We start from the raw sequence: 57,424 nt of genomic DNA, 5'->3' as shown, positions 1-57,424 counted from the left end.
TTACGCCGAACCGCGTGAAACCGCCTCGTGACGAAGGGAGCCAAAGCGAAGCCGACGCCTCAACGGGGGATCGTGAGCGACGTGTACTCGTCGGAGGCCAGGTCCAGGAGGCCGACGGTGAAGGTCTGGGCGCGGTAGAGGGCGCCGGGGTTGAGGAAGCGGACGGGGCCTTCGCGCTGGTCGCGGCGGTGGTGGGTGTGGCCGGAGAGGAAGTAGTCGGGGGCGTCGGCGGCCAGGCGGTCGATCTCGCGTCGGGAGTCGCCGTGGGCGACGGCGATGCGGCGGCCGGCCAGCTCGATCAGGCCGCCTTGCTCGAGGCAGGTCGCCCCGATCCGGCGCATGGCGAGGCGGAGGGCGTCGAGGTCGTAATCGCAGTTGCCGAAGACGAAGTAGGCCGGGGCGCCCACGCACTCCGCGACGACGTCGGGGATCGTCAGGTCGCCGCAATGGATGAGGGCCTCGGCCCCGGCGGCCAGCAGCGCGGCGACCGCCCTGCCCGTGCGGGCCACCTGGTCGTGGGTGTCCGAAAGGATGCCGATACGCATGCGCCGATCGTCCTCGGGGCGGGGTGGACGCCGGGCCGCCCCTCCGATGCATGGTGGCGACGGATGATGACGGGGACAAGGGTCGTCCGGGGGAATTTTGCGGCCCGGGGCTGGCGGAATCGGGTCCCGACGGATAGATTTAGAGTGGAGCGACAGCCTCGCCGCGAAGCCCGGATCGTCCCCAACGCCACGTCGGGACGGCCGTGGACCGCCGAGGGCCGTCGGCTCCGCATCCGCCGCGTCGGCGGGTGCGCGACCGCCATGATGGAAAGGGCGGTCGCGGGGCGCGCGAACCCGATGCGGGACCCGTCGGTCCCTCCCAGGCGTCGAGTTCACGACCCCAGGATTTTCCCGCGCCGCGCGGGGAGGTGTCCCGTGTCGATCGGATTGAAGAAGCGCACCAAGAAGGCCGCCAAGGCCGGCGCCCCGAAGTCGTCGAGCCGCAAGCTCGCCGAGACCCTGGTCGAAACTTCGCGGACCCAGGCCCAGGAGCCGCCTCGGGACGTCGAGTCCGCCGTCGCCCACGTGGTGGGCAAGCCGGCCGAGGTCGAGCCCCGGGAGTACGCCGCCCAGCCCGCCGAGGAGCCCGAAGCCGCCATGCAGAGCGACGAGGCCCCCGACGCCGGCTACGGCCGCTGCACCGAGTCGTCCGACTGGGAGAATCGGGGTCGTAGCTGAGCTGGAATGGAGCGGTCGGGCCAGGACGTCCTGGTTTTCCCCAAGGCCCCACCGCACCGTCCCACCGGCGACCCGCCTTCCTCCACCTGAATCTCCAAGGAACGCGACCCCGCCGGTCGAACGACGTCCCCAAAGATCCCAGGAACCCCCAGACGGCCGAGGGCCCCGCGCCCTCGGCCGTCTCGCGTTGACGCCCCTCTCGCCCGGTTCGGCTCAGCCCGGGACGGCCACCAGCCCGGGCGCGAACTGGGCGACCAGCCAGACGACGGCCGCCCCCAGGACGATCATCGCCAAACTGTGCCGGAGCGCGGCGCGGAGGACTTCGCCCTCGTGGCCCCCCTCGCCCGTCGCCACGGCGGCGACCACGATCGACGCGGCGGCGATCATCTTGCCCATCGCCCCGCCGGCCGAGTTCGCCGCGCCCATCAGGATCGGCGAGAGGCCGAGATGCGTCGCCGTGATCCGCTGGAGGTTGCCGAACAGGACGTTGCTCGACGTGATCGACCCGGTCAGGGCCGTCCCCAGCCAGCCCAGCACCGTCCCGAAGGCCGGGTAGAGCACCGGGCCCGTCCGGGTGAAGGCCAGGCCCAGCACGGCGTCCATGCCGGAATAACGGGTGATGTAGCCCAGGGCCAGCATGCAGAGGATGGCCAGGCCGGGCATCGTCATCCGCCGCGCCGTGGCCCCGAAGATCCGGACCTGCTCGCGAGGCCCCACCCCGGAGAGCAGGCCGCCGACGACGGCCGACAGCAGCACGGCCGTCCCCAGGACCGAGAGCGGGGCGAAGTCGAGCACCGCCGCCTCCAGGTCGGCCGGGGTCGACGTCTCGCGGCCCGTCACCGCCGGCCCCCGCACGACCTGGCGATGCAGGCCGGCGACCTCCCACTTCCACGACGCCCGGGCGTCCATCCAGGGCTTGACCGTCGGCGCGACCCAGACCAGGACCATCGCCGTCAGCAGGGCGAAGGGCATCCAGGCGCGGGCCACGGCCCCCGCCGAGAGCTTCGGTCCGGCGCCGCCGAAGTCGACGTCGACGACCCCGGCGTCGTCCGCCTTCGCCTCGTCCTCGCCCTCGAACCGCCAGGGGTGGAGCGGTTTCCAGAACCGCAGGGCGACGACCCCGGCCGCCAGGCTGGCCATGGACGAAGCGATCGAGACCAGCTCGACCCCGACGTACCGGGCCCAGAGGAGCTGGACCATCGCGTAGGCCCCCCCGACCGCCAGCAAGGGGGGCCAGGCCTCGAACGAGCGGCGGGGGCCGGCGACGATCGCCGCCAGCCAGAACGGGATGATCAGCGCGGCCGGGAACAGGAGCACGGCCGCGGTGACGCTGAGGGCCTGCACGTCCATGCCCGAGACCGCGCCCAGGGTCGTCAGCGGGATCCCCACGCTCCCCCAGGTCACCGGCACCGTGTCGGCCACCAGGCCCAGGACCGCGGCCTGGAGGGGCCGGAACCCCAGGCCCACGAGGAAGGCCGAGGCGATCGCCACCGGGGCGCCGAACCCCGCGCAGCCTTCGAGGAAGCTGCCGAACGAGAAGGCCACGAGCACGGCCTGAACCCGGCGGTCGGGCGAGAGCCGGGCGATCGACGCCTTCATAACCTCGAACCGGCCGGTGGTCACCGCCAGGTCGTAGAGGAACATCGCCGAGATCACCAGGTAGACGATCCGGAGCAGGCCGAAGGCCGCCCCCAGGCCGGCCGCCGCCGTCGCCATCCGCCAGGGCATCCCGAACCCCAGCACGGCCGTCGCGCAGGCGGCGACCAGCGCGGCGGCCGCCGCCTTCCAGGCCGCGACCCGGTTCGAGATCAGCAGCCCCATCAGGATCAGGATCGGAAGCGCCGCGAGCACGGTCGACGCCGGCCAGCTCCCGAACGGGTCGTAATTCTGGGTCCACATCAGGCGAAGGCCCCCGGGCGTGAAGGGATCGACCCACCATCTATAGAGGGGCCGTCGCGGCGAGGGAAGGGCCGGCCGCCCGGCGGCCCGCGGCGATTTCGAGATTTCGGCGTTCGAGCTTAAGAAGGAATCCGGCGGCGACCGCGCCGGCGGGTGCGGTCGTCCGGGCGCGGCGGCCGGGGCGCAAGCCTTTGAACGGGAGGTGGCTTGACCTCGCCGCGAGCCGGAGGTTAAGGTGAATCGACTGTTCCGTCGCCCGGAACGCGAACCCTCTCCCGGCTTGCGTCCGGCGCCAGACAAGGAGTCGATGGGTGCAAATCAAGATCTCGTCGCGACATGGGGAGCTGGCCCCGGGCCAGCGGGAACGGCTGGAAGAGAAGGCGGGGAAGTTGACCAAGTTCGGCCGCCTCATGGCCATCGAGATCGCGACCTCGCACGAGAAGGGGGCCTGGAACGTGGAGTTCCAGGTGTCCGCCGAGCACAAGAACGACTTCGTGGCGACCGAGACCGGCCCGACCCTGGAGGCCGCGGCGGACCAGTGCCTCCACAAGATCGAGAACCAGCTCCGGAAGTATAAAGAGAAGACGCAGCACCACAAAGGCGACGTCCCACACGGCGGGATCCCCCTGGGATCGGTCGAACCGACGCCCAACGGCGAGGTCGAGTGATCCGGGCCGATTCGGGACGGCGTCGCAACCCAGCCCAGGCGCGTCCCCGCGGGGACGACGTCCGGCGCGCCCGCCCGCCGCGCGGCTTCGAAGGTCGGCCGTCCGCCGACCCCGAACGCGGCCGGCCCGCGGGCGTCCCGCCCCTCCCGCCAGTCAAGGCGCGGGGGCGGCGCCGGGATGAAGAAGAAGCGATCGGCCAGGCGGCCCGTCGATGGAGGGGCGGATGAAGTTATTGGATTTCGTGGTCCGGGACAGCATCATCGTGGACCTCAAGGCCACGGGCAAGGAAGAGGCGATCCGCGAGATGGTCGCCGGCCTCAACGCCGCCGGCCAGCTCGCCGACGGCGAGGTCGAGAGCGTCATCCGCGCCATCCTGAACCGCGAGGAGCTGGGCTCGACCGGGATCGGCATGGGCGTGGCCGTGCCCCACACCCGGCACCCGACCCTCCAGCGCCTGATCGGCACCGTCGCCCTCTCGCAGCACGGGGTCGACTTCGCGGCCCTGGACGGCGAGCCCGTCAACATCTTCTTCCTGCTGGTGTCGCCCCACAACCAGCCCGGCGACCACCTGCGGGCCCTGGAAAACATCTCCCGGCACCTGAAGGACGAGCGCTTCGTGAGCTTCCTGCGGAATTCCAAGTCGCCGCAAGAGGTGGTCGAGACATTGGAAGAGGCCGACGGGGCCGCCGTTTGACGACGCCCGCCGCCGCCGACGCCCGCCCGCGAGGGGGGGCCGTCGACGCGGGCGGGACGAACCGCGAACGACACGACTCAACCCGCCGCGATGGACGGCCCCCGGGCCGGCGGTCCGCCTCGCCGGCCGCCGCGGTCCGCCCGCCGCCGGCACGCACGCCGATCGAGCCGCTGATGATCCACGAAACGACCGTCGCACGCCGCTGGATCGAGATTTCCAACAGTCTGGGGCTCCATTTGCGGCCCGCCGACAAGTTCGTCAAGCTCGCGCTGCGGTACCAGTCGGACGTGCGGGTGCATTTCAACGGCGGCAGCTTCAACGGCAAGAGCATCCTCGACCTGACCTCGCTGGCCGCCGAGTGCGGCTCGCGGCTGGAGGTCGAGGCCCGCGGCCCGGACGCCGAAGACGCCGTCGCGGCCCTCGCCGCCCTGGCCGAGGCGAAGTTCTACGAGGACGACGACGGCGAGCCGATCGAGCCCCGGGCCGGCGGGGAGCCGCCCCGATGACCCTGGGGATCGACGACACATCCTGGAACGGCGACGGCCGGCCGGCCACCCCCGCCGCGGCCCCGACGTCGACGCCCCCGAGCCCGGACCCGGCCCTCGCCGCCCGGCCCGAGCCCGCCGAGACGGCCCCCGAGCAGGTCTTCCGGGGGATCGGCGTCAGCCCCGGCATCGCCATCGGCCCGGTGGTGGTTTTGGACCACCAGGGGCTGCGGCTGCCGCCCCGCAAGGTCGCGGCCGAGGCCGTCGCCGCCGAGGTCGCCCGGCTCGACGAGGCCCTCGCGGCGGCCGCCGCCGAGTGCGCCCAGGCCGAGGCCGAGGCGCGGCAGCGGCTGGGCCCGCAGTACGCCGAGATCCTCGCCGCCCACACGGCCATGATCGGCGACCCCCAGCTCCGGGCCGACGCCCGCGGCCGGATCGAGCAGCACCGGATCTCCGCCGAGCACGCCGTCATCGAGGTCCTCGAAGGCCACGCCGGCCGGCTGGAGAGCCTCGCCGACTCGCACCTCGCGGCGCGGGCGGCCGACGTCCGGGACATCGAGGCCCGGATCGTGGGCAAGCTCGCGGGCCGGCGGCCGAAGTCGTTCCAGGACGACCTGGCGGCCCCCTCGCTGGTCCTGGCCCACGACCTGACCCCGAGCGACGCGGCCCAGCTCGACCCCCGCCGGGTCCTGGGCTTCGCCACCGAGGCCGGCGGCCGGGCCAGCCACACGGCGATCGTCGCGGCCGCCCTGGAGATCCCCGCCGTCGCCGGCGTGGGGAGCCTGCTCGACCACGCCCGCTCGGCCCGCCGGGCGATCCTCGACGGCGAAGAGGGCCTGGTGATCCTCGACCCCGCCCCGCCGACCTTGGAGCGCTACCAGGCCGCCGCCGAGCAGCGGTCGGCGCGCTACCGGACCCTCTCGGAAGAGGCGGGGCTCCCCGCGGTGACCCTCGACGGGGCCGAGGTCGGCCTCTGGGGCAACATCGAGTTCGTCGACGAGGCCGCGGCCTGCCTGAAATGGGGCGCCGCCGGGGTCGGCCTGTATCGCACCGAGTTTCTGTATCTCCGCTCGATCGCGCCCCCCACCGAGGAGGAGCAGTTCGAGGCCTACGCCGAGGCCGTCCGCTCGCTCCAGGGCCGGCCGATCGTGATCCGCACCCTCGACCTGGGCGCCGACAAGCTGTCGCCCCACCTGGGCGGCGGCGTCGAGGCCAACCCCGCCCTGGGCCTGCGCAGCCTGCGGTTCTCGCTGCGGCGGCCGGAGCTGTTCCGGACCCAGCTGCGGGCCCTGCTCCGCGCCTCCGCCCTGGGGGACGTCCGCGTCCTGCTGCCGCTGGTCACCACGCTCGACGAGCTCCGCCGCGCCCGCGCCGTCCTGGGCGAGGTCGCCGCCGAGCTCCGCGCCGAAGGCCGCCCGCTCCGCGAGGCCCTGCCGGTGGGGATCATGGTGGAGGTGCCGGCGTCCGCCCTCATGGCCGACCGTTTCGCAAAGGAGGTGGACTTCTTCTCCATCGGGACCAACGACCTCATCCAGTACACGCTGGCCGTCGACCGCACCAACGAGACCGTCGCCGACCTCTACAGCGCCGCCGACCCCGCCGTGCTCCGCCTGATCGCCAGGGTGGTCGAGGCCGCCGCCGCGCGGGGGATCCCCTGCGGCGTCTGCGGGTCGATGGGCGGCGAGCTGCTGTACACGACCTTCCTGCTGGGCCTGGGCGTCCGCGAGCTGAGCATGCCGCCGCACCAGCTGCCGGAGGTCCGCCGCCTGATCCGCGGCGTCCGCCTCGATCGGGCGCGGGAGGTGGCCGCCGAGGCCCTCCGGCTCGACACCGCCGGCGAGGTCGTCGCGCTCCTGGAATCCGCGCTGCTGCCGATGATCTCGGACGCCGCGACGGGCGCCCCGGCCGGCTGACGCCGCGACCGCCGCGCCCCCGAATCGTCCCCCCGGGCTCCCGCCCGGCCCCCCCCGCCCGCGAGGGCGGAGGCGAAGGCGCCGCCGGGAGCACTGACGCCGTACACCGCAACCCGAACCGAATCGAGCCGAACCCAGCCGAGCCGAGACGCCTCACGACGCCCCCGCGACTTAGACGCGCCGCGTCCCTCTCCTTCGACCCCCCCGCGCCCGGCGGGCCGGCCCGCCACGGCCGACGACCCGGGCCTCGACCCGTCGAGCGTGAGGAACCGCGGCCCGCGGACCCGGACCGAGCCGGGACGCCAGGCCTCGTGAACGCGGAACGGCCGATCGATCGGCCGACCGAAGCCACGCATCCCATGACCCAAGCCGTCAAGGTCCGCCTCCGGTTCGCCAAGCGCGGCGACCTCCGCCTGACCAGCCATCACGACGTCATGCGCTGTTTCGAGCGGATGATCCGCCGCGCGTCGATCCCCGTGGCCTCCACCCAGGGGTTCTCGCCCCGGCCCAAGATCACCTTCGCCCTCGCCATGGGCCTGGGGATCGCGGGCCTGAACGAGGTCGTCGACGTCGAGCTGACCGAGCCGACGGACCCCGACGAGCTGAAGGGCCGCCTCGCCGCGGCCTCCCCCGCCGGGATCGACTGGCTGGAGGCCGAGGCCCTGGAGCCTTCCGCACGCCCCCCTCGGCCCGCCTGGGCCGATTACGAGATCCCCATCCCCGAAGCCCGCCGGCAAGGCCTGGCGACGGCCCTCGAAGGCCTCTTGCAGAGCGAAAGCCGCATCGTGACCCGGCGTCGACCGGACAAGAAGCGCGACGTCGAATTCGACATGCGCCCGCTCCTGCTCGACGCCCGCCTGACCGCAGACGGAACCTTTTGCGCCCGCTTGAAGGCGTCCCCCGACGGTTCGGTCCGCCCCGAGGAAGTGCTCGAATGCCTCGGCGTCCGCGACCTCCTCGACGACGGCGCCTACCTGACGCGCACCCACGTGGAGCTGGCCGGTTGAACCCGCTTCGCCGCGAGGAAACCTCGAACCGCGAAGCGCCGAGGCCGGCCCGACGGCCCCCTCGGCTCGACCGACCCGGCCCAGGCCCCTCGGACCGCCCAGGTCCGACCGAACGAAACAATCCCCGCTAACCGCGATCACCCGGAAGACAGCGCATGAAGAAAGAAATGCTGATCAACGTGCTCCAGCCGGAGGAGTGCCGGATCGCCATCATCGAGAACGGCGTCCTGGAAGAGCTCTACGTCGAACGCACGAGCCACGAGAGCTACACCGGCAACATCTACAAGGGCAAGATCGTCAACCTGGAGCCGGCCATCCAGGCCGCGTTCGTCGACTTCTCGGTCGGCCGCAACGGCTTCCTCCACGTCTCCGACGTCGAGGCCCAGTATTACGACCGCCCCGGCACCGAGGGCGACGATCCCGAGCCCCCGATCGGCCCCGGCCCCGCCGCCGGGCCCGGCCCCGGCCCGGCCCCCGGGCCCGCGCCCCGGGGCCGCGAACGCGACGCCGGCCGCGAACGCCCCGAGCGCGATCGCGAGCCCCGCCGCCGCGACCGCCCCGAGCGCGAGCGGCCCGACCTCTCGATCAAGGGCCGCCGCGACCGCTCCGAGTCGCCCCGCCGCTTCGGCGAGGGGCTGGTCGACGAGCGCGAGGCCGAGCGCGAGCGGGCCCTCGCGCCGCCGCCGGCCCCGCCGTCGGCCCCCGAGCCGCCCCGCGAGCCCGACTTCGACGACGAGCCTCGCGGCCCCGCCCGCGGCCGCGACGCCGGCCCGACCTCGTGGTCCAAGTCGGTCGAGCGCGAGCGCGACGTCGAGGAGGTCGAGCCGGCCGAGTCGCGCTGGGGTTCCCCCCGCCGCGAGGAGCCCGAGCCGTTCGACCCCGACCTGCCCCCCAGCCGCACCGCCCGCCGCCGCGAGACGCCGCCGCCCCCGGCCGGCCGCGAGCCCGAACCCGAGTCCGAATTCGGCTTCGGCCGCGACGATCGGGGCCGTCCCGGCTCCCTCTTCGGCGACTACGAGCCCCCGGCCGCCCGCGACCGCGGGCCCGATCCCGAGGCCGACGTCGAGCCCGAGTCCGGCCCTTCCGCGTCGGCCCGCCGCGACCGCGAGCCGCGTCGCGGCCGAGGCCGCGGAGGCCGGCCGCCCCGCCCCGCCGCGCCCGCCGAGGAGGCGTCGTTCGGGCCCCCCGAGCTGGACGAGCCCGAGGCCCCGGTCGAGGAATTCCCGAGCTTCGGCTCCGAGGAGCCCCCGCGCCGCCGCGGCGGCCGCGCCGCCATCCGCTCGCGGGGCGGCGACCGCCCCGAGCCCGACCGGCCGCGCGAGATCACGCCCGTGACCCCGCCGACGCCCGTCACGCCCCCCGAGCCCCGGCGCTCGCGGCCGGCCGCCGAGTTCGGCGCCATGCCCGAGGCCCCCCGGCGGTCGCGCCCGGGCTTCGACGCCGACGTCCCGCCCGAGGCCCCTCGGCGGCCGCGGCCGGCGCCGGCGCCGGCCGCCGAGGGGCCTCGGGCGGGGCGTCGGCGTCGGAGCCCGGGCGCGAGATCGGAAGGGCACACGTCTGAACTCCGTCGACCGCGAGCGGTCGCCGCGGCCCCGGGCCCACGACCGGGCCGGCGAGCCCGGCTACGTCCCCCGCCGCGAGCGGCTGCGGTCGTCCGACTACGACTTCGGCGACCGCCCGGCCCCCGGCGGCCGCGAGTTCGAGCCCGTCGAGGACGACGAGCTGCGCGGCTTCGGCGCGGGCGTCGACGAAGACCTGGAGGCCGAGACCGAGGGCGAGTCCGACGCCGAAGGCGAGGCCCCGTCCTCGACCCGTCCCGACGGCCGCCGCCGCCGTCGTCGCCGCGGCCGCCGCCGCGACCGCGAGCGTCCGGAGTCGCTCGGGGGCCCCGCGTCCTCCGACGCCGACGCCGACGCCGACGCCGACGTCGAGGCCGACGACCTGCTCGAGGGCGACCTCGACGAGGTCGCGCCGTTCCGCGAGCCCGCCCCGGCCTTCGGCCGCGGCGTCCCCGACCACCTCGCCGACGACGTCGACGAGGAGTTCGACGACCTGCTGGGCGAGGGCGACGACCTCCACGACGAGCCCGTCCGGCCCGCCGTCGACGAGGAGATCGACCCCGAGCTGGAGCAGGAGATCCGCAAGGAGATCGAGGAGATCGAGGAGCTGGAGCGCGAGATGGGCCTGCGCGGGCCCATCGAGGCCCGGCCCCGCCGCGGCGACGACAAGGGGGGCCGCGCCGCCCGCGGCCGAGGCCAGGTCAAGCCGCCGATCCAGGAGATCTTCCGCCGCGGCGACGAGGTCCTGGTCCAGGTCATCAAGGAGAGCATCGGCACCAAGGGGCCCACGCTCTCGACCTACATCAGCATCCCCGGCCGCTACCTCGTGCTCATGCCCGGGCTCAACCGCGTCGGCGTCTCCCGCAAGATCGTCGACGAGGGCCAGCGCCGGAAGCTCCGCGAGATCATGCACGAGCTGAACCCGCCCAAGGGGCTCGGCTTCATCGTCCGCACCGCCGGCCTGGAGCGCTCCAAGCGCGAGCTGGCCCGCGACCTCGCCTACCTGCTGCGGCTCTGGAAGGTCATCCTCCGCCGCATCAAGAAGACCCGGGGCCCGGCGCCGATCTACCAGGAATCGGACATGATCACCCGGACCATCCGGGACGTGTTCACGTCCGAGATCGACACCATCTGGATCGACGAGCCGGCCGCCTTCGAGCGCGCCCAGGAGTTCCTCCGCGTGGTCATGCCCCGGTTCGCCAACCGGGTCAAGCTCTACGACGAGAAGATCCCCCTGTTCCACAAGTACGGCATCGAGGACGAGATCGCCAAGATCCAGCGCCGGCACGTGCCGCTGCCGGAAGGGGGCTCGATCGTCATCGACCAGACCGAGGCCCTGGTGGCGATCGACGTCAACTCGGGCAACTTCCGGGTCGAGGACGACGCCGAGCGGACGGCCTACGAGATGAACCTCCGGGCCGCCAAGGAGATCGCCCGCCAGCTGAGGCTCCGCGACCTCGGCGGCGTGATCGTCAACGACTTCATCGACATGCGCGAGGAGCGGCACCGCCGGGGCGTCGAGCGCGCCCTCCGCGACGCCATCAAGCGCGACCGGGCCCGCACCAAGGTCCTCCGCATGAGCGCCTTCGGGCTCATCGAGATGACCCGCCAGCGGATCCGGCCCAGCCTCAAGCGGTCGGTCTACGAGGACTGCCCGAACTGCGGCGGCGCCGGCGTCGTCAAGTCGGCCGAGAGCATGGCGATCGACGTCATGCGGATCATCGCCCTGGCCTCGCACCGCGAGGACGTGCGGCGGATCCAGGTCACGGTCTGCCCGAGCGTGGCCACCTACCTCAACAACCGCAAGCGGAAGTCGATCGCCCGGATCGAGGAAGAGTCCGGCATGTCCGTGCTGATCAACTTCAAGGAAGGCGTCGCCGGCGAGCACCTCCAGATCGAGTGCCACGACGCCAACAACGGCGAGATCCGGCTCTTCCCGGCCCCCGCCCCCAGCCACCACCACCGCCGCGGCCACTGAGCCCGGCCCTCCGTTGTATTCCTGTTCCGGGACCATCAAAGCCTTCCCCCCTCGCGGGGGAAGGTGGCCCGGAGGGCCGGATGAGGGGGAGACGCGCTGATGAGCCGTCGCCCTTTCATCCGGCCCTTCGGACCTTCTCCCCCCGGGAGAAGGTGCCGCGCAGCGGCCGATGAGGGTCGTCGGAGCGCGAAGGAACCGACCGATCGCGAACGCGCCCTCGAAGCGCGACGACCCTCCCCCATAATTGGAATCGAATCCCCAGGGAGTCGATCGCCCCCCATGTTCGATCCCGCCGCCGGCTATCCGACCCACCGCCCGCGCCGCCTGCGCGGCAACCCGCGGCTCCGCGACCTGGTCCGCGAGAACGTCCTGACCCGGGACGATTTGATCTACCCGCTGTTCGTCTACCACGGCTCCAACCTGAGCCGCGAGATCGCCTCGATGCCCGGCCAGCGGCAGTGGTCGCTCGACCGCCTGGGCGAGGTGATCGACCAGGTCGTCGAGCTGAAGATCCCCGGCGTGATGCTGTTCGGCATCCCCGAGCGCAAGGACGCCCGCGGCTCGGCCGCGCTGCGGGACGACGGGCTCGTCCAGCAGGCGATCGGCCTCATCAAGAAGCGGGCCCCCGAGCTGCTGACGATCACCGACCTCTGCTTCTGCGAGTACACCGACCACGGCCACTGCGGCCCGCTCGTCGAGACGGCCGGCCGCATCGACGTCGACAACGACGCGACGCTCCCCCTGCTCGTCGAACAGGCCCTGAGCCACTGCCGGGCCGGGGCCGACGTCATCGCCCCCTCGGGCATGATGGACGGCATGGTCCGCGCCCTCCGCGCCGGGCTCGACGGCTCGGGCTTTGCTCATATCCCGATCATGTCGTACGCGTCGAAGTTCGCGAGCGCGTACTACGGGCCGTTCCGGGACGCCGCCGAGAGCGCGCCGAGCTTCGGCGACCGCCGCGGCTACCAGATGGACCCGGCCAACGGCGACGAGGCGGTGCGCGAGGCGGCCATCGACCTGGCCGAGGGGGCCGACGTCATCATGGTCAAGCCGGCCATGGCCTACCTCGACATCGCGCGACGGCTCAAGGACGCCTTCCGCGTCCCCCTGGCCGCCTACAACGTCTCGGGCGAATACGCCATGATCAAGGCCGCCGCCGAGCGCGGCTGGATCGACGAGCGGCGGATCGTCCTGGAGACGCTCACCGGCTTCAAGCGCGCGGGGATCGACATGATCCTCACGTACCACGCCCCCGACGTCGCCCGATGGCTCCAGCAAGGTTGAACGCCATGCCCGCGCCCACGCCCGCCCTGTCTCGGCCCGACTACCGGCTGCCGAAGAGTTCCGAGGCCTTCGCCCGCGCCGCGAAGGTGATCCCCGGCGGCGTCAACAGCCCCGCACGGGCCTTCGGGGCGGTCGGCGGCGAGCCCCCCTTCATGGCCCGCGCCGAGGGGGCGTATCTCCACGACATCGACGGCCACAAATACATCGACTACATCGGCTCGTGGGGCCCGATGATCGTCGGCCACGCCCATCCCCGGGTCCGCGCGGCCGTGTCCGACGCGCTGGTCCTGGGCTCCAGCTTCGGCGCGCCGACGGTGCGCGAGGCCGAGATCGCCGAGGTCGTCGCGGCGGCCGTCCCCTCGATCGCCATGGCCCGGTTCGTGTCGTCGGGGACCGAGGCGACGATGTCGGCCATCCGCGTGGCGCGGGGCGTCACCGGGCGCGACAAGATCGTCAAGATGGCCGGCTGCTACCACGGCCACGCCGACTGCCTGCTGATCCAGGCCGGCTCGGCCGCGACCACGCTGGGCACGCCCAACAGCCCCGGCGTCACCGCGGGCGCGGCGGCCGACACCCTGCTCTGCCCGTTCAACGACGCCGAGGCCGTCCGGCGGATCCTCGAGGCCAACCCCGGCCGGGTCGCCGCCGTCCTGCTGGAGCCGATCGCCGGCAACATGGGGCTCGTCCCGCCCCGGCCCGGCTACCTGGAGACGCTCCGCGAGCTGACCGCGAAGCACGAGACGCTGCTGATCTTCGACGAGGTCATGACCGGCTTCCGGGTCGCCTACGGCGGCGCCCAGGAGCGGTACGGCGTCACGCCCGACGTCACCGCGCTGGGCAAGATCATCGGCGGCGGCCTCCCCGCCGCGGCCTACGGGGCGTCGAGCGAGATCATGCACCGGGTCTCGCCGACGGGCCCGATCTACCAGGCCGGCACGCTCTCGGGCAACCCGCTGGCGATGGCCGCCGGCCTGGCCACGCTCGAACTGCTCCGCGAGCCCGGCCTCTACGACCGCCTGGAGGCCCTCTCCGCGCGGCTGGCCGAGGGCCTGGAGAAGGCGGCGCGCGACGCCGGCGTCCCGCACGTCGTCCAGCGCGTCGGCAGCATGCTGACGCTCTTCTTCCACGACGGCCCGGTGCACGACTACGAGGACGCCAAGCGGTCCGACACGGCCCTCTTCGCCCGCTTCTTCTGGGAGATGCTCGCCCGCGGCGTCTACCTCCCCTGCTCCCAGTTCGAGGCCGCCTTCGTCTCCGCCGCCCACACCGAGGCCGACGTCGACCACACCGTCGCCGCCGCCCGCGAGTCCCTCGCCGCCGTCGTCGGCTGACGCCCCGGGCGCCCGCGGTCACCCCGTGCGCGTCAGGGCCGCCAGGCCGAACACCAGGAGGAGGATCGGCAAGGCCATGGCGAGGCCCCCCAGGAGGATCGCGCCCAACGCCCTCCAGGCCGAGAACCCGTGGGCCTCGCCCAGGCACTTCAGCAGCAGGACGAACATCCAGACCCCCAGGACGAGGTCGAGGATCATGGTCGCGGCGTAGAGGAGCAGGAGGCCTCGGTCGGCGTCCAACCGCGGGGTCTCCTTGGTGAACATCTCGCCGCCGAAGACGGCGAGTTGCACGGCCCAGATCAGGAGCGCGAGGACGATCGGGGCCTGGGCCCAGGCGATCGCGGCGCGGACCGACCGCGAGTCGGCCGCCCCCCCGAGCCGACGGCCGGACCACGAGAACAGCCATCCCAGGAAGTACACCCCGATCACGCCCCCCAGCGGGCCGAGGAGGACGGCCATCGCCAGGATCGCCGAGGTCGAGATGCGATCCCCGAGGTTCTTCCCGGCCGCCCGATCGAGGGCGTTGTCGACCCCCGACAGCATGCTCAGGGGGGCTACCCGATAAGCCGGATCGGACGCCAGGATGCGCCGAAAGGTCCTCCTCGGGCTGGTCATGATCGTCGCGAACGGCCTGCCGACGCCCGACGGGGCCTCTTCAGGTTTCTTGGCCTGCGCGACCGGATCGAAATCCTCGTAAGCGTCGCCGAATCGAGGCGAATCCAGCGGATCGGTCGCGGACATATGCGGCTCTCTCGACGGGTCGGTGATCCATCCTGGAGAGGAGGGACCATCCTATCCCTGCCGCAAGCGCCAATCCAGGACCATCGCCGAAAACGCTAGTTTTCGCGAAGCCGCCGACCGCTCATCGCGCCGCGAACGTGGCCAGGATCAGTAAGAGGTCGATCCCCACGACGATCCAGAGGACGATCGCCGCCGCGCCGCTGGCGACGCCCGCCGTCGCCAGCGGCGAGGGCCGCGGATCGCCCGCGAGCCGACGCCCCTTGAGGCCCGCCGCGACGCCGAAGCCCGCCAGCCCCAGGATCGCCGCCAGGCTGACCACCGCACCGATGAAGGCCGGGATCACCGGGATGTTCGTGTATTCCGACCGCCAGAGGAGCAGGCAGTAGATCATGGCCATCGGGGCCGCCAGCACGAGCGCGGCCCCGATGATGACCGACGCGAGCCCCCACTGCGCCCGCTCACCGTCTGTGAGCCCCTTCGTCATGCTGAAATCGGTCGCGAAGTCGATGGACATCGTCCCTCCTCCTCGTTCGAAACAGGATCGCGCGAACCGCCCGCCCTCTGGCATTCGATAATCACATCCTATCGGCGTCGATCTTATCGAGAAGACGGGCGAAGCGTTCCGAAATCCGCCGCGACGGCGATGCATGCGTCCACGTCCGCATCCTCGAAACGGCCCTCGGCGCCCCGTCTCGGGCGCGGGCCATGGGCCGGGCTCGACCGTGGGTCGTAGAATGGGGAGGAAACCTCTCGCGATCGAGTCAGTGTGGGGAAAGGCGGGCGGCATGGCGACGACATCGGCGGGGGTCATCGGCGCGAACGCGAGAGCGATCGGGCCGGTCGACCGGGGGCGGATCGAGGAGCGGACGCGGGCGATCGGCCGCGAGCTGTTCGCGCGCGTCGCGGGCGCGTCGCGCCCCTGGCGGCGGGCCTGGTGGGAGGACCGCTTCATGGGGGCGACCCTCGACGACCCCGAGGTCCGCGTCCAGCTCTTCCGGTTCATCGACGTGCTGCCGGCGCTGAAGACGCCCTCGGCCGTGCGGCGGCACCTGGCCGAATACCTCGACGAGGCCGGCGACCGCGTCCCCTGGTGGCTGCGCACCTCGGTCGCGCTGGCGCCGGAGGGGTCGCATCGCGAGGGGCTCCTGGCGAAGTCGGCGCGGGCGGCGGCCGAGGTCATGGCCCGCAAGTTCATCGCCGGCGCGACGCCCGACGAGGCCTTCCAGACGGTGCTGCAGCTCCGCGCGCGGGGCGTCGCCTTCACGGCCGACCTGCTGGGCGAGGCGATCGTCAGCGAGCGCGAGGCCGACGCCTACCAGCAGACCTGCCTCGACCTGATCCGCGGCCTCGCCGGCCCGCTCGCGGCGCAGCCCGAGAACCCCCGGATCGACCGCGACGCCGACGGGCCCCTGCCCCGCGTCAACCTCTCGCTCAAGCTCTCCAGCCTGACGACCTGGTTCGACCCGATCGCCCCCTCGGCGACCATCGAACGCACCGCCGAGCGCCTCCGCCCCATCCTCCGCACCGCGCGGGAGCACGGCGCGTACGTCCACGTCGACATGGAGCAGTACGACTACCGGACGCTCAGCTACGACCTGTTCGAGGCCGTCCTGGGCGAGCCCGAGTTCCGCGACTGGCCCGACGTGGGCATCGTCGTCCAGGCGTATCAGCCCGACGCCGAGGCCGAGCTGCGGCGGCTCGACGCCTTCGTCGAGCGTCGCGGCGCGCCGATCACGATCCGCCTGGTCAAGGGGGCGTACTGGGACTACGAGGTCCTGACCTCCCGCCGCCACAACTGGCCCGAGCCGGTCTACCTGCAGAAGTGGCGGAGCGACGCCAACTACGAGCGCTGCACGCGGTTCTTGATGGAGCGCCGCGGCAACCTGCGGCCGGCGATCGCCAGCCACAACCTGCGGAGCCTGGCCCACGCGATCGCCACGGCCGAGGTCGTGGGCCTGCCGATCGACGCCTACGAGCTGCAGACGCTCCACGGCATGGGCGACGCGATCAACGACGCCCTCGTCGCCCGCGGCTGCCGGGTGCGGGTCTACACCCCCTACGGCGCGATGCTCCCCGGGATGGCGTACCTCGTCCGCCGCCTGCTGGAAAACACCTCGAACGAATCCTTCCTCAAGGCCAGCGGCGCGTCGGGCGTCGCGATCGACGACCTCTTGCGCGACCCCGAGGAGACCGGAGCCATGTGGACCAAGACGCGACGCCCCGCCCCCCAGGCCGCGCCCGCCGAGCCGCCGCCGTTCCGCAACGAGCCCCTCCTCGACTTCGCCCGCGCCGAGAACCGCGAGGCCATGGCCGCGGCCCTCCGCAAGGTCGAGTCCGAGCTGGGCCGGACGTACCCCCTGATCCTCGACGGCCGGGCGATCGAGACGCCCGACCGGCTGGCCGAGTCGGTCGACCCGAGCCGGTCGACGCGGGTCGTCGGCCGGGTCTCCACCGCCGACGCCGGCCACGCCGACCGGGCCGTCGCCGTCGCCCGCGCCGCCGTGGGCCCGTGGTCGTCGACCCCGGCCGCCGAGCGGGCCGCGGTCCTGGTGCGGGCCGCCGCGATCCTCCGCCGCCGCAAGTTCGAGCTGGCGGCGTGGGAGGTCTACGAGTGCGGCAAGCCCTGGCGCGAGGCCGACGGCGACGTCGCCGAGGCGATCGACTTCTGCGAGTTCTACGCCCGCGAGATGGTCCGCCTAGCCGAGCCGAGGCGTCGCGACGTACCCGGCGAGACCAACGTCTGCGACCGCCTGCCACGCGGGGTGGCCGTGGTGATCCCGCCCTGGAACTTCCCGCTGGCCATCCCCTGCGGCATGACGGTCGCCCCGCTCGTCGCCGGCTGCGCCGTGATCCTCAAGCCGGCCGAACAGTCGCCGGTCGTCGCCGCGAAGCTCGTCGAGATCCTCCACGAGGCGGGCGTCCCGAAGGGGGCCCTGCAGTACCTCCCCGGCGAGGGCGAGGAGGTCGGCCAGGCCCTGGTGAACGACCGCCGTGTCGACGTCGTCTCGTTCACCGGCTCGCGGCCGGTGGGGCTGCTCCTGAACAAGCAGGCGGCCGACACGCCGCCGGGGCAGGACCACGTCAAGCGGGTGATCGCCGAGATGGGGGGCAAGAACGCGATCATCGTCGACGACGACGCCGACCTCGACGAGGCGGTCGTCGGCGTGCTGCAGAGCGCCTTCGGCTACGCCGGCCAGAAGTGCTCGGCCTGCTCGCGGGTCGTCGTGCTGGAGGGGGTCTACGACGCCTTCGTCGCCCGCCTCGCCGAGGCCGGCAAGTCGCTCCGCGTCGGCCCCGCGGCCGACCCCGACACCTTCGTCGGCCCGGTCATCGACGCCGACGCCCAGAAGCGGATCCTCGAATACCGCGGGGTCGCGCTCCAGGAGGGCCGCGTCGTCCTCGACGTGGACGTCTCCGAGCAGGCCCGACTGGGCTCGTTCGTCGGCCCCTTGATCGTCGCCGACGTCGCGGCCGACGCCCGCGTCGCCCAGGAGGAGATCTTCGGCCCGATCCTGGCCGTGTTGAAGGCGAAGGACCTGACCGACGCCCTGGCCATCGCCGAGGGGACCTCGTACGCCCTGACCGGCGGCCTCTACTCGCGGAGCCCGGTGACGATCGAGCGCGTCCGCCGCGAGTTCCGCGTCGGCAACCTCTACATCAACCGCACCATCACCGGCGCGGCCGTCGACCGCCAGCCCTTCGGCGGCTTCAAGCTCTCGGGCGTCGGCGCCAAGGCGGGCGGCTCGGAATACCTGCTGGAATACCTCCTCACCCGCTCCATCACCGAGAACACCATGCGCCGCGGCTTCGCCCCGGAAGACCTGTCCACAAGCTCGGGGGGCGAGTAATCGCCGCCCGATCGACCGGAGGACCGTCGCCCCGGTGGTCTCTCAATCGGAGCCCTGGACGATCTCGCCGCCGGCGCGCGTCCCCATCGCCCTCCAGGCGCCTCGATCGATCGAGTCCTTGACGAAGCCGACGCGGCCGTCGGCCCTCAGCAGATTCACGCCGCCGGGGTGGAAGCTGCTCGCCGTGATAGCCGCCTCGGGGGTTGGTAGCCGACCCATGCTCTGGCAGGACGGGCGGTTGGGCGTGAGAAAGTGGCTGTACTGAATCGGCCCCCCGTGGAGGTCGGCCTGCCCCATGAAGATCCCGACCAGCGGGACCATATCCTTCAGATCGAGGCAACGGGAGAACAGCCGATCCGGGCCCCAGGGGGGTGCCATGGGCGACGTCGGCTGCTCCGCCGGTTGATAGTACAGGCGGCGACTTTCCGTGGGGGGCAGGGCCCCGACCAGGAATTCCGAGGCGGCCGCGGTGTTGCCGAGTCCGTCGCTGACCTCGACCAGCGAGGTCCAGTGCGTAACGAAGGGGATGTTGCTGAAGATCCCGTTCATGTCCCCATCGCCCCAGCAGGTTGGATAGCTGAAGAGGGCCTTCTTCGACTCGGGGTCGGATGGACAGTGGAACGTTTCCCAATCCATCAGGTCGACGGTCGTATTGGCCATCCAGTCCACGTCGACGGCGAAGTTGTAGGCGTTGTAGGCGGGGACGTCGCAGAACATCAGATAGTTGCGATACTGATGCTGGACCAACGGGAACCGCCCCGTCTGCTCGGCGTAGAGATGCATCGCCAGGCCCAGTTGCCGCAAGTTGTTGGTGCATTGCATGCGCCGCGCGGCCTCGCGCGCGGACTGGACGGCGGGGAGGAGCAACGCGAGCAGCAGGCCGACGATCGAGACGGCGACCAGCAGCTCGATCAGCGTGAAAGCGGCGCGCGATCCGCAACGGCCGCGTCGCGTCTCCATGCTCTCGCCGGAAGCCGATCGGAGGGCCAGGGCATCCATCGCCGGACTCCATTCTCGTGAAGATGGTTCGCCCCATCGACGCCGGGAGCGCATTGGCGGCCTCAATGAAGCTATTCGTCGAAGGTCGGTCGGCAGTATGGCGAACGTGACGGGGAGGGTCAAGCCGACGACCCACCCCCAGCTTTTCCAGGCGACCTTGGGGTCGAGGCCGATGGGCGTCCGCGGCGGGCGTCGGCGTTCCGATGATCGCCTTGCGACCGCCCACGCGGCATGGTCCTCAGGATCCTCGCCGGCGAGCCTCGCCGGGAATGCTGCGTCGGGGTAGGATTGTGGAAGGCGGCCGGGAAAACGACGGGGCCGGGCGATTCCGCGTCCGGAGGGCCGGGCGGCGTCGCTTCTATGGGGTAGGGGGCGAAGTGGACCGCGGGCCGCCCCCGCGAGGGCCCGCGAGGTTGGCTGCGACGGAGACGGCCCAAGATGACGACCTCGACGACCGCGATCGACGATCCCCAGGCCTCCTCGAACGGCTGGAGCCCGGCCGCGGCCATCCTGCCCGGGGATGGCCCGCCGCCGAAGGTCCGCAAGCGGTCGCGCTGGAAGGGCCTCACGGCGATCGGCCTGATCGCGGCGGCGGGGATCGCCGCGGCGGTCTACTCGGGCGTCGGCAGGCCGGCGCGGCTGGGTGCGGGCTCGCCCCGGCACCGGGCGGCCAAGACCCGGATCCCGGTCACGTTCTCGCTGCGGGGGAGCCTCGAAAGCGGCAAGAACCGCGAGGTGATCAACCGCGTCGAGGGCCAGACCACGATCCTCTTCATCGCGCCCGACGGCTCGTCGGTCAAGAAGGGGGACCTGGTCTGCGAGCTGGACTCGGCGCCGCTCCGCGACAAGCTGACCACCGAGAGGATCACCGTCCAGCAGGCCGAGGCCGACGTCCAGAGCGCCACCAAGACCCGCGAGGTCGCCGAGTTCGCCCTCCGCGAGTACGAGGGGGGGACCTATCCCCAGGCGAAGCAGGACGCCGACATCGCGCTCAAGATGGCCGAGACCAACCTGGCCCAGGCCATCCAGCGCTTCGACTGGTCGGGCCGGATGTTCGCCCTGGGGTTCGTCACCAAGTCGCAGACCATCTCCGACCGCGACTCGAAGGCCAACAACGAGATCACGCTCGGCCGGACCAAGGGCAAGATCGACCTGCTCGAGGGGTTCACGAAGCGCAAGAAGATCATCGAGCTGACCGCGGCCGTCCAGAAGGCCCGCAGCGACGAGCTGTCGAAGTCGGCGAAGTTCGCGCTCGAGGAGTCGAAGCGGAAGAAGTACGAGACCCAGATCGAGCGCTGCAAGCTGCTCGCGCCGGCCGACGGCCTGGTCGTCCACGCCAACGACGCGATGATGCGGGGCGGCAGCCAGCAGGAGCTGATCCAGGAGGGGACCTCGGTCCGCGAGGGCCAGACGCTCATCAAGATCCCCGACTTCGCCTCCATGCGGGTCAACGCCAAGGCCGACGAGTCGATCCTCAACCGGATCGGGCCGGGCCAGCGGGCCCGCATCAAGATCGACGCCCTCCCCGGCGTGGGGCTCGCGGGGGCCGTCACGGTGGTCCAGACGATGGCCGACCCGAGCATGCCGCCCCCGTTCGACTCGCGGCTGTACACGACCCTGGTCGCCATCGACCAGGCGCCGACGTCGGTGCGGCCGGGGATGACGGCGCAGGTCGAGATCCTCGTCAGCGAGACCGAGGACGTGCTGGCCGTCCCCCTCAAGTCGATCCTCCAGATCCGGGGCGACAGCTACGTCTACGTCAACACGCCCGACGGCATGGTCCGCCGCGGCGTCCGGCTCGGGGGCTGCAACGAGGAGATGATCGAGGTCGTCGAGGGCCTCCGCGAAGGCGAAGAGGTCTCGATGTCACCCATGGCCATGATGACCGAGTCGGAGAAGCAGGAAGCCTTCGCGGCCATCGCCGCCGGCCCGTCCGACTGGCGCTGAGCCGCGCTCGCCCGAACTTCCCGGCCCGAGGAGCTGGAATTCGCCTCGCCCCTTCACTACACTTGTCGTAGTGCGAGGCGCGACGTTCCTCTCTCTCGCCGGGGCGGGCCCATGCTCATCATCTCGCTGGTCGTCTCGGCGCTCTTGCTGCTGGCGGTCGACAGGGCCTCCCGGCGGGGCGCGGACGCGAGGGCGTGGATCATCATCATCGCCGGGGTCTTCGCCTTCGGGCCCTTCCTGCTGATGCTCGTCCTCCCGACCGTGATGATCCAGGCCTTGTTGCTCTGCGTCGTCGCCATCCTCTGGGGGGTGAGAGGGGGCGGACCGGCGGCCTTCCGGCGAATGGCCCTGGGCGCGACCGTGATCGCCTACGGGATCGGCGGGCTGATGGCGCACTCGTCCTTCCGCGAGGCGGCGCGGCTGCGCGGCCTGTATCCGCTCGAATCGATGGAGGCGCGGGTGCCGGCGCCCCGGGCCGACGCGGCCGAGTCTCCGCCGGGCCCGGATTCGCTGGCGCGGCTCGCCCGCCTGGAGGAGAGTGGCGGTTACGAGGGCGAATTCCGGGGCTGGCAACTCCGCATCCTGCACGAGAACACGGTCGGATCTTTCATCGACGCACCGGGGTTCGGGGTGGCGCGGATGCTCAGGCCCAGCGAGGCGCTTCTCGCCGTGGGCCTTCGTAAGGCCGGGGTCCCTCGCCAGCCGGGCCCCCGGATCCCCTTTAGCGGATCGCCCGGCGAACTGCGAGGCGTCGACCCCGAGGCGGAGGCCCCGCTGGGGCCCCTGCTGGAGGCGAGCATCCTGGACTTCGTGAATCCCGAGGGGTTCGGCTACGTCCGGGACCGCCGGCACGTCGCCGGCTTCGAGACGCACCAGTTCAGCCGGATCCCCGAGCCGGCGAGTCGCTGGAAGCTGCGGAACCTGGAGCTGGCGAGCCTCCTGTTGCACGAGGAGCCGGTCGTCTACACCTCGGCCGAGCTGCCGCGGATGGACCGGCTCCACGGCAAGCCGACCCGGCCGCTCGACCGCTTCGAGGGGCCCGCCCTGGGGGCGCTGCGGCGGGGGGAAGACCTGGTCGTCGCCCGGGACGGCGACTCGGTGCGGATGCTGGGGGCCGTCCGGAGCCTCGCCGCGTGCGTCGCCTGCCACGGCGGCGCGCGGGGGGACCTGCTGGGGGCCTTCTCGTACGACCTCGCACCCGACGCCCGGACGAGCCCGTCGGCTTCGGAATCGGAGGAAAGCGTCTCCCTCGGTCCGCCGCCGCCGGGACCGTGATCGAGGGGCCTCAGGAGACGCGCGGGGGAGCTTCGAGGTCGGCCAGGATGGCCTCGACGGCCGCGGGGTCGGCGGGCTTGACGAGGTGGTGGTCGAAGCCGGCCTCGCGGGTGCGGCGGCGGTCCTCGTCCTGGCCCCAGCCGGTGAGTGCGGCGAGGCGAACGCCCTTGAGGCCGACGCTGGCGCGGATGCGGCGGGCGACCTCGAAGCCGCTCATGCCGGGCAGGCCGAGGTCGAGCAGGATCAGGTGGGGGCGGAAGGTCTCGAGCGTGCGCAGGGCCTCGGGGCCGTCGTGGGCGGTGCGGACGTCGTGGCCCTGCAGGCCCAGCAGCTGCGCCAGGCTCTCGGCGGAGTCGCGGTTGTCGTCGACGACGAGGATGTTCCGCCGGGGCGCCGCGGGCTCGTCGGACGCGGCCTCCGGGCCGTCGACCGGCCCCTGGGGGTCGCGGGCGAGGGGGAGGCGGACGGTGAAGACCGCGCCGCGATCGGGCCCCGCGCTCTCGGCGGCGACGGTCCCGCCGTGCATCTCGACGAGCCGGCGGACCAGCGTCAGGCCGATGCCCAGCCCCCCCTGCGCCCGGTCGAGCGACGTCCCCACCTGGGTGAACATGTCGAAGATCCGGGGGAGCATGTCGGCCGGGACGCCGATCCCGGTGTCGGCCACCCGCACCACGGCCCAGTCGCCGTCGCGGCCGGCGGAGAGTTCGATGCGGCCGCCGTGCGGGGTGTACTTGGCGGCGTTGTTGAGCAGGTTGGCGACGACCTGCACCAGCCGTGTGCGGTCGGCGTCGAGCGTCAGGGGGGTGGCGGCGAGGCGGACCTCCAGGCCGTGGCCGCCGGCGTCGATCATCTGCCGGCTGGTCTCGACGGCCGACTCGACGACCGACCGGAGGTCGACCGGCTCCCTGCGAAGGACCACCTTGCCGCTGGTGACGCGGGAGACGTCCATGAGGTCGTCGACCAGGCGGACGAGGTGGGCGATCTGGCGGTCCATCATCGCCAGCGTGCGCTCGCGGGCCGCGCCGTCGGGCCCGCCGAGGCGGAGGATCTGGACGCCGTTGCGGACCGGGGACAGGGGGTTGCGCAGCTCGTGCGCCAGGGTGGCCAGGAACTCGTCCTTGCGGCGGTCGGCCTCTTGCAGGTCGCGGTAGAGCCGGGCGTTCTCGATGGCGACGGCCACCCGCTCGGCCAGGTCCTGGGCGACCCGCAGCTCCTCGCGGCCGAACCGGCGGCGGTCCGAGGCGCTGAGGAAGGTGATCCCGCCGACGACCCGGCCGCGGGAGACGACGGGGACGCACAGATACGACCGGACCCCCGCCGCCCGCAGGCGGAGGATCCGGTCCCAGCCCTGCGGCGCGGCGTCCGGCTTCAGGTCGGCGAGGTCGAAGACGACCTCGGGCTCGCCGGTCCGCAGGACGTGGGGGATGACGCCGGTGATCTCCTCGGCCTCCCGGCCGGCCGCGTCCGCGACCCGCGCCGAGGTGGTCGTCGTCGGCTCCGACCGGGTGACCGCCAGCCGCCGCCGGCCCCCGTCGTCGTCGAGGACGTCGACGGCGCACCAGTCGGCGAAGCCGCCGACGGCGATGTTGGCGATCCGCTGCAGCGTGCTCTCGTAGTCGACCAGCTCGGCGAGCGAGGCGCTGGCGTCGGCGAGGAACCGGACCGACTCCTCGGCCCGCTTGCGGGCGGTCATGTCGCGGAAGACCTTGCCGAACCCATGCAGCCCGCCGTCGCCCCGCAGGGGGACCATCACCCCCTCGCCGAAGAACTGGGAGCCGTCCTTCCGCATGTGCCAGCGCTTGTCCTCGGCCCGCCCCTCGCGCGCCGCCGTCTCCATCTCGTACGCCGGCCTGCCGGCCTCCCGGTCCTCGGGCGTGAACAGGACGTCGGCCGGCCCGCCCAGGACGTCGGCCGGGGCGAACCCGGTCACCGCCGAGGCCCCCCCCGCCCAGTCGACGACGATCCCGCCGGGGTCGGTGACGACCACCGCGTAGTCGGCGGCGTTCTCCAGCAGGAGCTGGAGCCGCTGGTCCTTCTCGCGGAGCTGGACCTCGGCCCGCTTGCGGTCGGTCAGGTCGATGCCGTGGATGAGGATCCCGGTGACGCCCCCGTCGGGGTCGAGCAAGGGCTGGAAGACGAAGTCCAGCCAGCGCTCCTCCATCGCGCCCCCCGGCCCGCGGCCGAGCGTCAGCCGGCGGTCGGTGGCGACGTACGCCTCGCCGGTCCGGTAGACCCGGTCGAGCGTCTCGAAATACCCCTGCTCGCCGACCTCGGGCACGGCCTCGCGGACCGACTTGCCGATCAGGTCGCGGCGGCCGACGAGCTGGAGGAAGCGCTCGTTGGTCCGCTCGTACACGTGGCCGGGGCCGCGGAGCAGGGCCACGAAGGCCGGCGACCGCTCGAACGCCTCGGCCAGCCGCTCGCGCTCCTCGGCGACGTGGCGGTGCAGCCGGTCGCGCTCCAGCTCGTCGAGCCGACGCGCCGTGACGTCGGTGAACAGGATCGCCACCGTGCGGGCCTCGGGCTCGTCGACCCGGAAGGCGAAGACGTCGAACCAGCGGCCCATCGCCTCCGACCCCTCGACGACCCGGACGGGCTCGCCGGTCGTCGCCACCCGGCCGTAGATCGCGAACCAGCGATCCTCCAGGTCGGGCACCAGTTCGGTCACCCTCCGGCCGACGACCGCGCGGAGGCCCGTCTGCGTCTCGAAGACCGGGTTGGCCTCCAGGAAGCGGTAGTCCACCGGCCGGTCGCCGTCGAACAGGACCTCGACCACGCAGAAGCCCTGGTCGATCGACGAGAAGAGGGTCCGGTAGCGATCCTCGGAGCGCCGCAGCGACTCCTCGCCCGCCTTGCGGTCGTCGACGTCGATGACCGAGCCGACGTAGCCGAGCAGCTCGCCGGCCTCCGCGAGCCGGGGCCGGCCGGCGTCGAGCACGCAGCGATACGACCCGTCGCCGCGCCGCAGCCGGTGCTCCAGCGAGAACGGCTCGCGGCGCGCGTTGGCCGCCCGCATCGCCCCCTCGACGCGCGCCCGGTCGTCCGGGTGGATGGCGTCGAGCCAGCCGCGGCCCAGGCCCTCGGACTCGACCTGGCCGGTGAACTCGGACCAGCCCCGCGACAGGAACGTGCACGAGCCGTCCGAGTCGGTCGCCCAGAGCATGGCCGGGGCGGCGTCGGCGAACTCCCGCAGCCGCGCCTCGCTCTCGCGCACGGCCTGCTCGGCGCGCTTCCGGTCGGTGACGTCGGTCCCGGTCGACGACAGGAAGAGGACCCGCCCGGCGTCGTCCACGACGGGGGCCAGGACCAGGTCCACCACCCGCTGGCTGCCGTCGGCCAGGAAATATTGCGACTCGCCGCGGATCGTCTCGCCGGCCGCCGCCCGCCGGCAGGCGTCGCGGATCATCTCGGCCAGCTCGGGCGACGGGCTCCACCAGCCGCATTCCCAGAACGGCCGGCCGATCACGTCCGGGCGCGCGAAGCCGCAGGAGTCCAGGCACGAGCGGTTGGCCTCGACGACCACGCCGTCCAGCGAGAGGACGCCGGCGAACTGGAGCCCCTGTTCGAACAGGGTGCGGAACTTCGCGTTCGCGGCCGCCGCCTCGCGGGCGCCCGCCTCGGCCGCCTTCTGGTCGGTCACGTCGACGCACGACCCGATGTAGCCGGTGAACCCGCCCTCGGGGTCGTACAGGGGCGCGCCGTTGTCGAGCAGCCAGCGGTATTCGCCGTCGCGCCTGCGGAGGCGGTACTCGACGGCGAACGGGACGCGGGCGTCGAAGCTGGCGGCGTAGGCGTCCAGGCGGCGGCCGAGGTCGTCCGGGTGGACCCCCGCGGTCCAGCCGTCGCCGCGCTCCTGCTCCATCGTCCGGCCGGTGAACTCGAGCCACGGGCGGTTGAACCAGACGCACGCCCTCGTCGCGTCGGCGATCCAGATCAGGACCGGCGCCTGGTCGGCCGCGGTGCGGAACCGCTCCTCGCCCTGCCGCGCCAGCCGCTCGGCGCGCTTCCGCGGGCCCACGTCGCGGACGACCTTCGAGGCCCCGACGACCCGGCCGGCGGCGTCGCGGATCGGCGAGACGCTCACCGAGACGTCGACCTGCCGGCCGTCGCGGGTCAGCCGGACCGTCTCGAAGGGCTCGACCCGCTCGCCCCGGGCGATCCGAGCCAGGACGGCCCGCGACTCGCCGCGGCGGTCCGGCGGCACGATCAGGTCGATCGGCCGGCCGACCGCCTCGGCCGCCGGGTAGCCGAAGAGGGCCTCCGCGCCGGCGTTCCAGGTCTGGACGATCCCCGCCGCCGTCTTGCCCACGATCGCGTCGTCCGACGACTCGACGATGGCCGCCAGCCGCGCCCGCGCCTCGTCCCCCCGCCGCCGCGCCGCGGCCCCCCGGGCCAGCAGCCAGGCGACCCCGCCGACCGCCGCCAGCCCGAACGCCGTCCCCGCGGCGCCGAAGAGCACCGCGCGCCGGTACGACCGCTCGGTCCGCACGCGGCGGTCCCGCAGCAGCGCGCCCTCCTCGGCCTCGATCGCGTCGATCGCGCGGCCGGCCTCGTCGACCAGCGACCGTGAGGCCCCGACCCGGTCGCGGGCCGCCTCCAGTCCCTCCTCCCGGCGCACCCGGATCGCCTCGCCGAACTGTGCGGACTCGCGCCGGACCAGCTCGCCCAGCGCGGCGACCCGGGGCGCCCGGCCGGGGTCGTCGGACGTCAGCTCGCCCAGCCGGGCGATCCCCTCGCGGAGCCGCGCGTCGGCTCGACGGAACGGGGTCAGCGCCTGGTCGTCGCCGCTCAGCAGGTAGTCGAGCTGGCTCGCCTGCAGGTCGCGGACGTCGGCCCGGACGCCGCCGAGGACGGCCAGCACCTCGTGGGCGTGCTCCACCCAGTCGGCGTCGCCGCGGATCGCCCGGGCGTTCCGGTAGGAGACCGCCGCGTTGACGACGACGAGCGAGGCGAGCAGCGCCACGCCGAGGGCCTTGTTGCGATCGAATTCCCCGCCCATCCCCGCCCCTCAGAAACACGCCCGCGACCGGCGGCCCCCGGGTCGGAACCGGACGCTCCCTGCGGCGGTCGGGATCGCCGACGCCCGTCGCATCGCATTGTATCGCGACGGGCCCCGCGATCCCATGCCCCGTCCGGGTCCGGACCGGGCCGGGCGCGTGCGTTCCCGGGGGTCCGCTCACCTCCGGCGCAGCAAGGCCGGCGCCGCGACGGCCAGCCCCAGGCCGAGGCCCAGCAGCACGACGCTCGCCGGCTCGGGGACCACCGAGCCCGCGACGGCGAACGTCGGGCTGAAATTGTTGAATGCAAGCCCGATGCCGTCCCCCTTCGTCCCCGTGAACGTCAGGCGGATCGCCTTGACGCCGTCGGGCAGGCCCTCGAATCCGAAGTTCCAAGGCAGGCTGTCGAGCGACCCCGGCGAGGCGTCCACCCCCAGCGGCGAGGGGAGCATGGCCAGCACATCCCCCCTCGCGTTCAGGACGTCCACGCGCCATTGCTCGGTCACCCCGGCCCGGGGCTGGCCGTCGATGTCCCAGATCTCCCCCGAGAATCCCCGGATCGCCTGCGCCGTGTCGTACACGATGAGGAACGGGCCCGGCAGCGTGCCGATGCCGTCGGGCTGCCGGAGGAAGTAGTCGCCGAGCTGCGAGCGGAAGCCCGGCCGGGCCCGGTCGTGGGTGCCGCCGCCGACCTGGCTGGAGAGGAAGCCGTCGTCGCCGTCCTCGCCGACCTGCTCGAACCGCGGCAGGACGTCCACCCCCTCCTCGAACGTGTTGTTGTCGTTCGTGTCGAAGAAGAACCGGACCGTGCCGCCGCCGTCGATGTCGTAGGGGTTGAGCAGCGGCGCATCGTCCGTCGGCGTGTTCCCGTTGGGCCGGGTCTCGAAGGTGATCAGGTCGCCGGCGCGGGCGGCGGACGCCAGGCCCAGGCAGAGGGCGGCGATCCCGGCGGTCCGGATCCGGGGCCGGGAGGCGAACGATCGGGGCATGGGGGGCTCCTGAGGATCGGCGTCGGTTCGAAATAGTCAACAACGTCGCCATGCGAACGCCGTCCCGTTAGGATGGGTCGCATCGAGACGTTCACCAATCATGACGAAATGGATTAACTCGAAGCGGGGCCGCCGACTCGGGGGCCGCCCGCCGGGGGGACGCGTCATGCCGCCGCACGAGGGCGAGACGACCGACGGGGACCTGCTCGAACGCCTGGGAGACTGGGCCGACCACGAGGCCTGGGCGGAGTGCGTCCGCCGCTACGACCGGGCGATCCGCCGCCACGTCCGGTCCTACCGGTTCGGCCCGGCGGCGACCGAGGACCTCTGCCAGCGCATCTGGATCGAGCTGGCGCGGCGGATGCGCGGCTACCGCTACGACCCCGGCCGGCGGTTCCGCTCGTGGCTCGGGCGGCTCTGCCGCTCCCGCGCCGTCGACCACTGGCGACGGCGCCGGGCCGAGGAGGCGCGGGCCGGGGCCTCGCCCCCCGAAGGGTTCGACCGCGTCGCGATCGAGGAGGAGCCCGAGGGGGACGCCTCCCCGGGCCTCCCCGCGCTCCTGCGCGAGGCCGCGCGGGTGCAGGAGGCCGTCCGGCGGCGGGTGGACGCCCGGACCTGGGACGTCTTCTGGAGCATCGCCGTCGAGGACGTCCCGGTCCGCGAGGCGGCCGAGGCGGCCGGGCTCTCGTACGCCGCCGCCTTCGCCGCCCAGAAGCGCGTCCGCCGCATGCTCCGCGAGGAGGCCGCGGGGCTCGAGAGCGCGACGCGGGCCGACGCCGGGGCCCGGCCGTGACGCCCCCCGGCCCGTGCCCCCCGCCGGAGGCGCTCCACCGCCTCGGCGCCGACTCGCTCGACGTCGGAGGCTTCCTCGCCCTGGAGGCCCACGTCGCCGAGTGCGCCTGCTGCCAGGACCGGCTCGACCGCCTCGCCCGGCACGAGCCGACGGAGACGAGCGACGGCCCGCGCCCGGCCCCCGCGAGGCCCGCGGAGGTCCCCGGCTGCGTGCTGGGGGCGGAGCTGGGCCGGGGCGGTTCCGGCGTCGTCTACGAGGCCGTGCAGCCGCGCCTCGGCCGTCGGGTCGCCGTCAAGATCCTGGCCGGCGGCCCGGCCCTCGACGCCCGGGCCCGCGAGCGATGGCTCCGCGAGGCCCGCGCCGTCGCCAGGGTGCGGCACCCCAACGTCGTCCGCCTCCACGAGGCCGGCGAGCACGACGGCCGCCTCTACCTGGTGCTCGACCTGATCCCCGGCGGCAGCCTGCGCGACCTGGCCCCGGGGCCGATCCCCCCGCGCGACGCCGCCCGCCTGGTCGAGGCGGTGGCCCGCGCCGTCGAGGAGATCCACCGCGTCGGGCTCCTCCACCTCGACGTCAAGCCGTCGAACATCCTGATGGACGGCCCCGCCGACGCCGGGTGGGAGGGGCGGACGCCGATGCTCTCGGACTTCGGGATCGCCCGCGACGAGGCCGAGGCGTTCGAGGCGAGCGTCTCGGGCACGCTCGGGGCGCGTGGGACGCCCGCGTTCATGGCGCCCGAGCAGGTCGACGGCCGGCCGGGGGCGATCGGCCCGGCCGCCGACGTCTTCGCCCTGGGGGCGACCCTGTACGCCCTGCTGACCGGCCGCCCGCCCTTCCAGGGGGCCTCGGCGATCGAGACCCTCGACCTGCTGCGCGCGACCGAGCCGCCGCCCCCGCGGTCGCTCGCGCCCGGCGTGCCCCGGGACCTGGAGACGGCCTGCCTGAAGGCGCTCCAGAAGGCCCCTTCGCGGCGATACGCCTCGGCCGCCGCGCTGGCCGACGACCTCCGCCGCTGGCTCGACGGCCGCCCGATCGAGGCGCGGCCGGTCTCGGCCGCCGGGCGGCTGGCGCGCTGGTGCCGCCGCCGCCCGGCCCCGGCGGCCCTGGCCGCGGCGCTCGCGGTCACGATCCTCGTGGCCCTCGCCGGCCTGGCCGCCCTCTGGCGACGCTCGGAGCACCAGCGCGGCCTCGCCGAGGCCGCTCGCGTCCGCGCCCTGCGGGGCGAGGCGACGGCCGACGACGCGGTCGCCGACCTCGTCGCCCTGCTCCGCCGGTCCGTCGAGGTCCCCGGCCAGTTCTCCAGCGAGCGCACCGACGACGCGACCGCCGCCGTGCTCGACCTGACGGCGAAGCTCCGCCGCACCCCGGCCCTCGTCGCGCGCCACGCGACCGCGATCGCGGCGATGGAGATGGGCCTCGCCAACATCCGCGACCGCAACGGCGCCCGCGACGACGCCCTCCGCCTGATGGACGACGCCGCCGACCTCGTCGCGGCCACGCTCGCCCGGGCCGGCGCGGGCGACGATCGCGTCCAGGCCGCGGTCCGGCTCGCCGACATCGTCATGCGGCGCGGCGGCAGCCAGCAAGACCGCGCCCGCTTCGCCGCGGCGGCCGAGGACCTCCGGCTCGCCGAGCGGACGCTCGCCCCCCACGTCGACGACCCACGGGCCTATGACGCGCTCGCCGCCCTGCGCCACCTCCGCATCTACCTCGCGCGTGCGGCCCCCGCCGCGGCCGGCCCCGAGCCGGGCCGGGCCCCGCGGACGACCGCCGACCCCATCCTGAACCTGGTCGACGCCCTGGCCGAGTGCGAGGCCCGGGGGCCGGGCTCGCCGACCGCGGCCGCGTGGGAGGCCCTGGATCGGGTCCCTGCGGCGACCCGCCTGCCCCGGACCGTGGAACTCCTGCTCGCCGACCTCGCGGCCCGCGAAATCTGCGAGTCGACCGACGCCGACGTCCGCGACGGCGACCGCTTCGACCCCGAGGCGACGGCCCGGCGCATCCTCGACGGGTTCGACGCCGGCCTCGCCCGCCTCCGCCCGTCGCCGACGCGGACCGAGGACGTCCTCGAACGGCTGAGCCAGTACGCGACCCTCCAGGCCATCGCCGCCCGCCGCGCCGGCCGGCTCGACGAGGCCCGCCGCAGCGCCCGCTGGACGGTCGCCCTCGGCCGCGCGATCGGCCGCCGCGACCCCCGTTCCGCCGGCCCCCACCTGCTGCTGGGGCGGGCCTTCGAACAGGAGTCCAAGATCGCCTGGCGCGTCCCCGACGAGGCCGCCGTCGAGCGTTCCCTCCGCGTCGCCCTGGCCGAGATGACGCTCGCCCTGGCCCTCGCCCCCGACCGCGAGGATACGCGTCGCTCGCTCGCCGGCCTCCGCGAGAAATACCTGCGGCTCGCCGCCGCCGAGCCCGAATCCTGATCCCCGCCGGCGACCCGCTCGGCGCCGCGCAGGGATCGAATCGATACGAAATCGACCTTTTTCCACTGGCCGTTTTCCGCCCCGTTCGGGACAATTTCGATTGACGACGGCGCGACCCGCCGCGCCGTCCGACCGGAACGGCGTCGTCGCGTTCCCGATCCCGGCGTCCCGCCGGCCGGCCGACGGGGGAGGAGGGTCGAGCCGTGCTCACTCTGAAGGACCGACGGGTCCGGGCCGCCTTCGACGAGGCCGGCTGGCCGACCGTGAAGGTCGTGTCGGTCGACGGCCAGGAACGCCCGATCCTGACGCCCTTCGCCTCGCCCCAGGACTGGCGCGACGTCTGGATCTACTTCCTGATGCTCGACCGGTTCGACCGCTCGGACGGCCGGCCGCCGGCCGGCGTTCTCGCGGGCGGCGCGTACGACGCCCCCTTCGGCGGGTACCAGGGCGGCACCTACAACGGGGTGCGCGCCCGCCTCAAATACATCAAGGACCTGGGCGCCGGCGCGGTCTGGCTCTCGCCCGTCCTGAAGAACCGCCAGTCGGATCCGGACGGCTTCCACGGCTACGGCATCCAGGACTTCCTCGAGCCCGAGCCCCGGTTCGCGTCCGCCCCCGACAAGGCCGACGCGGAGCTGCGGGCCCTGGTGGACGAGGCCCACGCCCTGGGGCTGTTCGTCGTCTTCGACGTGGTGCTCAACCACGCCGGCGACGTCTTCGCCTACCGCGACCGCGGGCCGTCCTCGCCGCCGAGCCCCTCCGTCCTGCCGATCGAGTGGCGCGACGAGACCGGCGCGGCGCGGCCCGACTTCGCCGTCGTCGAGGCCGTCCCCGACGCCGAGCGGACGCCCGACGGCCTGGTCTGGCCGCGCGAGCTGCAGCGCAACGACTTCTTCCGCCGCAAGGGGAAGGGGGGCGAGGAGGGGGGCGACTTCGAATCGCTCAAGGAGTTCGTGACCGACGCCCGCGACGGCCAGGTCTTCCCCGTCCGCAACGCCCTGATCCTGGCGTATCAGTACGCCGTCGCGCGCTACGACGTCGACGGGTTCCGGATCGACACCCTCAAGTTCGTCGAGCGCGACTTCGCCCAGACGTTCGGCAACGCGATGCGCGAGTACGCGCTGAGCATCGGCAAGAAGAACTTCTTCACCTTCGGCGAGGTCTTCGACGGCGAGGAGAAGATCTCCGAGTTTATCGGCCGCAACACCAGCGACGACGGCGACCTCGTGGGGGTCGACGCCGCGCTCGACTTCCCGCTGTTCTTCCGGCTCCCCTCGGTCGCCAAGGGGTTCGCGCCGCCGACCGACGTGATCGACGTCTACCGCCGCCGCCGGGCCGTCGAGCGCCAGGTCCTCAGCAGCCACGGCGAGGCCGGGCGCTACTTCGTGACGTTCCTGGACAACCACGACATGCACGAGCGGTTCCGGGCCGCGGCGACCGACGGGCCCGACCGGTTCGACCCCCAGGTCGTGCTGGGCGTCGCGCTCCTGTTCGCGCTCCAGGGGATCCCCTGCCTCTACTACGGCACCGAGCAGGGCCTGCACGGCCGCGGCGACGGCGACCGCTTCGTGCGCGAGGCCCTATGGGGCAAGCCCGGCGCGTTCGACCCGCGGCATCCGCTCTACCAGGCGATCCGGCGGCTCTCGGAGGTCCGCGAGGCCGAGCCCGCGCTGCGGTACGGGCGGCTCTACTTCCGGCCGATCTCCGGCGACGGCGTCCGCTTCGGCGCCTCGCCGTTCGCGCCCGGGGTCCTGGCCTTCTCGCGGATCCTGAACGACCGCGAGGTCGTCGTCGTCGTCAACGCCGACACCCAGGCGGGCTTCCGGGGCCATGTCCTCGTCGACCTGTTCCTCCACCAGGACGGCGACCAGCTCCGCGTCCTGAACGACCCGTCCGCCGCCGCGCCGGGCCCCGTCCGCAACCGCGGCGGCCTCCAGATCCGGGAGATCGAGGGCGGCCTGGGCGCGGGCCCCGCCAACATGGTCGAGGTCGACCTCGGCCCGATGGAGGTGCAGATCCTCGCGCGATGACGCGGTCGGCGCGGACTCAGACGCGGGCGCGAGCCTCGGGGACGGCATGGGCCTCCAAGCCCGAGGAGGCGGTGCTCCCTCGCGGCTCATGCGGCCGCGATGCGGTCGTCGCCCAACCCGCACGCACCCGTTCGAGGAGGTCCGACCGAGCCCATGAGACGGATCGTCTTCACCCATCACCCGCCACGATGCGATCGGCGGCACCTCGTCACGGAGGCCGAGGTCCGAGTCGTCCTCGGACGCCTCCCGGAACGGCTTTGGGAGAGGCTCGCGGCGGTCCATTTCAACGACCGGTCCCGGGGCGGCCGTCTCCTCGGCTACGTCGGCCGCATGCGGGATGAGATCAGCCTCTGCGCCCTGCCGCCCAGGGTGAGCCTCGCCGCGTTCCTGACGCGATCCCAGTCGCCGACTCGCTTCGGCGCGGTCCGCGGCTGTCAGTGGCCTGCGCTCGCCGTGCGCCGGTTCCTGCTGTACGACGTCCTCCTCCACGAGCTCGGCCACCTCCAGGTCGTCGATGGGCGGGCGAGGAAGACGCGCCGGAGATTCGCGAGCGAGACCCGGGCCCAGGAGTTCGCCGAGTCCTGGTGTCGAGAGGTCTGGTCCCGTCCGTTCGACCATCCCGATCCGGTCCACAACCCGGCCCCGGCCGAGGAGATTGCGGCCCTGCGCGGCGGCTGGAGGGATTCGCACGGCCATTATAAGCAGGGCCTCGTCCGCGAGAAGGCCCGGCGGTACGAGGAGGCCGCCGCCATGCTCGTTCGGGCCGTCGGGCGATACCCGGGGCACGCGAGGGCGCTGGAACGGCTCGGCGTGCTCACCTACGCAGGCAAGGGGACGGCCCAGTCCACCGTCGGGGCGATCGAGATCCTGGACGCGGCCGTCCGACGTGAACCGACGCTGCTGGATGCGACCCTCTTCCTCGGCATGGCCCTGTCGAGGGAGGGCCGCGAGGCCGAGGCGAGGAGCTGCTTCGAACGGGCGATGCTCCTCGACGCGTATGGGATCGCGATCGCGACGTACGCCGACGCCCTGGCCGATTGGGGCCGCTTCGCCGAGGCCGAGGCGCTGTTCCGGAAGGCCCTCCGGAGAAACCCGCGGAGCGTCCTCGCGATCCGGGACTACGGCCGATGTCTCATGGACGCACGCGATCCGGGGGCCGACGACGTCGGGCGGGCCATCGTCCTCTTCGAGCGAGCCCTGGCCCTCGACCCCACGGACGACGCGTCCCATTATCTTCTCGGTCGCAGCTTGCTCCTGGTCGACGGCGAGCAGGGGCGGGCGATCGAACATCTCGAGCGGGCGTTGCAGATCCGGCCCGCCCACGAAGGGGCCGCCGAACGACTCGCCGAGATCGCGGCCGGGAGGGATGACCCCCGCGAGGGATGACGCTTCGATCCGGGACTGAGGCGGACGATCGGGACTGCCCGCTCACTTCGCCTCGACGATCCGATCGACGCGGGACCAGAAGGCGTCCCACGCGTCGCGCTCGGGCGCGTCCAGAGACTTGAGGGCGTCGGGATCGCGGACGTCGGCGAGGTCGGCGTCCTGCTTCTGGTGGGCGAGGGTCGCGAGGGTGGTCGGCCGGGATTCGGCGGGGTCGGTCGCGAGCCGCTCGACCCAGGCCGAGCGCTCGGCCTCGAGCCAGGCGAGGGCCCGGGCCCGGAGCTTCGCCCGCGCGTCGGCGGCGAGGGCCGACGCCTCCTCACCGCCGACGTGCGGCCGGCCCCCCGGCCGCGCCCGGATGTCACTTCAGAACGTCCGCACACGAGCTGGATGATCGATCTTTCATGATTTCTCGCGGACTTTCCAGAGAACGACGGCCTGATCCACGACAAGACCCAACGACTTTCAGCGCGCGAGGATGCGGATCGTTCGTCGCCCTCGACGGGTCCGACGAGGTCGACGAACGAACGACGCCGCCCCGGGCCGGCGGTGGGCTCGGGGCGGCGTCGCGGCGTCGGGGCCCGTCGCGGGCGGGAAGGTCAGCCGGCGCGGCGGTGGGGGCTGGGCGAGGGGGCGGGGGCGGGCGAGATGGGGGCGGCGAACTCGGCGCGGAGGGGGGTCTCGACGGCCTCGTAGTCGGCGAACCGCATGCGCAGGCCTTCGTGGCGGGTGTGGGCGGCGAAGGCGATCTCGGGCTGGATGAGCGAGGGGTCGACGATCGTGGCGATGCCGTAGAGCCGGCCGAACGGCGGGATCGCGCCGGGCTCGCAGTTGGGGAAGCGGCGGGCGACCTCCTCGGCGGTCGCCAGGCGGACCTCGGAGGGGTCGCGGTGGAGGGCCGCGGCGAGCCGGGCGACGTCGATCCGCGAGGTGGCCGGCAGGACCGCCAGCCAGTCCTCGCCGCCGACCCGCATCAAGACGGCCTTGGCCACCGCACGACCCGAGACGTGGAGCCGGGCCGCCAGGCGTTCCGCCGAGGAGGCCGGGGCGTGCGGCAGGGACTTGAACCAGACGCGACGGCTGCGGAGATATTCGGTGAGATACATCGATGTCGCCTCCAGGGATGGGTCGTCGACCGAAGTATAGTTCGCGCCGTGCGGCCTGACGGGGGATGGCAAGGTTTTCGAGACCCTTGCAACCGGTGCAATCGGCGCATTTCCCCGAAAACGGCCTGGAGCGGCCGGCGGCCGCGGACCGAGGGGCCCGCCGCGGATTCCGGCGCGGGCGATTCGAACCTTCCGGCGGCGGATTCGTCTTGGGGATGGGGGGGAAACCTCCTATCATGGTGCAGAGGGCTCGCGGCGGAAGCGATGATCGCCGTGGCGCCCCAGGGCGGCTCGGGCGCGTCGGGGAGACCCGGCGGGCGCGGACCGGCCTGGGGGACGTGCCGCGGAGGAAAGTCCGGACTCCCCAGGGCGCGGTGGTGGGTAACGCCCACCGTCCGGTGCGTTCGCGTACGGGATAGGGAAAGTGCCACAGAAAGCAAACCGCCTCGCCGCCGGGATTCACGTCCCGACGTCGCGGTAAGGGTGAAACGGTGAGGTAAGAGCTCACCAGCAGGCCGGGCGACCGGCCTGGCTCGGCAAACCCCACCGGGAGCAAGACCAAATAGGGGAGCAGCGGGAGACAGCGTGGGCGTCGAAGGGCCGGGCGACCGGACCTCGCGAGCCTTCGTCCCGCACGGGTCGGCCCGACCCGTCATCGACTCCCGGGTAGGTCGCTCGAGGCGTCGGGAGACCGGCGTCCCAGAGAAATGATCATCCGAGGCCGGATGGAGCGGTCCCCGTTCCTCCGTCCCCGACAGAATCCGGCTTACGCCACCGCCGCGACGCCCTCTCACCTTCTTCCCCTCGCTCCTCGGCCGCCCCACGGCCGGGAGCGGGAGGCGACGACCGACCGACCGATCGCACGACCCCCTCGCCTTCGCGGCCGGCCGGGCGTTCGACGGCGTCCGCGCCCGTCCCTCGTTCGACCCGCATGCCCGTTGATCCGCGGCCCGATTTGCCGGAGCCTCTTGGTTGGGGAACCAGGCCTGGGACCGGGGGGAGGGCTGATCGTGCGACATCATCTCGTGGCGGCCGCCGCGTTGGCGGGGGCGTGGGGGCTGACGAGTCCGGCGTCGGGCCAGGGGCCGGCGGCGAAGGAGTTCATCAAGGACGCCGACGACCTTCGCGCGCGGGCGGCGACGGAGCTGCGCGCGACGAAGCCCGATTTCGTCGTCTTCGTCCCCAGGATCCGCGACGGGGCGGTCGCCGACACGGGCAACGAGCATTTCCTGGTCTTCGACGGGCCCGACGGCTCGTTGATGGCCGTGTGGACGCAAAGCTCGGTCGAGAACTACTCGGCCGCCCAGCCCGCCGACCAGCACATCGCCTTCGCCCGCAGCGACGACGAGGGGAAGACCTGGACCGAGCCCCGGGTGGTCGCCGGGCCGAAGAAGCCGGGCGACGGCCCCATGGCGAGCTGGGGCTACCCGCTGGTGGCGAAGACCGGTCGCATCTACGTGTTGTACAGCCAGCACATCGGCAGGTTCGACACGTTCTTCCACCACACCGGATGGCTCCGGGGCGTCATCAGCGACGACGCCGGCCGGACCTGGTCGCCGCCCCAGGACGTCCCCGTCGCGCGCAGCATCCACGACAACCCCGACCCGACGATGCCGCCCAACATGCTCTGCTGGCAGAAGCCGTTGCGGCTCGGCGCGGGGGGCAGATACCTCGCCGGCTTCACCCGCTGGACCAGCTACGCGGTGATCCCGAACCCGCTCAAGGACTGGCGCGCGGCCGACGCCCGCGTCGAGTTCATGCGGTTCGAGAACGTCGACGACGCCCCCGAGCCGCGCGACCTGAAGATTTCGTGGTTCGCCTCGAACGACAAGGCGCTCGCCGTGCCGTTCCCGGGCCGTCCCGAGCGGAGCGCCTGCCAGGAGCCGTCGATCGTGAGGCTCCCCGACGGCCGGCTGTTCGTGGTCATGCGGACGGCGGCCGGCAGCCCGTACTGGTCGCAGAGCGGCGACGGCGGCGAGACCTGGACCTCGCCCCAGGTGCTGCTGCGCAAGGACGGCGGAGCCCCCCTGCTCCATCCCCTCTCACCCTGCCCGATCTACGACGTGGGCGAGTCGGCCGGCGGCGGCCGATACGCGCTCTTCCTCCACAACCACGACGGCCACTACAAGGGCTACGGCCCGGCCGACACGGGCCGGCATCGCCGGCCGATCTTCCTGGCGGCCGGCCGCTTCCAGGCCGGGGCCGACCAGCCGGTCTGGTTCGACGAGCCCCGCCCGTTCATGGATCACGACGGCGTCGCGCTGGGCAAGCCGGGGACGCCCGGGCGTCTCGACCTGGCCCTCTACGCCAGCTCGACCGTCCGAAACGGCCGCGCGGTGCTCTGGTATCCCGACCGGAAGTTCTTCCTCCTCGGCCGGATCATCGGCCCGGAGTGGTTCGCGCCGGCGCCCTGACCGCCGGCGGCCCGGGCGCGATCGGGACGGCGTCGATCGGCCCGAAGCTGGGATGCGCCGGGACGATCATCCCGGGATCGAGGTCCGTACGGGCCTCGTGGATCATCGCCTCGTCGATCCCCGGGCGGGCCGGGACGACCATCGGGGGGTCGAACGCCATCGGCGGCGCGGGCGTGAATCGGCCGCGCCGGAGCGGAGGCCCGGGGACGCGGGGCGCGATCCTCGGCGGGGCCGTCCGGACCTGGGCCGGCCACGCGATCGAGACTCGCCGCGCCCGCGGGCGGGTCGTGGCGGCCGACGGCCCTTCGAGCGTGGTGTAGGCCGCCAGCATGGCGACGAGGACGGTCGTCGCCCCGCAAGCGACCCCGGGCCGCATGCCCAGGAAGGCGTGCGCCCGAGCCGCCGGCTCGTCCTTCTTGCATCGGTCGTCGAATTCGGGATCGGTCCATCGGGTCGTCATGGCATCCTCCTTTCCCGGGGTCCAGCTTCATCACGTTCGGGCGGGCCGATCCTTAGGGCCGCCGCCCGGTTCCGGCCGAGGCGCTCAGGGGAATGGGAACAGCGGCATGGCCGGCTCGGCCGGCGTGGCCGGAGGGATCGGGGTGGAGGACGAGACCATCGGCCGGGGCGATATCGCCCTGCTCGGGACGAACGGGACCGGAGTGGCGGGACGGATACGCGGGGCGCTCGGGATCGGTCGCTTGACCGGGATGGGGGCGACGACCGGCAGGGGGCCGGCGCGCAGGGCGCCGGCGACGCTCCGCGGCGACGGGGCCGTCCAAGAATCGATCCTGTACTTTTTCAGGGGCTCCCGCCGCTTCGCCGCGAGGATCGGCGACCGGGGCGGCGTCGGGCCGACGGGCCCTGGCGGTCGGATCCTGACGGTCGTCCACGACAGGAGGAAGAAGAGCACCATCGTCGCGACGCCCATGGCGAACGCGAGCCGCCAGCGCCGCGACGAGAAGGCGCCGACGTCGGCGAACTTCTTGGCCCCATCCTCGAAGTCCGGATCGGTCCATCGATCGGCCTTCTTGGACCCGTCTTCGAAGTCGGGATCGGTCCATTTCGGCGTCATGGCGTGTTCCCCGGGGCGAGGCGGCCCTCGACGGGCCCGGTCGAATCCAGGCCCGCCTCGCGGAGCGCGGCGAGGCCGCGATCGGTCGCGACGTAGATCCAGCGGAGGTCGGTCCGGTCGGGGCCGGCGACGAGCCCTTCCCTTTGAAGGGCGTACAGGATCTTGAACACCGACGTGTTCGGAGGCTCGTCGGCGAACCAGCCCGGCGGGAAGGCGCGCTCGAGCCGATCCTTTCCCCACCGGCCCTCGAAGTGGGCCACCGCATGCAGGACCGTCATCCGGGCGCCGGCGTCCGCCATGAACGACCTCCCGATCCGACCGATGAGATCCACCGCCTCCATCCGCGATGCTACCCGACCCGCCCCCGAATCCCGCAGCAAAATCCGGCCGAGCTTGACGCATCGCGGGAGAGGGGCGATCCTCGGGACGCGGAAATGCGACCCACCCCCACGCGACGAGGCCCTCGCCCCATGCCCCGACTCGGCTGCTCCGTCACGGCGCTCATGCTGGCCACCGTCGCGTTCGCCGCGTTCTTCGTCACGTTCCTGGGGGCGGGCCACCTGCTGGAAGGGACGTTCCTGCACCTCCCCAACGCCCGGGAATCCGACCGCAAGGCCGAAGCCTCGGCCCGCAGGGGAGAGCACGACCGGGCGGAGTCGCATCGACGGGAAGCGAACGCCGCGCGCGATCGCCTCAAGCGATCCTACGAGACGGCGTCGGGACTGATCCTCGTCCTCGTCGCCGTCCCCCTCCTCCTCGCCGCCTTGCGCTTCGGAGAACTGCGATCCTTCCGAGATCCCGACGCCCGCCGCGGCGCGCTCGCGAAGATCTCCTTCGGGCTCCTCATCGCCCTGGGCACGGGCCTGATCGCCGGCCTCCTCGCCTACGTCGCCCTGATGCTGTACGTGATTGCGACGTTGGATTGACGTCGGTGCGAGCGTCCCGGGGACGGAAACGGCCCACCGCCGCGAGATTCGATTCCCGATCGCGCGATCGGAGACCATCCTTTACCTTGAAAGACCCTCCCGGCCACGCCCCGCCACGACGCCGCCGCGGCCGAGCGGCAGCCGGAAACACAAAATTTATCGAGCCAACGAAGCCAACCCGATTCCGCCCCATCACCTTGAAATCTCAAAGCTTACGGCGAAACCACGACAGGCGTCGCCGGACGAACGGAGCCGATTCCAAGCCAATCGATCAGGCTCCGGGTTCGAGGGCCGCGACGGCGTCGAGGGGGATGCGGACCAGGCCGGGGAGGCGGGCGGGGTCGTCGGCGGGGCCGGGTTCGAGGGTCAGGCCCTGTTCGAGGTCGACGTCGACCAGGCGGCCGGCGAGGACACCCGTGGCGGTCGCGACGCGGACGGGGCGGCCCAGGTGCTCGCAGTGGTCGCGCCAGGCCAGGGACAGGGCCGACGGGCCCTCGCGGAGGCTGGCGTCGTACCAGCGGTCGAGGCGGCGGATCAGGTCGCGGGCCAGGTCCGAGCGGTCGAAATCGCGGCCGGACAGGATCCGCAGCGAGGTCGCCTTCTCGCGCAGCTCGGGGGGGAACGCATCGGCGGCGACGTTCACGTTCAGGCCGATCCCCACGACGACCGCCGTCTCCGGGCCGTCGGCGTCGGCCGGGCGGATCGCGCGTTCGACCAGCACGCCGCAGATCTTGCGGCCGTCGACGCGGACGTCGTTGGGCCACTTGATGCGGGCCTCGCGGCCGGAGCGTTCGGCGACCGTCTCGGCGACGGCGACCGCCCCCACGACGGTCAGCCAGGCGACGCCCGAGGCCGAGTCCTTCCCCATCGGGGCGAGGCTCGCGGGCGGGAAGAGCAGGACCGACATCAGCAGGCTCGACCGCTCGGGCGCGTGGAACGACCGGCCCCGGCGGCCGCGGCCCGAGGTCTGCTCCTCGGCCATCACGACCAGGCCGTCGTTGGCCGCCGTCGAAGCCCCCCGCGCGGCGGCGTCGTTGGTGCTGCCGACGCGGCTCCACACGGCCAGCCGGCGGCCGATCCGCGCCGTGCCCAACTCGTGCTCGATCTGGTCCGGGCAGAGCCGTCGCGCCGGCCCCCGATAGGCGACGGCCCCGTCCTCGCGGCGGTCGAGCCCGAAGCCGAAGGCCGCCAGCGCGTCGAGGTCGGCGGCCGTCGCCCGGGGGTCGCCGGGAAGTTCGGCGAGCGGCACGAAGCCCGCCGCGCCCCGGATCCGCTCCAGCAGCGGGATGTTCAGGGCCGGCGGGGCGGGGTCGGCCCAGGTGGTCGACGGCCCGGCGGTCATGGGGCGACGGCGAAGTCGAAGGCCACGTCGAGGGCGATCGCCGAGTGCGTCAGGGCCCCGACGCTGATCCGGTCGACGCCCGTCCGGGCCAGCGCCCCGATCGTCGCCAGCGTCACGCCCCCCGAGGATTCCAGCCGCACGCCCGGCGCCCGCGCGTCGCGGCGGCGGACGGCCTCCCCCAGCGCGTCCGGCCCCAGGTTGTCGACGAGCACGATGTCGGGCCGGCAGGCCAGGGCCGCGTCGAACTGGTCGAGCGTGTCGACCTCGACCTCGACGACCGTCCCCTCGGGAGCGGCGGCGCGGGCCGCGGCGACGGCGCGGGGGATCGGGTCGGCGCCGCCTTCGGCCTTGAGCCAGGCCAGGTGGTTGTCCTTGATCAGGACGGCGTCGTACAGGCCGATGCGGTGGTTGAAGCCGCCGCCGCAGCGGACGGCGTACTTCTCCAGGATCCGCCAGCCGGGGGTCGTCTTCCGGGTGTCGAGGACCCGGGCGGCGGTCCCCGCGACCTCGGCGACGTAGCGCGAGGTCAGGGTGGCGACCCCGGCCAGCCGCTGGACGAAATCCAGGGCGGTGCGCTCCAGGGTCAGGATCGCGCGGAAGTCGCCCTCGATCTCGGCGACGACGTCGCCGGCGCTCAGGCGGTCGCCGTCGGCCTTGCGGGGCCGCCAGCCTTCGACCCCGAACGCCTCGACGAGCATGGCGACGATCGGCAGGCCGGCGAGCACTCCCGGCGCCCGCGCCACCAGCCGGGCCGACCCGCGGGCTTGGGGGGGGATGACGGCCGTCGTGGTGAGGTCGCCGCGGTCGCCGAGGTCCTCGGCCAGGGCCATGCGGATCAGGGCCTCGGCGTTGCGCCTCTCGGGCTCGCCGAAGCCGGGGTCTGGGTTCGCCATCGCGCGTCGGTCCTCCCCTGCCTCGCCGCCGTCATTCGGCGGGCGTCGCCAATCTCCCCTTGCCGGGGCCGAGCGGCTCGACGGGCCCCCGGGGCAGGCCCGACTGGAGGGGAGAGGCGAGGATGGGCGTGTCGATCTCGACCCGGTCCGCGACCGTGTCGCCGCGGAGGACGTGCGCCGCGACGTTGACCCCCTTGCGGAACAGGCGGTCGGCGACGTAGACGCCGATCGCGGCGTACTCGCCCGCGTTGGTCAGCGCCTTGCAGGCGGACTCGTCGTCGCTGTAGCCGGCGACGACGTAGGGGCGATCGGGCTTGATGCTCGTCTGGGCGCCGGCGACGCCCGCGGCGTCGGTCGCCAGCACGAGGGTCGCCTTGGGGTGGGCGGCCAGGTATTCATGAAGGCCGGGCTCGACGTCCTTGGCCTCGCCCGAGAATCGGACCTCGCCGACCTCGCCGACCCCGGCCGCCTGGAGCGCCTCCTTGAGGGCGGCGACGCGGTCGCCGACCAGGGGGTCGGACGGCTCGTGGACGAGGATCACGGCCCCCGCCTTGGGGTCGGTCTTGCCGGTGACGGCGTTGCGCGCGGCCACCTGCACGATCCGCGCGGCCGACTCGCCGAACGGCTTGGGCGCGACGACGATCTCGCGGCCGGGGCCGCCGGCCGACTCGCCCAGCGGCCGGCCCAGGGCGACGACCAGGATCCCCTTCGCCCGGGCCTCGCCCGCGGCGCGGGCCAGCTCGGCGTCGGGCTGGCCCGGGACCTCGATGATGACGGCCGGCGGGTCGCGGCGGATCGCCTCGCGGACAAGTTCCGCCTGGCGACCGGCCGGGGCGTCGGCCGGCGTTTCCGCCGTCCGGACCAGGACCGTCTCGAGCCCCGCCTGGATCCGCGCCGCCGCCCTCGCGACCTCCAGCTCGTAGGGGGCCTTCGGGGCCGGCACCAGCTCAAGGCTCTTGAGCCCCTTCTTCGGCGCGGCGCCCGCCGGCCGGATCCGCGCCGCGACGTCCGGCGGCACCGGACTCTCGCAGCCCGCGACGGCCGTCACCAGGGCCGCCGCGATCAGCCCGACCCCACGACGAAGACCCGTCCCAGCAAATCCGAGGCGCGTCATGACTTCCCCATCCCTCCCGCGAGACACCGTAACAGGATACGTCGGTAGTGTATCCCAAGGCGTCGCGCGCGACCATGGGTGGGGCGTGGAAACGCGGGGTCCCGAATCTAGAAGACGCCCTGTCCAATTCATCGAGGCGGGTGGGGCGAAAACTCCTTCTCCCCTCGTGGGAGAAGGTGGCCGCAGGCCGGATGAGGGGCTCGTCATCCGACGCGGGCCTTTCGCAGTCCAGGCCCCAAGACGGCCTCGCAGCCCGAGACCCGGAGGGGATCCCCCTCATCCGGCCCTTCGGGCCACCTTCTCCCACGAGGGGAGAAGGACGACGGCCCGGCCGGCCGAGGGCTCAATTCCGCTTCTTGCCGGCGCGGGCCTTGGCCTTCGCCTTGGAGCGGGCGCTCTGGCCCTGGGGGCTGGCGGCGGGGCGGGCGGGGCCGCCGGACTGGGTCGAGCGGAGCTGGTGGATCTTGTCGCGGAGGGCGGCGGCGCGTTCGAACTCCAGCTTCTCGGCGGCGTCGAGCATCTCGGCCTCCAGCGCCGAGAGGTACTCCTCGCTGGCGTCGGTCGCCTCGTCGCGGTGGACGGCCTGGCGGGCGACGGTGCGGGCCTGGATCTCCTCCTCGATGCCCTTGCGGATCGCCTTGACGATCGACTCGGGCGTGATGCCGTGCTCGGCGTTGTAGGCGAGCTGGAGCGCCCGCCGCCGCTCGGTCTCGTCCATCGCCCGCTGCATCGAGGGGGTGATCTTGTCGGCGTAGAGGACGACCTCGGCGTTGACGTGGCGGGCCGAGCGGCCGATCGTCTGGATCAGCGACGTCTCGCTGCGGAGGAACCCCTCCTTGTCGGCGTCGAGGATGCAGACCATCGACACCTCGGGCAGGTCCAGCCCCTCGCGCAGCAGGTTCACGCCGACGAGGGCGTCGAAGGCCCCCTCGCGCAGCTCGCGGAGGATCGTCATCCGCTCGATGGCGTCCAGCTCCGAGTGCAGCCACTTGCAGCGCAGGCCCTGCTCCTTGAGGTACCGCGTGAGGTCCTCGGCCAGCCGCTTGGTCAGCGTGGTGATCAGCACCCGCTCGCCCTTCGCGGCCCGCTTCCTGGCCTCTTCCAGGAGCGCCGGGACCTGGCCGCGGGCCGGCTCGACGCGGACGATCGGGTCGATCAGGCCCGTGGGCCGGATGACCTGCTCGACGACCTCGCCGCCCGACGCCGCGACCTCGTAGTCGGCCGGCGTGGCCGAGACGAACATCCGCCGCGCGGGCTTGGCCTCCCACTCGTCGATCCGCAGAGGGCGGTTGTCCAGGGCGCTGGGGAGCCGGAAGCCGTGGTCGACGAGCGTCAGCTTGCGGCTGTGGTCGCCGGCGAACATGCCGCGGATCTGCGGCAGGGTGACGTGCGACTCGTCGAGGAAGAACAGGCTGTCGGGCGGGAAGAAGTCGAGCAGCGTGTTGGGCGTCTCGCCCGGCTTCCGGCCCGACAGGTGCCGCGAGTAGTTCTCGATCCCCGAGCAGTAGCCGACCTCCAGCAGCATCTCCATGTCGTACCGGGTGCGGGCCGAGAGCCGCTGGGCCTCCAGCAGCTTGCCCTGCTCCTTGAGCTGCTGGAGCCGCTCCTCCAGCTCCTTGCCGATCGAGTCGACGGCCCCCTGGATCCGCTCCTCGGGCAGGACGAAGTGCTTGGCGGGGTAGATATACAGGTCGTCATGCGTGCCGATGACGTTGCCGGTCAGGGGGTCGATCGTCGCCATCCGTTCGACCTCGTCGCCGAACAGCTCGATGCGGTGGCCGAACTCCTCGTAGGCCGGCCACAGCTCGACGACGTCGCCCCGCACGCGAAACTTGCCGCGCTCGAAGGAGACGTCGTTGCGGTCGTACTGGATGTCCACGAACTTCAGCAGCAGCTCGTCGCGGTCGACGACGTCGCCGAGCTTCAGGCGGACCATCATCTTGCGGTAGTCGTCGGGCGAACCCAGGCCGTAGATGCACGACACGCTGGCGACGACCACCACGTCGGGCCGGCTGACCAGCGCGCTCGTCGAGGCCAGCCGGAGCCGCTCGATCTCCTCGTTGATCGAGGCGTCCTTCTCGATGTAGATGTCGCGCTGGGGGATGTAGGCTTCGGGCTGGTAGTAGTCGTAATAGCTGACGAAATAGCGGACGGCGTTGTGGGGGAAGAACTCCTTGAACTCGGCGTAGAGCTGGGCGGCGAGCGTCTTGTTGTGCGACATCACCAGCGCCGGCCGGCCGTACTGGGCGATGACGTTGGCCATGGTGAAGGTCTTGCCCGACCCGGTGACCCCCAAAAGCGTCTGGGCCCCCTTGCCCTCGCGCAGGCCCTGCACGAGCTTCTCGATCGCCTGGGGCTGGTCGCCCGCCGGCTGGTAGGGGCTGACAAGCTGGTATGCGCTCATCGTGTCTGGGCCTCGTCGCGCCTGGGGGCTTCCCGGTGAACGTCGGTCTAGGCGTTCCAGTATACCGGCGAGGCGGAGGAATTTCCCAGGCCGAGCGGGTCAGCGGCCCGGGGTCGCCTCGCGGAGGCGGGCGGCGACCTCGTCGCCGGCGCGGAGGTGGCGGGCGAGCCGGGCGAGGGTGACGGGGCCGACGCCCCGGGCGCGACGGGCGAGGTCGGACAGGCTGAGGAACGGGGCCTCGGCCCGCCGCTCGACGATCTCGCGGGCCAGGGCCGGGCCGACGCTGGGGAGCGCCGAGAGGACCTCGACCGGCACCGCGTTGACGTCCACGACGAGCACCGGCGCGCGGGCCGGCCGGGCGTGGCGCGCGGGGGCGACGGCCAGCATCGCCAGGCCCGCGGCGAGCGCCGAGGCCGTCAGCAAGGCTCGGCCCGCCGCCGACCAGGGTCCCGGCCGCGGCTCCGCCGTCGTGGACGCGTGTTCCGTAAAGGTCGGCATGGTTGTCCGTTGCGCGCGACGAACGGGTCGTGGGCCGCTGCAATGAACGTACTATCCCGCCCGTCCGGCGGCAAGGACGCTCCGCGATCGCCTCGCGGAGCGTCGGCCGGGATCAGCGCGGCCGTCGCCGCGCGTGATGGAAGAACAGGCCCATGGTCAGCATGGCCACGGCGAACATCAGGAAGGCGGCGGGTTCGGGCACGACGGACTGCGGCGCCAGCGGGCCGGGCGGGGTCACTTCCTGCCCCGTGGGGGGGAGCGTGGGCGTGGTCGGGACCACGTCGACGACCGGCGGGACGACCGGCGGGATGATCGGAACGATCGGGGTCGTCTCCGGTCCGCGCATGTGGCCTTGCCACCCCTTGACGACGACCTGAGTCGCCGGCGGCGTGAAGCCCCGGCCCTCGATCATCCGGCCGATGTTCGGGTGGTAGAAGTCGAATCGGGTCGCGTTCAGGGCGTGCCGCGACTCCAGCATGCGCCAGGCCCGCGTGTCCGGCAGTTGGCCGTTGTGCGTGGACTGGTACGTTTGGGCCGCGAAGATCTGCTTCGCGTGCTGAATCTCGTACTTCGATGGCGGGACGATGAAACCCATCTTGGTGCAACTCCTCGACCGTCGGCGACGTCCGAAGTCGGACGCCCTCGAAAATCTTCCATGACGCCCACGGAACCGGCCGGTCCTGATGTCCGCTCGACGCTGATCCCGGACCGAACAAAAAAGGCGTGACATCCGATCTACCGAGGAGGCGCGCAGCGTCTCCGCCGCGGCGTCGTCGATGTCGCGTTCCGTGGGATATCCCGCGGGAGAGCCGGTCGCCCCGAAGGGCCTTCCGCTCCCCATCGATCCTCTTTCTACCAGGTTCTACGATCTTGCCAACCCCGTGTGTCAATCCGGTCGAGCAAAGCCTGATGCTTGAATCCAACCAGTTGCTTGCCCCGACGCGGAATGTCGTTTTTCCCCACCGTCCTTCCGTAATATGGGCGCAAATGGGCAATCGTCGTGGCCGTCGTGCCACATTCGGCCATCCGGGCCGGGGCGGTTTGCACTCTTCGCGGGGCGGGCCGGGTCGAAATGGGGGTCGTCCCCGATGACGCGACGCTCCGGTTCCGGCGGAGCCGGGTCGGCGGCCCCGGAGGGCGGAGAGGAGGGCACGGCCCGCCGTCCCCGCGGCTCGACCCGAACATCGCCGCTTCGGGACTCGATTCCCGGTCGGCGCAGGGTCGAAAAAAATTGCCAACGAAAGGATTCGGACGTCTTGGAGCGGGTCGACGGGCGCTGGTAGACTCGGCGGCACGATCACACCCGACCGCGCACCGCGGCCCGATCCGCGTCGCCTTGCCTCGCCTCTGCTCGCATACGGAGAGACACGCCCAGGAGTCCGCCCCGTTCTGTTGACGAGCCCCCACGGGCCGCCTCGACGCTCCCGGGGCGGGAGCCGCCGTCCGAATCGATCAGGAGTCGCGCCATGGACGACGTCCCGCACCCGACGGTCCGCCGTCGCGATCGCCCGCCGACGCCCGGCGCGCGTCGGCTCGGCCTCGCGGTCGCGTTGTTGACGGGGGGGATCGCCGCGGCGTCGCCGGGGACGTGGGCGGGGCCGGACGATTCGTCGCGACAACGTCAATCGGTGGGAGCCACCGGCATGTGGGGTCCTCATTCCGGGCCGTTATTGACCGAGTACTACGAGGCCTTCCTGCGCGATCGCGACCTCGCCCGGTTCCGAGAGCAGGTCGCGGCCCGCTATTCGGAGGAGACGCTCTGCCGGGTGCTGGGCGCGTCGCCCCAGGTCGCGGCCCGCCGCGGGGCCGTGCTCGCCCTCGGGGTGATGGGCACCTTCGACGGCTGCAACACCCTGCTCGGAAGGGCCTTGCGCGACGACGACCCCGTCGTCCGGACGATGGCCGAACGCGCCCTGTGGGTCGTCTGGTTCCGGGCCGACGCGCCCGAGAACAATCAGGCCCTCGAAGAGGTGCGCACCCTGGCCGCCGCCGAGCGGCTCGACGAGGCCGTCGACCGCGCCTCGCGGCTGGTCGCCCGCGCCCCCCGTTTCGCCGAGGCTTACAACCAGCGAGCCATCGCCTACTTCAAGCTCGGCCGGTTCGCCGAGAGCGCCGAGGACTGCATCCGGACCCTGACGCTCAACCCCTACCACATCGGCGCCCTGGGCGGCCTGGCCCAGTGTCAGCTCGAACTCGACCAGCCCCGCGAGGCCCTGAAGACCCTACGTCGCGGCCTCAAGCTCCAGCCCCACAGCGAGGCCCTCACCGAGAACGTCCGCCGGCTCGAAGCCCGCCTGGAGTCCGACGGCCCCCGCTGACGGGGCGCCTTCGCTTCATCAGGTCAGGCGTCGGGGCCGGCCTCGTCTTCCCGGGTCTCGTCGGGCAGGGCGATCGTCGTCGGCCGGCGGAGCGACGGGTGGTGCGGCCCGGCGAAGGCCGAGACGACCTCGGGGAGCGCCGCCAGGTGCAGGTGCACGAAGCTCCCCACGGCGTGGTGGCGGAAGTAGAAGTCGCCGTCGCCCGAGAGCCGGCCGTAGCAGGACGGGCACTCGAACGGGGTGGGACTGAACTTCAGGTTCCAGCGGCCGCTGCGGTATCCCCGGACCTTGCTGCCCCGGGGTCCGAGCCAGCTGTCGCGGGAGAGCGTCCGGACGACCGGCTCGGGGGGCCTGGGGACGGCCGCGCGTTCGGCCTCGACCGGCAGGATGCCCGCGCCGGGGATCCGCTCGCCGTCGACGATGATCGACCGGCCGAGGTAGGCGGAGCCGCCCCCCTCGGTGTAGATCCGCTGGCCCCGGCAGACGTGCTGCCGCAGCGACGCCAGCATGCTGACGTTCGACGCCAGCTGGCCCGCGTAGACGTCCGCCAGGCCGCAGCCGATCATCACGAGGTCCACGCCGTCGGGCAGGGCCCCGTCGTTGAGCGGCGAGAACTCGACGAGCTGCGCCCCCAGGGCCGCGAGGGCCTCGAAGGTGTCGGGGAAGTAGCAGCCGAAGGCCGCGTCGCGGGCGTAGGCCACGCGGAACCCCGACGAGCCGACGGGACGGCGGCGGCCCGGCCGTTCGACGTACTCCGGGTAGGACCGGCTGGTGGCCAGCGTCTCGATCGCCTTCAGGTCGGCGTGGCGCAGGAAGCTCGCGGCGAGGGCGTCGACCGCCTCGCGGGGGAAGGCGCCGGGGGGGGCGGCCTCGATCTCGCGACGGGCCCCGGGGAGCAGGTCGACCGCTCCCACGACCGGCAGGCCGCTGGTGAGCCGGATCAGCCGACGGAGGCGGTCCAGGTCGTCGGGGGATTCCAGGCCGTCGAGGATCACCGCGGCGGCGTCCCGCGGCAGGTCCGGCAGGTGGAACGTGCCGTCGCGGAAGCCGGCGGCCGGCACGACGGAGACGACCGGCAGGTCCAGGATGTGGACCAGGGGGCCGAGGTCGCCGGGCGCCGGCTCCAGGCCGGCCTCGCAGAGGACGCCGGGCGAGTCGAGGCGGCCCTCGACCACGCCGAGGTCGGCGGTGCGGACGCCCTCGGCGAGCAGCGTCCGGCAGACGTCGGGCGGCATCAGCCAGGTGTCGAGGTGGCGGCCCGGCATCCCGGTCGCGTGGGCGACGACCTCGGTGGCGGTCGGGCAGGCCCGGGTGCGGAAGTGCTGGACGCGCCACCGCCGGGCCGTGAGGCCGGCGATGAGGGCCAGGCCGGCGATCGACGGGTCGGGGCCCGAGGTGGACGTCGCCAGGGCGATGCGGGGGACGGGCGTCGTCATTGCATTTGCGATCCACCACGCCGAGCGAGCGTCGAGACGCTCGACACCGAAATGTTACGGACTCTCCGAGGGGCGGCGTACGCGTCGGCTGAACGGACGAGCCCTCGGACGCCGGCGGGCGCCGGCCGGCACGCGGGATCTCGACGGCCGATGGCGCCGTCGAAATGCGAGGCCCTTGGGGCCGTGCGCCGGCCCGTCCCAATGATAGGGGCCGCACCATCCAGGTCAAGCCGGAACAGCCGGCCGAGGCGGGGCTTTCCGGGCGCCGTCTCCCATGCCCCCGCCCTCCGGGGCCGACCCGGTCGGGTCGCCCGGCGGCCGATCTCGGCTTGCCGGTCGCCGGGCCGACGGGTAGTCTACGCCCCGCCCGCCAAGGACTCCGGCCGGGCCGATTCGCGTCTTCACCCAGGACTTCTTCGGGAAGGATCCCGCGCGATGTCGCAATCCGAAACAGACCGCCGGCCCGTGCGGATCGACGTCCGCGCGGCGACGGCCGCGGCGATCGTCTTCGGCGTGCTCGGGGGCGGCGCCCAGACCCAGCAAGCGGGCAAGCCCTCCGCCGACGGCCCGACCCGCGAGGCCCAGGCCGTCGACAGGCCCGACCGGGACGGCGACGCCCTCCCCAGGCTCCCCGCCCCCGATCGCCCGGCGGCCGAGGCCCCGCCCCCGCCGGCCGCCAAGGCCCGGCCCAAGGTGGAGGCCGCCCCGGCCCCGAAGGCCGGCGAGACGCCCAAAGCGGCCGCCCCGAAGGACGAGCCCCGGGCCCCCGCTCCGGACCCGCCGGCCGCCCCCAAGGCCGCCGCGGACGCGGGCCTGCTCCAGCCCGAGGAGATCGAGGCGATCCGGGCCGACGCGGTCCAGCGGCTCAAGGCGCTGGCGCCCGCCGACGGCGGCGACGCCAAGGCCGACGGCGACCCCGCCAAGATCGACGACAAGGCCCTCGCCGACCTCCTCGAAGACCGTCGCCGACGGCTCGACGACTACGACAAGCTCGCCAAAGAGCTGGCCGAGATGACCGCCCCCGAGAACGGCCCCGACCGTCAGCTCGACGACGCCAAGGCCCAGCTCGCCGACGTCCAGGGCCGCCTCGACCAGCCGGTCGGCGCCCTGCTGCCCCCCCTGTTCACCCAGAAGGATGCGGTCGACCAGGCCGGGCGGGCGCAGATGCAAGAGGCCATCGAGGGCCTCCAGAAGGACATCAAGGCCTACCAGGACAAGCTCGCGACGTCGCCCCCCGAGCCCGAGAAGAAGGCCAAGGACGCGGTCGCCGGGCTGCGGACCGACCGCGACCGGATCGCCCAGGGGATCGCCGCGCTCAAGGCGCGCGACGCCTCGCGGGCCGCCGCCGCCGCCCCCAGGACGGCCGCCGAGCGGAAGGCGTTCGAGGAGCGGGGCGTCAACCTGCGCGTCGAGGCGAGCGTCGAGGACCTGCGGCTCCGGGTCGTCGAGCGGAAGATCGTCCGCACCGAGAAGCTGGCCGAGGTCGCCGGGGTCCGCCGCAAGGCCTGGGCCGCCCACGTCCGGCTCGGCAAGAAGGTCCTGGAGCCGGCCCAGGCCCGCTTCCGCCAGCTCGCCGAGGCCGCCGAGGGGGACCTCCGACGCAAGGCGGAGGCCGAGCAGGCCAAGGCCGGAGCCGCCCGCGACCCCATCGAGCGCTACCGCGCCGAGCGCCTGGCCGAATTGCTCGACCTGGAGGCCTCGGCGATCCGGGCCGAGCAGGCCGTGACCGCCGGATCGAAGCCCTCGCTCGAGGACATGCGCAGCCAGGCCAACATCGCCCGCGCCAACTTCGAGCGGATCAAGACCCTGATCGAGGGCGACGAGGACCGCCTCGGGCGGCTCGACGTCCTCAGCATCAACGCCGACTACCGCCGCCTGGAGCCCGAGCGCCGGCGGATCGAACGCGACGAGCGCGACGCCGTCGACAAGCGCCTGCGCGACTATGCGAACATGCTCACGAGCGTCGAGCTGAGCCAGATCGAGGACCGCCTCCTCGACCAGATCGACCTCGACGACCTGCAGGACAAGCTGACGCCCGACCGCCATCCCGAGGCCGTCGCGATCTGGAGGGAGCTGGAGGAGAAGCACACCGCCATCCTCGCCCGCCGCCGCGAGGCCCTCGAGAAGCTGGTCCGCAACGAGGAGGAGATCCTCGCCGAGATCGACCGCCGCCTGGGGACCCTGGAGGACGAGTCGAACTTCATCCGCACCCACCTCTTCTGGGTCCGCGACCAGGACCCGATCAGCCCGACCACCGTGGGCCTGGCCGCCGGCGAGGTCCGTCGGCTGACCCGGGTCTCGATCGGCCTGGCGCAGGACGCGGTGACGCCGGCGTCGTGGAAGCGGGCCGCGCCCGAGTTCCTGGCCGCGTCGGCCGTCGTCGTCGTCCTGCCGCTGGGCATCTTCCGCGTCCGTCGCGTCCTCAAGCGGCGGCTGTCGCAGGCGCTCCCCGGCTCGGGGGGCCTGAAGGTGGACATGAACCCGGTCGTGCGTGGGGGTTGAGCGTTCCCGTCCCGCTTCCGCGAGGGATTCCGTCGTCATGCTGGCTCTGCGATCCTTGCTGATGGGCGTGCTCTGGGCGTCGGCCTGGCCCCTGTACCTGGCGGCCGCCGCCCAGGTCGCGCGGCTCGGCCCCTGGCCGAAGTCGACGAGCGTCCTGGCCGCGACGATCCTCAACGCGGCGGCCATCGGCCTGTTCGCGCGGGGGCTGGGGAGCTGGTTCTTCAAGCCCGGCGGCTGGTGCGAGCGCTACCTCGACACGCCCCCCAGCGTGACCCGGCAGTTCCGCGGCGCGGGCCGGCTCCTGGTCGTCGCGGCGACGGCCCTGCTGGTCCCGATCCACATCTTCGCCAACGGCGAGGTCGCGCACCAGGGGACCGTCGTGACGGCCCCGGCGCTCTCGCGGTTCCTGTTCCTGGCCTTCGAGCTGATCGTGGTGGCCTCGCTGGCCTACCACCTGCGGCCCGGCTCGGCGCTCATGAGCTGGATCAACCCCGACTGCCCGACCGATCTCGCCGAGGCCGGATCGGACGCGGCGGGGGCGGCCCCGACGCCTTCGAACGGGACGACGGTCGTGGCGACGCCGCGGGCGTTCGGGGCGATGGGCCAGGCGTGGGTGACGTGGAGCTGCCGCCGCGCCCGGGCGATCGCCCGGCTGATCGTGGCCTTCGGGGTCCTGGTCGTGGTGCTCGACTTCCGGGGCTACAGCTTCGCGGCCGGCCGGCTGGCGGTCGGCGGGGTCGAGACCCTGGTCGTCTTCGCGATCGCCTGGGCGACCCACCGCGTGCTGACCCGGCTGATCGCCTGGCGGCTCCGGGCCGACGTCCGGACCAACCGCCTCTGGGCCTCGGCCGCGTCCTACCTGACCGCCCGGGCGAAGGGCGCCCGCGCCGCCGGGGCCGCCCCGGGCGAGCGGCCGGCCGAGGCCCCGGACCTCATGCTCAACGCCTCGCGGGCCTCGACGGTCGCGGTCGTCCTGCTGGCCCTGGGGATGCTGGGCTGGATCTGGGGCATCGACCCCGCCCTGCTCGACTTCCTCGCCAAGCAGCACGTCTGGTCGGACGCCGAGGGCCGGTCGGTCGTCATCGGCGACCTCGCCACGTCGCTGGCCGCGGTCGTCACCGGCGGCGTCGCCTGGCGGTACATGGCCGCCCTCTTCGCCTTCACCCTCTTCCGCAAGATGCCCGACGACCCGGGCGTCCGCTTCGCCGTCGTCACGCTCTGCCGCTACGCCATCCTCGCCGCCACCCTGCTCGTCGCCCTGGAGTCGGTCCACCTGAAGCTCGCGCAGATCAGCTTCATCCTGGCGGCGCTCGGCGTCGGCCTCGGCTTCGGCCTGCAAGAGGTCGTCTCCAACTTCATCTGCGGCCTGATCCTGCTGCTGGAGCGGCCGATCCGCATCGGCGACGTCGTCTCGGTCGGCGGGACCACCGGAAAGGTCGACCGGATCAACACCCGGTCCACCACGATCATCAACGGCGACAACCAGTGCATGATCGTCCCCAACCGCGAGCTGATCACCGGCAAGCTCGTCAACTGGACGCATAAAGACAAGATCATGCGCGTCGGCGTCCGGGTCGTCGTCGCCCACGACTCCGACGTCGAGGACGTGACCGATCTGCTGCTGACGATCGCCAAGAACGACTTCGACGTGCTCTCCAAGCCGGCCCCCTCGGCGCTGCTGGAGGACCTGGCCGAGTCGGGCATGGTCTTCGGGCTGTCCGTCTACGTCGCCGACCCCGGCCTGATGGGGGGCGCCAAGCACCGGATCTGCAAGGCGATCCGCGAGCGCTTCGCCCAGAGCAAGATCGCCCTGGCGGGCCCCCCGCGCGAGGTCACGGTCGCCGGCGGCCCCGACGAGCTGGTCCGGCTCATCAGCGGCCGCCGCCACCGCGGCGACGGAGCCGGCCCCGCCGGCCAGCCGCACCGCGCCGAGGCCCGCGCCGGCGTCGACGACTGAACCCCGACCGGACGGGTCCGCCGTGGCCGGCGGGCCCCCCGAGCCGGTAGGATCGGCGTCGACCGGGACGTCCGCGCCGCCTTCCGGCGGCCGCGACGATCCCGCGGGAGTCGCCGATGCGAAAGTCCTCCGCGGTCGCCGCCCTCGTCCTGATCGGCTGCCTGTCGATCGCCCTGCTCGAAGCCGTCCGGGCGCAGGACGCGAATCCCGCCCCCGATCCGGCCGGGCTCGTCGGCACGTGGGTCGTCGACCTGCGACCGAAGCCGGCGGACCAGCCGTACCTCAAGGAGTTCGTCGTCGCCGCCGTGGCCGACGGCGGCCTGGCCGGCACGTTCTACGACAGCGAGGTCGAGGACGGCCGGACGAACGCCGACTGGGGCGCGGTCCATTTCGCGTTCACCACGACCGACCCCGGCGGCGGGACGTACAACACCTCCGGCAAGCTGGTCGGCGACGCGCTGGAGGGGACCACCCACTCGCTGGGGCGCAAGTTCCTCAGGGTGTGGAAGGCCGCGCGCAAGCCGAAGTCGAGTTGATCACGCGCGGGAAGCGGCCGCGCCCTTACGAAGGCCGCCGCTTCCCCGGGGCCGCGCCTCAGGCGCGTTCGCTCGGCTCGCTGACGTCCGGGACGTCGATGCCCAGCGCGGTGGCGAGGTCCATCTGATGCTCCTGCTCCTGGACCAGGATGGAGCGGATCTCCTCGGCCATGGCGTACTCGCCGAGGGCCTCGCACTGGCGGACGCGGCGGCGGTAGTTGCGGATCGTCTCGTTCTCGTTGTCGAGGTCGAACCGGAGCATGTCCTCGGCCTTCTCGGAGGTCTTGACCTCCTTGGGGACCACGGTCGGCATGCCGCCCAGGTAGTCGATCTGCTTGGCGATCCGCAGGGCGTGATCGAGCTCCTCCGCGGCGTGCAGCTCCAGCTCGCTGGCGATCGCCATGTACTGGGCGCCCTTGAGCACCTGCGAGTAGTTGACGTAGGCGATGATCGCCTGGTACTCGCGCGCCAGGTCCTCGTTGAGCAGGTCGATGAGCTGGGCGCGCGTCAGCTTGGCCTCGGCCGAGGGTGCGTCGGACATGGTGTCTCCCGTTTCGTTCGCCGCGGAATGCGTACAAGCCCGGCGCGCCGCCCCGGGCGATGGGGCGGCGGTCGGGTTCCCGGGAGTTTCGGGAGCGAATCGCGGGCCGAACGGGAGGCTTTCCGCGGGCTCATTTGCCGCCGACGGGGCGATCGGCCGGGGCCGGCCCGGGTGCGGGCCCGTCGCCGAGGTAGAACGCCTCGCAGAGCTTGCCCAGCACCTTGCCGACGTCGGAGGTGGTCGGGACCTTGCCGTCCTTCGAGTCGAGGATCACGTTGTTGAGGAAGAAGGCGATGACGAGCGGCCGGCCCGAGGCCGTCTCCATGTAGCCCGCGAGCGCCTTGCTGGTGAGCAGCCGCTTGCCGATCAGGGCGTCGTTGACGAACATCGTCCCGGTCTTGGCGCGGGCGTGCCCCCGCGCCGGGCTGTCCTCGGGGACGGCCTTGGCGAGCGTGCCGTCGCGGCCCAGGATCGGCAGCGCGGCGTCGTAGGCGGCGAAGTCCGGGCGGGCGGCCATGGCCCGCAAGAGGGTCGTGGCGGCGCGGGGCGTGACCATGTCGGCCCACATCCCCCCCGCCCCGCCGCCGAACGAGACGGCGAGCGGATCCAGCCCCAGGCCCTTGAGGATCTCGCCCTCGCGCTTCAGGCCGGCGGCCAGCGTGCGGTCTCCTTTGCGGACGGCCAGCAGCAGCGGCAGGGTGCTGGCGTGGAGGTTGTGGCTCACCTTCAGGATGACCCGGGCGAACTCCCGGAACGGCGGCGAGGTGTACTCGGCCACCTTGGGGAGGCTCGCCAGCGTCGCCGGGGGCGGCAGGTCGGCCTCGGGGTTCTCGGCCAGCGGCGACGCCGAGACCTCCACCCCGTGCCGCCGCAGCGCCTCGATCAAGAGCGTGCGGGCG

General features: G+C 73.1%; 43 protein-coding genes, 1 other RNA gene and 1 pseudogene (1 of these 45 cut by a window edge). 24 read left to right on the top strand and 21 right to left on the bottom strand.

All coding sequences use genetic code 11. From position 1 onward, the window contains the following. Positions 1-59: 59 nt before the first annotated feature. Complete coding sequence (locus tag PZE19_RS30135) at positions 60-545, bottom strand: metallophosphoesterase family protein (protein WP_277864313.1); 486 nt, start codon at positions 543-545, stop codon at positions 60-62. Between the two features lie 375 nt (positions 546-920). Between PZE19_RS30135 and PZE19_RS30130 the strand changes: the two genes are divergently transcribed. Continuing rightward, positions 921-1,223, top strand: coding sequence for a hypothetical protein (locus PZE19_RS30130; protein WP_277864312.1), 303 nt, complete (start codon positions 921-923; stop codon positions 1,221-1,223). A 213-nt stretch (positions 1,224-1,436) separates the two neighbouring features. Here the strand turns inward: PZE19_RS30130 and PZE19_RS30125 are convergent, their stop codons facing one another. After that, positions 1,437-3,122 carry an L-lactate permease gene (locus PZE19_RS30125; RefSeq protein WP_277864311.1) on the bottom strand — a complete coding sequence of 562 codons (1,686 nt, stop codon included), beginning with the start codon at positions 3,120-3,122 and terminating at the stop codon, positions 1,437-1,439. A 311-nt stretch (positions 3,123-3,433) separates the two neighbouring features. Here PZE19_RS30125 and PZE19_RS30120 point away from each other — a divergent pair, with 311 nt between their 5' ends. The 6 genes and pseudogenes from PZE19_RS30120 to PZE19_RS33295 all read left to right on the top strand — a co-directional run. Then, positions 3,434-3,790: an HPF/RaiA family ribosome-associated protein gene (locus tag PZE19_RS30120; RefSeq protein ID WP_277864310.1), complete on the top strand. Its 357-nt coding sequence runs from the start codon at positions 3,434-3,436 to the stop codon at positions 3,788-3,790. Positions 3,791-4,013: 223 nt separating this feature from the next. Then, positions 4,014-4,484 carry a PTS sugar transporter subunit IIA gene (locus PZE19_RS30115; protein WP_277864309.1) on the top strand — a complete coding sequence of 157 codons (471 nt, stop codon included), beginning with the start codon at positions 4,014-4,016 and terminating at the stop codon, positions 4,482-4,484. A gap of 173 nt (positions 4,485-4,657) precedes the next feature. Beyond that, a complete protein-coding gene (locus PZE19_RS30110) occupies positions 4,658-4,990 on the top strand; it encodes an HPr family phosphocarrier protein (protein WP_277864308.1) in 333 nt (110 codons plus the stop codon). After that, positions 4,987-6,882, top strand: a complete 1,896-nt coding sequence (gene ptsP, locus PZE19_RS30105; RefSeq protein WP_277864307.1) for a phosphoenolpyruvate--protein phosphotransferase — start codon at positions 4,987-4,989, stop codon at positions 6,880-6,882. Before PZE19_RS30110 ends, ptsP begins: the two co-directional genes overlap by 4 nt. A 359-nt stretch (positions 6,883-7,241) precedes the next feature. After that, entirely contained in the window at positions 7,242-7,889 is a 648-nt protein-coding gene (locus PZE19_RS30100; RefSeq protein ID WP_277864306.1) for a TIGR03936 family radical SAM-associated protein, read from the top strand. Between the two features lie 155 nt (positions 7,890-8,044). After that, positions 8,045-8,440, top strand: a pseudogene (locus PZE19_RS33295) (S1 RNA-binding domain-containing protein); the annotation flags it as partial. Positions 8,441-9,239: 799 nt separating this feature from the next. Here the strand turns inward: PZE19_RS33295 and PZE19_RS30090 are convergent. Then, a complete protein-coding gene (locus PZE19_RS30090) occupies positions 9,240-9,968 on the bottom strand; it encodes a hypothetical protein (protein ID WP_277864304.1) in 729 nt (242 codons plus the stop codon). A 99-nt stretch (positions 9,969-10,067) separates the two neighbouring features. On the opposite strand from PZE19_RS30090, the gene PZE19_RS30085 reads away from it, so the two are divergent. From PZE19_RS30085 to hemL, 3 genes are all read left to right on the top strand, one after another. Then, positions 10,068-11,426: an Rne/Rng family ribonuclease gene (locus PZE19_RS30085; RefSeq protein WP_277864303.1), complete on the top strand. Its 1,359-nt coding sequence runs from the start codon at positions 10,068-10,070 to the stop codon at positions 11,424-11,426. Positions 11,427-11,705: 279 nt separating this feature from the next. Further along, entirely contained in the window at positions 11,706-12,710 is a 1,005-nt protein-coding gene (hemB, locus tag PZE19_RS30080; protein ID WP_277864302.1) for a porphobilinogen synthase, read from the top strand. A gap of 5 nt (positions 12,711-12,715) precedes the next feature. After that, the gene (hemL, locus tag PZE19_RS30075; protein ID WP_277864301.1) at positions 12,716-14,041 is read left to right on the top strand and encodes a glutamate-1-semialdehyde 2,1-aminomutase; all 1,326 of its coding nucleotides are present in this window, start codon (positions 12,716-12,718) and stop codon (positions 14,039-14,041) included. Between the two features lie 18 nt (positions 14,042-14,059). Here the strand turns inward: hemL and PZE19_RS30070 are convergent, their stop codons facing one another. Both PZE19_RS30070 and PZE19_RS30065 read right to left on the bottom strand, forming a co-directional pair. After that, positions 14,060-14,782: a Yip1 family protein gene (locus PZE19_RS30070; RefSeq protein ID WP_277864300.1), complete on the bottom strand. Its 723-nt coding sequence runs from the start codon at positions 14,780-14,782 to the stop codon at positions 14,060-14,062. Positions 14,783-14,903: 121 nt separating this feature from the next. Next, positions 14,904-15,296 (bottom strand): hypothetical protein, encoded by a 393-nt coding sequence (locus PZE19_RS30065; RefSeq protein ID WP_277864299.1) that lies wholly within the window; start codon positions 15,294-15,296, stop codon positions 14,904-14,906. Between the two features lie 271 nt (positions 15,297-15,567). Here PZE19_RS30065 and pruA point away from each other — a divergent pair, with 271 nt between their 5' ends. Beyond that, on the top strand, positions 15,568-18,630 hold the full coding sequence (pruA, locus tag PZE19_RS30060; RefSeq protein ID WP_277864298.1) for an L-glutamate gamma-semialdehyde dehydrogenase: 3,063 nt from the start codon (positions 15,568-15,570) through the stop codon (positions 18,628-18,630). Positions 18,631-18,672: 42 nt separating this feature from the next. Here pruA and PZE19_RS30055 read toward each other — a convergent pair whose 3' ends face one another. Continuing rightward, positions 18,673-19,629, bottom strand: a complete 957-nt coding sequence (locus tag PZE19_RS30055; protein WP_277864297.1) for a DUF1559 family PulG-like putative transporter — start codon at positions 19,627-19,629, stop codon at positions 18,673-18,675. 438 nt (positions 19,630-20,067) lie between these two features. On the opposite strand from PZE19_RS30055, the gene PZE19_RS30050 reads away from it, so the two are divergent. Both PZE19_RS30050 and PZE19_RS30045 read left to right on the top strand, forming a co-directional pair. Next, a complete protein-coding gene (locus tag PZE19_RS30050) occupies positions 20,068-21,576 on the top strand; it encodes an efflux RND transporter periplasmic adaptor subunit (RefSeq protein WP_277864296.1) in 1,509 nt (502 codons plus the stop codon). 111 nt (positions 21,577-21,687) lie between these two features. Further along, positions 21,688-22,851, top strand: coding sequence for a hypothetical protein (locus tag PZE19_RS30045; protein ID WP_277864295.1), 1,164 nt, complete (start codon positions 21,688-21,690; stop codon positions 22,849-22,851). Positions 22,852-22,861: 10 nt separating this feature from the next. Here the strand turns inward: PZE19_RS30045 and PZE19_RS30040 are convergent, their stop codons facing one another. Then, positions 22,862-27,850: a PAS domain S-box protein gene (locus PZE19_RS30040; protein ID WP_277864294.1), complete on the bottom strand. Its 4,989-nt coding sequence runs from the start codon at positions 27,848-27,850 to the stop codon at positions 22,862-22,864. Between the two features lie 177 nt (positions 27,851-28,027). Next, complete coding sequence (locus tag PZE19_RS30035) at positions 28,028-28,837, bottom strand: PEP-CTERM sorting domain-containing protein (protein ID WP_277864293.1); 810 nt, start codon at positions 28,835-28,837, stop codon at positions 28,028-28,030. A gap of 166 nt (positions 28,838-29,003) precedes the next feature. Between PZE19_RS30035 and PZE19_RS30030 the strand changes: the two genes are divergently transcribed. The 4 genes from PZE19_RS30030 (at position 29,004) to PZE19_RS30015 (ending at position 35,466) form a co-directional block, all read left to right on the top strand. Continuing rightward, entirely contained in the window at positions 29,004-29,630 is a 627-nt protein-coding gene (locus PZE19_RS30030; RefSeq protein WP_277864292.1) for a sigma-70 family RNA polymerase sigma factor, read from the top strand. After that, complete coding sequence (locus PZE19_RS30025; RefSeq protein ID WP_277864291.1) at positions 29,627-32,050, top strand: protein kinase domain-containing protein; 2,424 nt, start codon at positions 29,627-29,629, stop codon at positions 32,048-32,050. The genes PZE19_RS30030 and PZE19_RS30025 overlap by 4 nt, the downstream gene beginning before the upstream one ends. Positions 32,051-32,253: 203 nt before the next feature. Then, entirely contained in the window at positions 32,254-34,080 is a 1,827-nt protein-coding gene (locus tag PZE19_RS30020; protein WP_277864290.1) for an alpha-amylase family glycosyl hydrolase, read from the top strand. 153 nt (positions 34,081-34,233) lie between these two features. Continuing rightward, the gene (locus PZE19_RS30015; RefSeq protein ID WP_277864289.1) at positions 34,234-35,466 is read left to right on the top strand and encodes a tetratricopeptide repeat protein; all 1,233 of its coding nucleotides are present in this window, start codon (positions 34,234-34,236) and stop codon (positions 35,464-35,466) included. Positions 35,467-36,062: 596 nt separating this feature from the next. Here PZE19_RS30015 and PZE19_RS30010 read toward each other — a convergent pair. Continuing rightward, complete coding sequence (locus tag PZE19_RS30010; protein WP_277864288.1) at positions 36,063-36,569, bottom strand: aminoacyl-tRNA deacylase; 507 nt, start codon at positions 36,567-36,569, stop codon at positions 36,063-36,065. A gap of 330 nt (positions 36,570-36,899) precedes the next feature. Here PZE19_RS30010 and rnpB point away from each other — a divergent pair. Together rnpB and PZE19_RS30000 are read left to right on the top strand one after the other, a co-directional pair. Further along, an RNA gene (rnpB, locus tag PZE19_RS30005) (RNase P RNA component class A) lies at positions 36,900-37,347 on the top strand. A gap of 232 nt (positions 37,348-37,579) precedes the next feature. Next, a complete protein-coding gene (locus PZE19_RS30000; protein WP_277864287.1) occupies positions 37,580-38,983 on the top strand; it encodes an exo-alpha-sialidase in 1,404 nt (467 codons plus the stop codon). Here PZE19_RS30000 and PZE19_RS29995 read toward each other — a convergent pair. From PZE19_RS29995 to PZE19_RS29985, 3 genes are all read right to left on the bottom strand, one after another. Next, on the bottom strand, positions 38,949-39,443 hold the full coding sequence (locus PZE19_RS29995; RefSeq protein ID WP_277864286.1) for a hypothetical protein: 495 nt from the start codon (positions 39,441-39,443) through the stop codon (positions 38,949-38,951). The two genes, PZE19_RS30000 and PZE19_RS29995, sit on opposite strands and share 35 nt — an antisense overlap. Positions 39,444-39,527: 84 nt before the next feature. Then, positions 39,528-40,058: a hypothetical protein gene (locus tag PZE19_RS29990; RefSeq protein WP_277864285.1), complete on the bottom strand. Its 531-nt coding sequence runs from the start codon at positions 40,056-40,058 to the stop codon at positions 39,528-39,530. Then, a complete protein-coding gene (locus tag PZE19_RS29985) occupies positions 40,055-40,357 on the bottom strand; it encodes a hypothetical protein (protein WP_277864284.1) in 303 nt (100 codons plus the stop codon). Before PZE19_RS29985 ends, PZE19_RS29990 begins: the two co-directional genes overlap by 4 nt. Positions 40,358-40,528: 171 nt before the next feature. On the opposite strand from PZE19_RS29985, the gene PZE19_RS29980 reads away from it, so the two are divergent. Beyond that, positions 40,529-40,984, top strand: a complete 456-nt coding sequence (locus PZE19_RS29980) for a hypothetical protein (protein WP_277864283.1) — start codon at positions 40,529-40,531, stop codon at positions 40,982-40,984. 271 nt (positions 40,985-41,255) lie between these two features. Here PZE19_RS29980 and PZE19_RS29975 read toward each other — a convergent pair whose 3' ends face one another. From PZE19_RS29975 to PZE19_RS29950, 6 genes are all read right to left on the bottom strand, one after another. Beyond that, positions 41,256-42,326: a biotin--[acetyl-CoA-carboxylase] ligase gene (locus PZE19_RS29975; protein ID WP_277864282.1), complete on the bottom strand. Its 1,071-nt coding sequence runs from the start codon at positions 42,324-42,326 to the stop codon at positions 41,256-41,258. Beyond that, positions 42,323-43,219: a carboxylating nicotinate-nucleotide diphosphorylase gene (nadC, locus tag PZE19_RS29970; RefSeq protein WP_277864281.1), complete on the bottom strand. Its 897-nt coding sequence runs from the start codon at positions 43,217-43,219 to the stop codon at positions 42,323-42,325. The genes PZE19_RS29975 and nadC overlap by 4 nt, the downstream gene beginning before the upstream one ends. A gap of 31 nt (positions 43,220-43,250) precedes the next feature. Next, positions 43,251-44,333 carry a sugar ABC transporter substrate-binding protein gene (locus PZE19_RS29965; protein ID WP_277864280.1) on the bottom strand — a complete coding sequence of 361 codons (1,083 nt, stop codon included), beginning with the start codon at positions 44,331-44,333 and terminating at the stop codon, positions 43,251-43,253. A 343-nt stretch (positions 44,334-44,676) separates the two neighbouring features. Further along, on the bottom strand, positions 44,677-46,737 hold the full coding sequence (gene uvrB / locus PZE19_RS29960; protein ID WP_277864279.1) for an excinuclease ABC subunit UvrB: 2,061 nt from the start codon (positions 46,735-46,737) through the stop codon (positions 44,677-44,679). Positions 46,738-46,836: 99 nt separating this feature from the next. Then, positions 46,837-47,235, bottom strand: coding sequence for a ComEA family DNA-binding protein (locus PZE19_RS29955; RefSeq protein WP_277864278.1), 399 nt, complete (start codon positions 47,233-47,235; stop codon positions 46,837-46,839). A gap of 112 nt (positions 47,236-47,347) precedes the next feature. Beyond that, entirely contained in the window at positions 47,348-47,830 is a 483-nt protein-coding gene (locus PZE19_RS29950) for a hypothetical protein (RefSeq protein WP_277864277.1), read from the bottom strand. An 871-nt stretch (positions 47,831-48,701) separates the two neighbouring features. Here PZE19_RS29950 and PZE19_RS29945 point away from each other — a divergent pair. Then, a complete protein-coding gene (locus PZE19_RS29945) occupies positions 48,702-49,553 on the top strand; it encodes a tetratricopeptide repeat protein (protein WP_277864276.1) in 852 nt (283 codons plus the stop codon). A gap of 23 nt (positions 49,554-49,576) precedes the next feature. Here PZE19_RS29945 and PZE19_RS29940 read toward each other — a convergent pair whose 3' ends face one another. Then, positions 49,577-50,989, bottom strand: coding sequence for a cobyrinic acid a,c-diamide synthase (locus PZE19_RS29940; protein WP_277864275.1), 1,413 nt, complete (start codon positions 50,987-50,989; stop codon positions 49,577-49,579). 435 nt (positions 50,990-51,424) lie between these two features. On the opposite strand from PZE19_RS29940, the gene PZE19_RS29935 reads away from it, so the two are divergent. The 3 genes from PZE19_RS29935 (at position 51,425) to PZE19_RS29925 (ending at position 55,984) form a co-directional block, all read left to right on the top strand. After that, positions 51,425-53,491, top strand: a complete 2,067-nt coding sequence (locus tag PZE19_RS29935; protein ID WP_277864274.1) for a coiled-coil domain-containing protein — start codon at positions 51,425-51,427, stop codon at positions 53,489-53,491. Positions 53,492-53,528: 37 nt separating this feature from the next. After that, positions 53,529-55,448 carry a mechanosensitive ion channel family protein gene (locus PZE19_RS29930; RefSeq protein ID WP_277864273.1) on the top strand — a complete coding sequence of 640 codons (1,920 nt, stop codon included), beginning with the start codon at positions 53,529-53,531 and terminating at the stop codon, positions 55,446-55,448. A 116-nt stretch (positions 55,449-55,564) separates the two neighbouring features. After that, positions 55,565-55,984, top strand: a complete 420-nt coding sequence (locus tag PZE19_RS29925; protein WP_277864272.1) for a hypothetical protein — start codon at positions 55,565-55,567, stop codon at positions 55,982-55,984. A gap of 58 nt (positions 55,985-56,042) precedes the next feature. On the opposite strand, the gene PZE19_RS29920 is transcribed toward PZE19_RS29925, so the two are convergent. Together PZE19_RS29920 and dacB are read right to left on the bottom strand one after the other, a co-directional pair. After that, positions 56,043-56,525, bottom strand: a complete 483-nt coding sequence (locus PZE19_RS29920) for a ferritin-like domain-containing protein (RefSeq protein WP_277864271.1) — start codon at positions 56,523-56,525, stop codon at positions 56,043-56,045. A 130-nt stretch (positions 56,526-56,655) separates the two neighbouring features. Further along, positions 56,656-57,424 carry the 3' end of a D-alanyl-D-alanine carboxypeptidase/D-alanyl-D-alanine endopeptidase gene (gene dacB, locus PZE19_RS29915; RefSeq protein WP_277864270.1) on the bottom strand. It continues 986 nt past the right edge of the window, so 769 of the gene's 1,755 nt are visible here — the last part of the coding sequence; its start codon lies off the right edge, out of view; it ends in the stop codon at positions 56,656-56,658.

It is taken from the genome of Paludisphaera mucosa (assembly GCF_029589435.1).
GTDB lineage: Bacteria > Planctomycetota > Planctomycetia > Isosphaerales > Isosphaeraceae > Paludisphaera > Paludisphaera mucosa.
Note: the sequence above shows the minus strand (reverse complement) of the source record. Positions and strands in the feature narration are given on the sequence as shown.

Excerpts from the sequence above, each read along its gene's own strand:
- PZE19_RS30135 (WP_277864313.1), bottom strand. The coding sequence starts at position 545 with ATGCGTATCGGCATCCTTTCGGACACCCACGACCAGGTGGCCCGCACG.
- PZE19_RS30125 (WP_277864311.1), bottom strand. The coding sequence starts at position 3,122 with ATGTGGACCCAGAATTACGACCCGTTCGGGAGCTGGCCGGCGTCGACC.
- PZE19_RS30115 (WP_277864309.1), top strand. The coding sequence starts at position 4,014 with ATGAAGTTATTGGATTTCGTGGTCCGGGACAGCATCATCGTGGACCTC.
- PZE19_RS30110 (WP_277864308.1), top strand. The coding sequence starts at position 4,658 with ATGATCCACGAAACGACCGTCGCACGCCGCTGGATCGAGATTTCCAAC.
- ptsP (WP_277864307.1), top strand. The coding sequence starts at position 4,987 with ATGACCCTGGGGATCGACGACACATCCTGGAACGGCGACGGCCGGCCG.
- PZE19_RS30100 (WP_277864306.1), top strand. The coding sequence starts at position 7,242 with ATGACCCAAGCCGTCAAGGTCCGCCTCCGGTTCGCCAAGCGCGGCGAC.
- PZE19_RS30085 (WP_277864303.1), top strand. The coding sequence starts at position 10,068 with ATGGGCCTGCGCGGGCCCATCGAGGCCCGGCCCCGCCGCGGCGACGAC.
- hemB (WP_277864302.1), top strand. The coding sequence starts at position 11,706 with ATGTTCGATCCCGCCGCCGGCTATCCGACCCACCGCCCGCGCCGCCTG.
- hemL (WP_277864301.1), top strand. The coding sequence starts at position 12,716 with ATGCCCGCGCCCACGCCCGCCCTGTCTCGGCCCGACTACCGGCTGCCG.
- PZE19_RS30070 (WP_277864300.1), bottom strand. The coding sequence starts at position 14,782 with ATGTCCGCGACCGATCCGCTGGATTCGCCTCGATTCGGCGACGCTTAC.
- PZE19_RS30065 (WP_277864299.1), bottom strand. The coding sequence starts at position 15,296 with ATGTCCATCGACTTCGCGACCGATTTCAGCATGACGAAGGGGCTCACA.
- pruA (WP_277864298.1), top strand. The coding sequence starts at position 15,568 with ATGGCGACGACATCGGCGGGGGTCATCGGCGCGAACGCGAGAGCGATC.
- PZE19_RS30055 (WP_277864297.1), bottom strand. The coding sequence starts at position 19,629 with ATGGATGCCCTGGCCCTCCGATCGGCTTCCGGCGAGAGCATGGAGACG.
- PZE19_RS30050 (WP_277864296.1), top strand. The coding sequence starts at position 20,068 with ATGACGACCTCGACGACCGCGATCGACGATCCCCAGGCCTCCTCGAAC.
- PZE19_RS30045 (WP_277864295.1), top strand. The coding sequence starts at position 21,688 with ATGCTCATCATCTCGCTGGTCGTCTCGGCGCTCTTGCTGCTGGCGGTC.
- PZE19_RS30040 (WP_277864294.1), bottom strand. The coding sequence starts at position 27,850 with ATGGGCGGGGAATTCGATCGCAACAAGGCCCTCGGCGTGGCGCTGCTC.
- PZE19_RS30035 (WP_277864293.1), bottom strand. The coding sequence starts at position 28,837 with ATGCCCCGATCGTTCGCCTCCCGGCCCCGGATCCGGACCGCCGGGATC.
- PZE19_RS30030 (WP_277864292.1), top strand. The coding sequence starts at position 29,004 with ATGCCGCCGCACGAGGGCGAGACGACCGACGGGGACCTGCTCGAACGC.
- PZE19_RS30015 (WP_277864289.1), top strand. The coding sequence starts at position 34,234 with ATGAGACGGATCGTCTTCACCCATCACCCGCCACGATGCGATCGGCGG.
- PZE19_RS30010 (WP_277864288.1), bottom strand. The coding sequence starts at position 36,569 with ATGTATCTCACCGAATATCTCCGCAGCCGTCGCGTCTGGTTCAAGTCC.
- PZE19_RS29995 (WP_277864286.1), bottom strand. The coding sequence starts at position 39,443 with ATGACGACCCGATGGACCGATCCCGAATTCGACGACCGATGCAAGAAG.
- PZE19_RS29990 (WP_277864285.1), bottom strand. The coding sequence starts at position 40,058 with ATGACGCCGAAATGGACCGATCCCGACTTCGAAGACGGGTCCAAGAAG.
- PZE19_RS29985 (WP_277864284.1), bottom strand. The coding sequence starts at position 40,357 with ATGGCGGACGCCGGCGCCCGGATGACGGTCCTGCATGCGGTGGCCCAC.
- PZE19_RS29980 (WP_277864283.1), top strand. The coding sequence starts at position 40,529 with ATGCCCCGACTCGGCTGCTCCGTCACGGCGCTCATGCTGGCCACCGTC.
- PZE19_RS29975 (WP_277864282.1), bottom strand. The coding sequence starts at position 42,326 with ATGACCGCCGGGCCGTCGACCACCTGGGCCGACCCCGCCCCGCCGGCC.
- nadC (WP_277864281.1), bottom strand. The coding sequence starts at position 43,219 with ATGGCGAACCCAGACCCCGGCTTCGGCGAGCCCGAGAGGCGCAACGCC.
- PZE19_RS29965 (WP_277864280.1), bottom strand. The coding sequence starts at position 44,333 with ATGACGCGCCTCGGATTTGCTGGGACGGGTCTTCGTCGTGGGGTCGGG.
- uvrB (WP_277864279.1), bottom strand. The coding sequence starts at position 46,737 with ATGAGCGCATACCAGCTTGTCAGCCCCTACCAGCCGGCGGGCGACCAG.
- PZE19_RS29955 (WP_277864278.1), bottom strand. The coding sequence starts at position 47,235 with ATGCCGACCTTTACGGAACACGCGTCCACGACGGCGGAGCCGCGGCCG.
- PZE19_RS29950 (WP_277864277.1), bottom strand. The coding sequence starts at position 47,830 with ATGGGTTTCATCGTCCCGCCATCGAAGTACGAGATTCAGCACGCGAAG.
- PZE19_RS29945 (WP_277864276.1), top strand. The coding sequence starts at position 48,702 with ATGGACGACGTCCCGCACCCGACGGTCCGCCGTCGCGATCGCCCGCCG.
- PZE19_RS29940 (WP_277864275.1), bottom strand. The coding sequence starts at position 50,989 with ATGACGACGCCCGTCCCCCGCATCGCCCTGGCGACGTCCACCTCGGGC.
- PZE19_RS29935 (WP_277864274.1), top strand. The coding sequence starts at position 51,425 with ATGTCGCAATCCGAAACAGACCGCCGGCCCGTGCGGATCGACGTCCGC.
- PZE19_RS29930 (WP_277864273.1), top strand. The coding sequence starts at position 53,529 with ATGCTGGCTCTGCGATCCTTGCTGATGGGCGTGCTCTGGGCGTCGGCC.
- PZE19_RS29925 (WP_277864272.1), top strand. The coding sequence starts at position 55,565 with ATGCGAAAGTCCTCCGCGGTCGCCGCCCTCGTCCTGATCGGCTGCCTG.
- PZE19_RS29920 (WP_277864271.1), bottom strand. The coding sequence starts at position 56,525 with ATGTCCGACGCACCCTCGGCCGAGGCCAAGCTGACGCGCGCCCAGCTC.